The 57,671-nt window shown below is 30.8% G+C and carries 46 protein-coding genes; 39 read left to right on the top strand and 7 right to left on the bottom strand.

Annotated features, from left to right (window positions below):
• Positions 1 to 246: 246 nt before the first annotated feature.
• Positions 247 to 1,719, top strand: coding sequence for a MauE/DoxX family redox-associated membrane protein (locus MODO_RS12580; protein WP_059051121.1), 1,473 nt, complete (start codon positions 247 to 249; stop codon positions 1,717 to 1,719).
• 53 nt (positions 1,720 to 1,772) lie between these two features.
• Positions 1,773 to 2,069 (top strand): DUF6520 family protein, encoded by a 297-nt coding sequence (locus MODO_RS12575; RefSeq protein WP_059051119.1) that lies wholly within the window; start codon positions 1,773 to 1,775, stop codon positions 2,067 to 2,069.
• A gap of 37 nt (positions 2,070 to 2,106) precedes the next feature.
• Here MODO_RS12575 and MODO_RS12570 read toward each other — a convergent pair whose 3' ends face one another.
• Genes MODO_RS12570 through MODO_RS12560 form a run of 3 tightly spaced genes read right to left on the bottom strand, consistent with a single transcriptional unit; the run spans position 2,107 to position 9,088 of the window.
• Complete coding sequence (locus MODO_RS12570; protein ID WP_059051117.1) at positions 2,107 to 4,680, bottom strand: alpha/beta hydrolase family protein; 2,574 nt, start codon at positions 4,678 to 4,680, stop codon at positions 2,107 to 2,109.
• Positions 4,670 to 6,031 carry a RagB/SusD family nutrient uptake outer membrane protein gene (locus tag MODO_RS12565; RefSeq protein WP_059051115.1) on the bottom strand — a complete coding sequence of 454 codons (1,362 nt, stop codon included), beginning with the start codon at positions 6,029 to 6,031 and terminating at the stop codon, positions 4,670 to 4,672. Before MODO_RS12565 ends, MODO_RS12570 begins: the two co-directional genes overlap by 11 nt.
• Before the next feature lie 12 nt (positions 6,032 to 6,043).
• The gene (locus tag MODO_RS12560) at positions 6,044 to 9,088 is read right to left on the bottom strand and encodes a SusC/RagA family TonB-linked outer membrane protein (RefSeq protein WP_059051112.1); all 3,045 of its coding nucleotides are present in this window, start codon (positions 9,086 to 9,088) and stop codon (positions 6,044 to 6,046) included.
• Between the two features lie 1,553 nt (positions 9,089 to 10,641).
• Between MODO_RS12560 and MODO_RS12555 the strand changes: the two genes are divergently transcribed.
• The 8 genes from MODO_RS12555 (at position 10,642) to MODO_RS12520 (ending at position 21,170) form a co-directional block, all read left to right on the top strand.
• Positions 10,642 to 11,112 carry a helix-turn-helix domain-containing protein gene (locus MODO_RS12555; RefSeq protein WP_059051110.1) on the top strand — a complete coding sequence of 157 codons (471 nt, stop codon included), beginning with the start codon at positions 10,642 to 10,644 and terminating at the stop codon, positions 11,110 to 11,112.
• A 97-nt stretch (positions 11,113 to 11,209) separates the two neighbouring features.
• Complete coding sequence (locus MODO_RS12550; RefSeq protein ID WP_059051108.1) at positions 11,210 to 14,257, top strand: DEAD/DEAH box helicase; 3,048 nt, start codon at positions 11,210 to 11,212, stop codon at positions 14,255 to 14,257.
• A gap of 269 nt (positions 14,258 to 14,526) precedes the next feature.
• Positions 14,527 to 14,952, top strand: coding sequence for a plasmid mobilization protein (locus MODO_RS12545; RefSeq protein WP_059051106.1), 426 nt, complete (start codon positions 14,527 to 14,529; stop codon positions 14,950 to 14,952).
• Positions 14,949 to 16,226: a relaxase/mobilization nuclease domain-containing protein gene (locus MODO_RS12540; RefSeq protein WP_059051104.1), complete on the top strand. Its 1,278-nt coding sequence runs from the start codon at positions 14,949 to 14,951 to the stop codon at positions 16,224 to 16,226. Before MODO_RS12545 ends, MODO_RS12540 begins: the two co-directional genes overlap by 4 nt.
• An 81-nt stretch (positions 16,227 to 16,307) precedes the next feature.
• Positions 16,308 to 16,556: a hypothetical protein gene (locus MODO_RS12535; RefSeq protein ID WP_059051102.1), complete on the top strand. Its 249-nt coding sequence runs from the start codon at positions 16,308 to 16,310 to the stop codon at positions 16,554 to 16,556.
• A gap of 911 nt (positions 16,557 to 17,467) precedes the next feature.
• Complete coding sequence (locus tag MODO_RS12530; protein WP_006258064.1) at positions 17,468 to 17,761, top strand: helix-turn-helix domain-containing protein; 294 nt, start codon at positions 17,468 to 17,470, stop codon at positions 17,759 to 17,761.
• 102 nt (positions 17,762 to 17,863) lie between these two features.
• Positions 17,864 to 19,153 carry a DUF3945 domain-containing protein gene (locus MODO_RS12525; protein WP_059051100.1) on the top strand — a complete coding sequence of 430 codons (1,290 nt, stop codon included), beginning with the start codon at positions 17,864 to 17,866 and terminating at the stop codon, positions 19,151 to 19,153.
• Position 19,154: 1 nt separating this feature from the next.
• Positions 19,155 to 21,170: a DNA topoisomerase gene (locus tag MODO_RS12520; protein ID WP_059051098.1), complete on the top strand. Its 2,016-nt coding sequence runs from the start codon at positions 19,155 to 19,157 to the stop codon at positions 21,168 to 21,170.
• Positions 21,171 to 21,231: 61 nt separating this feature from the next.
• Here the strand turns inward: MODO_RS12520 and mobC are convergent, their stop codons facing one another.
• From mobC to MODO_RS19040, 3 genes are all read right to left on the bottom strand, one after another.
• A complete protein-coding gene (mobC, locus tag MODO_RS12515) occupies positions 21,232 to 23,235 on the bottom strand; it encodes a conjugal transfer protein MobC (protein ID WP_059051096.1) in 2,004 nt (667 codons plus the stop codon).
• A 556-nt stretch (positions 23,236 to 23,791) separates the two neighbouring features.
• Entirely contained in the window at positions 23,792 to 24,367 is a 576-nt protein-coding gene (locus tag MODO_RS12510) for a hypothetical protein (RefSeq protein ID WP_059051094.1), read from the bottom strand.
• 565 nt (positions 24,368 to 24,932) lie between these two features.
• Positions 24,933 to 25,238: a YWFCY domain-containing protein gene (locus MODO_RS19040; RefSeq protein WP_016649236.1), complete on the bottom strand. Its 306-nt coding sequence runs from the start codon at positions 25,236 to 25,238 to the stop codon at positions 24,933 to 24,935.
• Between the two features lie 101 nt (positions 25,239 to 25,339).
• On the opposite strand from MODO_RS19040, the gene MODO_RS12505 reads away from it, so the two are divergent.
• The 24 genes from MODO_RS12505 (at position 25,340) to MODO_RS12390 (ending at position 49,427) form a co-directional block, all read left to right on the top strand.
• Positions 25,340 to 26,083, top strand: a complete 744-nt coding sequence (locus tag MODO_RS12505) for a DUF6904 family protein (RefSeq protein WP_230493085.1) — start codon at positions 25,340 to 25,342, stop codon at positions 26,081 to 26,083.
• Between the two features lie 48 nt (positions 26,084 to 26,131).
• Positions 26,132 to 27,577 (top strand): hypothetical protein, encoded by a 1,446-nt coding sequence (locus MODO_RS12500; RefSeq protein ID WP_059051156.1) that lies wholly within the window; start codon positions 26,132 to 26,134, stop codon positions 27,575 to 27,577.
• A 198-nt stretch (positions 27,578 to 27,775) separates the two neighbouring features.
• A complete protein-coding gene (locus MODO_RS12495; RefSeq protein WP_059051092.1) occupies positions 27,776 to 29,119 on the top strand; it encodes a nucleotide sugar dehydrogenase in 1,344 nt (447 codons plus the stop codon).
• Between the two features lie 30 nt (positions 29,120 to 29,149).
• Positions 29,150 to 30,448, top strand: coding sequence for a nucleotide sugar dehydrogenase (locus tag MODO_RS12490; protein ID WP_059051090.1), 1,299 nt, complete (start codon positions 29,150 to 29,152; stop codon positions 30,446 to 30,448).
• A 3-nt stretch (positions 30,449 to 30,451) separates the two neighbouring features.
• Complete coding sequence (locus MODO_RS12485) at positions 30,452 to 31,639, top strand: UDP-N-acetylglucosamine 4,6-dehydratase (protein ID WP_059051088.1); 1,188 nt, start codon at positions 30,452 to 30,454, stop codon at positions 31,637 to 31,639.
• A 4-nt stretch (positions 31,640 to 31,643) separates the two neighbouring features.
• Positions 31,644 to 32,786 (top strand): LegC family aminotransferase, encoded by a 1,143-nt coding sequence (locus tag MODO_RS12480; protein WP_059051085.1) that lies wholly within the window; start codon positions 31,644 to 31,646, stop codon positions 32,784 to 32,786.
• Positions 32,776 to 33,393: an acetyltransferase gene (locus MODO_RS12475; RefSeq protein ID WP_059051084.1), complete on the top strand. Its 618-nt coding sequence runs from the start codon at positions 32,776 to 32,778 to the stop codon at positions 33,391 to 33,393. The genes MODO_RS12480 and MODO_RS12475 overlap by 11 nt, the downstream gene beginning before the upstream one ends.
• 7 nt (positions 33,394 to 33,400) lie before the next feature.
• Positions 33,401 to 34,411 (top strand): N-acetylneuraminate synthase, encoded by a 1,011-nt coding sequence (gene neuB, locus MODO_RS12470; protein ID WP_059051154.1) that lies wholly within the window; start codon positions 33,401 to 33,403, stop codon positions 34,409 to 34,411.
• A 1-nt stretch (position 34,412) separates the two neighbouring features.
• A complete protein-coding gene (gene neuC, locus MODO_RS12465) occupies positions 34,413 to 35,567 on the top strand; it encodes a UDP-N-acetylglucosamine 2-epimerase (protein ID WP_059051082.1) in 1,155 nt (384 codons plus the stop codon).
• On the top strand, positions 35,564 to 36,616 hold the full coding sequence (locus MODO_RS12460; protein ID WP_059051080.1) for a nucleotidyltransferase family protein: 1,053 nt from the start codon (positions 35,564 to 35,566) through the stop codon (positions 36,614 to 36,616). Before neuC ends, MODO_RS12460 begins: the two co-directional genes overlap by 4 nt.
• 5 nt (positions 36,617 to 36,621) lie before the next feature.
• Positions 36,622 to 37,287, top strand: a complete 666-nt coding sequence (locus tag MODO_RS12455; RefSeq protein WP_059051077.1) for an acylneuraminate cytidylyltransferase family protein — start codon at positions 36,622 to 36,624, stop codon at positions 37,285 to 37,287.
• The gene (locus MODO_RS12450) at positions 37,274 to 38,290 is read left to right on the top strand and encodes a hypothetical protein (protein WP_059051075.1); all 1,017 of its coding nucleotides are present in this window, start codon (positions 37,274 to 37,276) and stop codon (positions 38,288 to 38,290) included. The genes MODO_RS12455 and MODO_RS12450 overlap by 14 nt, the downstream gene beginning before the upstream one ends.
• Positions 38,280 to 39,299 carry a hypothetical protein gene (locus MODO_RS12445; protein ID WP_059051074.1) on the top strand — a complete coding sequence of 340 codons (1,020 nt, stop codon included), beginning with the start codon at positions 38,280 to 38,282 and terminating at the stop codon, positions 39,297 to 39,299. Before MODO_RS12450 ends, MODO_RS12445 begins: the two co-directional genes overlap by 11 nt.
• A 6-nt stretch (positions 39,300 to 39,305) precedes the next feature.
• Positions 39,306 to 40,559: a lipopolysaccharide biosynthesis protein gene (locus MODO_RS12440; RefSeq protein WP_059051072.1), complete on the top strand. Its 1,254-nt coding sequence runs from the start codon at positions 39,306 to 39,308 to the stop codon at positions 40,557 to 40,559.
• Positions 40,552 to 41,058 (top strand): acyltransferase, encoded by a 507-nt coding sequence (locus tag MODO_RS12435; RefSeq protein WP_059051070.1) that lies wholly within the window; start codon positions 40,552 to 40,554, stop codon positions 41,056 to 41,058. Before MODO_RS12440 ends, MODO_RS12435 begins: the two co-directional genes overlap by 8 nt.
• Positions 41,059 to 41,068: 10 nt before the next feature.
• Positions 41,069 to 42,247 (top strand): glycosyltransferase, encoded by a 1,179-nt coding sequence (locus MODO_RS12430; protein WP_059051068.1) that lies wholly within the window; start codon positions 41,069 to 41,071, stop codon positions 42,245 to 42,247.
• Positions 42,237 to 43,232, top strand: a complete 996-nt coding sequence (locus MODO_RS12425; protein WP_059051066.1) for a polysaccharide biosynthesis protein — start codon at positions 42,237 to 42,239, stop codon at positions 43,230 to 43,232. The genes MODO_RS12430 and MODO_RS12425 overlap by 11 nt, the downstream gene beginning before the upstream one ends.
• 6 nt (positions 43,233 to 43,238) lie before the next feature.
• Entirely contained in the window at positions 43,239 to 43,649 is a 411-nt protein-coding gene (locus tag MODO_RS12420; protein ID WP_059051064.1) for a cupin domain-containing protein, read from the top strand.
• Complete coding sequence (gene wecB / locus MODO_RS12415) at positions 43,640 to 44,764, top strand: non-hydrolyzing UDP-N-acetylglucosamine 2-epimerase (RefSeq protein WP_369688289.1); 1,125 nt, start codon at positions 43,640 to 43,642, stop codon at positions 44,762 to 44,764. The genes MODO_RS12420 and wecB overlap by 10 nt, the downstream gene beginning before the upstream one ends.
• Before the next feature lies 1 nt (position 44,765).
• On the top strand, positions 44,766 to 45,629 hold the full coding sequence (locus tag MODO_RS12410) for a dTDP-4-dehydrorhamnose reductase family protein (RefSeq protein ID WP_069190342.1): 864 nt from the start codon (positions 44,766 to 44,768) through the stop codon (positions 45,627 to 45,629).
• 10 nt (positions 45,630 to 45,639) lie between these two features.
• Entirely contained in the window at positions 45,640 to 46,854 is a 1,215-nt protein-coding gene (locus MODO_RS12405) for a glycosyltransferase family 4 protein (protein ID WP_059051062.1), read from the top strand.
• Positions 46,847 to 47,764 carry an NAD-dependent epimerase/dehydratase family protein gene (locus MODO_RS12400; RefSeq protein WP_059051060.1) on the top strand — a complete coding sequence of 306 codons (918 nt, stop codon included), beginning with the start codon at positions 46,847 to 46,849 and terminating at the stop codon, positions 47,762 to 47,764. Before MODO_RS12405 ends, MODO_RS12400 begins: the two co-directional genes overlap by 8 nt.
• A 94-nt stretch (positions 47,765 to 47,858) precedes the next feature.
• Positions 47,859 to 48,812 (top strand): MraY family glycosyltransferase, encoded by a 954-nt coding sequence (locus tag MODO_RS12395; RefSeq protein WP_059051058.1) that lies wholly within the window; start codon positions 47,859 to 47,861, stop codon positions 48,810 to 48,812.
• A 120-nt stretch (positions 48,813 to 48,932) separates the two neighbouring features.
• Positions 48,933 to 49,427, top strand: coding sequence for a PglD-related sugar-binding protein (locus tag MODO_RS12390; protein WP_059051055.1), 495 nt, complete (start codon positions 48,933 to 48,935; stop codon positions 49,425 to 49,427).
• Between the two features lie 135 nt (positions 49,428 to 49,562).
• On the opposite strand, the gene MODO_RS12385 is transcribed toward MODO_RS12390, so the two are convergent.
• Positions 49,563 to 49,922 (bottom strand): adenylyltransferase/cytidyltransferase family protein, encoded by a 360-nt coding sequence (locus MODO_RS12385; protein ID WP_059051053.1) that lies wholly within the window; start codon positions 49,920 to 49,922, stop codon positions 49,563 to 49,565.
• A gap of 409 nt (positions 49,923 to 50,331) precedes the next feature.
• Between MODO_RS12385 and nagB the strand changes: the two genes are divergently transcribed.
• From nagB to MODO_RS12360, 5 genes are all read left to right on the top strand, one after another.
• Complete coding sequence (gene nagB / locus MODO_RS12380) at positions 50,332 to 51,132, top strand: glucosamine-6-phosphate deaminase (RefSeq protein WP_059051051.1); 801 nt, start codon at positions 50,332 to 50,334, stop codon at positions 51,130 to 51,132.
• Between the two features lie 380 nt (positions 51,133 to 51,512).
• Positions 51,513 to 52,529: a UDP-glucose 4-epimerase GalE gene (gene galE / locus MODO_RS12375; protein WP_059051050.1), complete on the top strand. Its 1,017-nt coding sequence runs from the start codon at positions 51,513 to 51,515 to the stop codon at positions 52,527 to 52,529.
• A 601-nt stretch (positions 52,530 to 53,130) separates the two neighbouring features.
• The gene (locus MODO_RS12370) at positions 53,131 to 55,170 is read left to right on the top strand and encodes a S8 family serine peptidase (protein WP_059051048.1); all 2,040 of its coding nucleotides are present in this window, start codon (positions 53,131 to 53,133) and stop codon (positions 55,168 to 55,170) included.
• 660 nt (positions 55,171 to 55,830) lie between these two features.
• Entirely contained in the window at positions 55,831 to 56,292 is a 462-nt protein-coding gene (locus tag MODO_RS12365; RefSeq protein ID WP_016649263.1) for a hypothetical protein, read from the top strand.
• A gap of 851 nt (positions 56,293 to 57,143) precedes the next feature.
• Positions 57,144 to 57,671, top strand: a 528-nt coding sequence (locus tag MODO_RS12360; protein WP_501193389.1) for a phage tail-like protein, incomplete at its 3' end; no start/stop codon positions are given.

Here is a 57,671-nt window from a genome sequence, read left to right as displayed (position 1 = left end):
AAAGTAAAAAAATAATCTGTTTTTAATGATTTTTGACTTTATTGCAGAATTTAGTGTTTTTAAAATGTTTTAGTGAAAGATGTTTATTTTAAACAAGCTTAAGCTAAAGGTGCAATGCGAATACTTCAATAAAACAAAACCGCTTATATAGACATTCTGTTCCAAAATAGGACACACTACGTAGAAATACGTATTGAATTGAAAAATAGTGATTTGTAGCTTTGTTTTTCCCAAAATGCAATCATTATGAAAACTAAGTTTATTTTATTTGTTCGTTATTTTCTTGTTTTACTTTTTGTCTACGCAGCAATAAGTAAGCTTGTTGTCTTTGAAGAGTTTAAAGTACAACTCACTCAGTCCCCACTTCTAAGCGTTTATGCAAACACTATAGCCTACATGGTTATAATTGTTGAGATAAGTATCTCTTTGCTACTTGTCTTAGAAAAGACAAAGTTATCGGCTCTTTATCTAAGCTATGGTTTAATGGTTGCATTTTCCATTTACATCTACTTAATTCTAAACTACAGTGATTTTATTCCCTGCTCATGTGGAGGAGTACTTGAGAGGTTAAGCTGGAATGAACATTTATGGTTTAATATAATAATAAGTGTTGTAATTCTACTTGCCCTTTTCTTTGAAGAAGATAAACCAAAACGATTCTATTTTTTATCTATCGCAACCACACTTGTAAGTAGTAGTGTTATTATACTTGTTTTTTTATCCTCAGAACATATCATAAAAAAAGAAAATCCTTTTATAAGAAGATACCTGCCTCATGGGGTAGTACATGATGATACTTTAGATTTAAAAGTAAATACTTTTTATTTCTCAGGATATTACAAAGACAAACTTTACTTAGGTAATACTAAATCTCCACTTGTATTTATTAGTGTGGATTCTCTTTTGCAAAGACAAGACTACTTCATTAAAATAGATTCAACACATTTTCCTTATAGGTACTTAAGATTAAAAACAGTCTATCCTTATTTTTTCTTAGCAGATGGATCAATTCCAATTGTTTATAAAGGAGAGTTAAACTCTAATGAGAAAATAAAACAAACAGAAATATTTAGTTTTAAAGAAGCTTACTTTAACGATTTTATTGCAATTGATTCCACATCTATTGCAATTAAAAGTCAAAGTAGTCAGGACTACAAAAATGTATTAGGAATTATTAATTCTGAAAACACCCCAAGAGCGTTTATTGATGCTAGTATATTGGAGAGTGATTCCGATGGAGTCTTTGACAGTGATGGGAGTTTTAGCCTAAGTAAACAAAACAAAACTTTAATCTATACTTACTTTTATAAAAACCAGTACGTACTGACAAGTCCTGCTTTAGAATTATTAAAAAGGCAAAACACAATAGATACTACAAAATCACTTCATATAACCGCAGCAAAATTAGCCTCAGGAGAAAACAAGATGACAACTCCTGTTAGCCCTATAAATAAAAAAGTAGTAGTTAAAAACAATCTGCTGTTTATTGTATCAAACTCTCTTGGACAAAATGAGTCTAAGGCAATCTGGAGACAAGCTAGTATTGTTGACATCTACGACTTTGTAAAAGACAGTTATATCGCAAGCTTTTATATCTATCACCTAGGGCAAGAGAAGCTATCTGATTTAATTGTTACAGATCATTACATATATGGTCTATTTGATCAAAAACTTGTGCGTTATAGACTGGCCAAATCCCTGACAGACAAGTTTGATTAAAGTTTAGCTTGATCTTTAAAAACAAGCTACTAACCAATTTAAATTTTATTAAGATGAAAAAGTTTTTAAAATCAGCAGGATTGCCAATCGGTGTATTTGCTCTTGCTATCGGAAGTGCGTTTGCAACAAACGCAGTGAAAAACGCTTTAGTTTTAGAGCCAGGATATCAAAAAATTGATGAACTTGGACTTGAGTGTAATGATCCAAAGGTAATGTGTAGTACTGAATTTGATACTCAATTATGTACTTGGACCGTTGGAAGTACTACTCATACACTATATGGAGAAGAGTTTGATTCAGACTTAAATCAAACAGTTTGTACAAAAACACTCTATAGAATTACTCCATAATTTAAAAAGAGGACGCCCAAATAAGGGCGTCTTTGCTTTAGTTATTAATCAGTCTTTCTTTTTCGATTGTTGTATTGTATTCCACCCAATAAGTTTCTTTAGTTTTTTTATCTTTTAAAAAATAATCAAACCAATTCATAACTCTATTTGTAATATCTATCTGATTTTCTTTTAATCTAAATGCATGTTCTTCCTCTTCGTAGAAAAGTGATACATGTGGTTTATTATTGCTTAGCATAGCCATAAACAGTTCTTCTTGTTGTTTAGGATTTACTACTTTATCTTTCTTTCCAGTAAAAGATAAAAGAGGTGTGTTGATGTTTTCAGTATATAAAATAGGAGAGTTTTTTAGATATAATTTTTTATCCTCTTTGAAAGATTTCTTCATGTTAAATTGATCATTTTCTAATTTACCATAGTTAGGAGTACTATAGGCTTCATTGTAGAGGAAGTTGAAACTTATAATATCAGTGATTCCTGCTCCACTTACAGCTGTTTTAAAAATATTGGTTTGTGTAATTATAAAGTTAGTGGTATATCCACCAAAAGAATACCCTATAAGGCCTATTTTATCTTTATCTATAGCTTTTTCTTGCAGTAATATTGTTTTTATACTTTCTTCAATACAATCAAGAGCAGATAATCCTGGACCTTGTTTATTTGTTAAGATATCGGGATAGAATACAAAGTATCCTTTATCTAAATATAGCTCCTTATTAAAACCATCTGCGTTTTGATAACTCTTGTATGTAAATTGTTTAGCTATATAATTTTGAATCTCATAAGTGTAAGTAATCATTGGATATTTTTTGTTTGGATCAAAATCCTTGGGGTAAAATAGTACTCCTTTTAAATCGTTATCAAATTTATCTTTAAAAGTAACTATCTTTTGTTTTTTCCAATTATATATTTTTTTAGGCATTGAGTTTTCTAAAAGAAGCTTGTTTTTCCCATTGTGGTAAATATATACAGTTACAGGTTTATTAAAGTTCTCTAATGTGTAAGTAATTGTTTTAAAGTCATCACTGAATTTTACATTAGAGACTTGATCATTTGTATTGTCTATTATTGGAATCTGTTTTCCAGAGTCAAGCAATACAATAGAAGTAGTTGCTTCTTTGATATTGTACTTTTCAATTAAGAGCTTACTATTGTCTAGAATTATATTTGATGGTATTTGACTAGTTTGGTTATATAGGGATGATGCTAGAGAGTTAAGAATTTTATAGCGATAATTTGTATTGCCTCCATCAATTAGCACTTTAAATTTTTTGCTTCTAGTATTGTATTGCATTAATTTATTTCCTGAAGAAAAATAAAAGTATTTTTCATCTTTAGACCAGTATCTTAATCTACTTGGATCTTCTTTTAAATCAAAGGTATTTTCTAAAGCTTTTTGTTCTATGTTATAAAAATACATTATTTTTTTTTTAATATAAACAAAGTAGTTTGCTTGCGAGGATAAACTCGTTGTGTTAAAAGAGTTAGTTTGAGCTTTTGTAATTAGCGTAAATTTAGCTTTATTAATATCATAGCAGTATATGTCCTTATGTCTAGCAAAATTAGAATAAGAGTAATTATTGTATTGATTAGGGTTAAAAACAAGCAATGTGTTGTTTTTTAAAGAAATTGAATTATAATTGTATAATGTATCAGGTTGATAAATTCTTGTGTTTTTGTAATCAAATATAATATGTCCATTAGTTCTTGTTCTTTTTATTTTAGGGTAATTAATGGTACTAACTAAGTTTAAATCTTTTGTAGACCATATTTGCAATTTTTCAGTATTGTAAGGTTTGTTGCCTAGGTGATAATATTGAATTGTTTTAAAACTAAATTCATTTATAGCTTCAGGAATTCCGTATGTTATTTCAGGATTAAGTTCTTGAACTTTAATAAGATTAGTATTGTAATTAAAAAAGATTAGGTATGGAAAGTTATTATCGTGTTTTTTATTAGGGCTTAAAAATATAATAGGTAGTTTTTTATCCCAAATTGCACTTTTAATAGAATTATTGATTTTGGGGTTTACTGTTCTTTTTAGGGTTTCTAAATTAATTAATTCGACTCCCTTAGTTAGGTCACTATACTGAATAAGTAGATGTTGTTTATTATTACTTATACTTTTAAAGTTTACAAGAGCTTTAGATTCACTCCAAATCTCTTGATTTTTAGAGGGCAATACTTTAATTAGTTTATACCTATCAGTTTTAGTATCAAGGTAGAAAATAAGGTTATGGTTATTTATTATTTGTAATTCTGAAACATTTAAAATTGATTCAGACTTACTAGTATTGGGATCCCAAAAAACTATTTCTGTTTCAGAAGAATTAATCTCTATTAGCATATCATTTTTAAGAAATTCAAACCTATTATTTGTTGGTTTTGCTAATAAGAGTTTTCCACTGTTGTTAAAAATAAAGACGCTATCTTTTTTAGAATCAAATAAAAAGTGTTTATTAGTAACGGAAAAATTTCCATTTGAAGAAAGTAGTGTGTTGTCAAGTTTACTGTAATATGTACTGTCTTTTATAGTCTGACTATAACAAGTGAGACTACCTAATAATATAAGTATAAGACTATAGGTAAGATTTAAAGTTTTAGTAGTCATTTTGTGGGTTTAGGTTAGGATTAATAAGTATCTCTTTCTCAGGGTAGGGAAAAAGAGCGTGTTTGTCTTGCCAGTTTGGTTTAGGTATTTTTAAAAGAGAAAGTTTATTGTTTCTTTTAAGGTCAAAAAAGCGTCTACCGTGTTCTAGGAAAAACTCTTTTTGACTTTCTTTAAGCATAGCAAGTAGAGTTTGTTCTTTATCTAAAGTATTAGGTAAAGCAAGAAGATTTGCTCTTTGTCTTATTGAATTTAAGTAAACAATAGCCTCTTTTTCTCTGTTTTGATAAATAAGGGCTTCAGATAAGATAAAGTAAGCCTCTTCAATTCTAAAAAGGATAGAACATTCATCAGTATTATTGAGTCTGTTTTTGTATTTAAAAGAATAAAAGCTACCTGTATCTTCAAATTCTTTTATCCAAAGCTGTTTTCTAAGATCGTTATTGTCAAAACTGGCTAATAGAGAGTTATTCAATTTATTACCAGAATTATTAGAAAATAGGATAAAGTTTCTTGCCTCATAAGTAGCAGCAACAGGGGTGGTATTAGCCATTTGCCAAAGTGTACTTTTAGCAGGGTTTTTAAATACTTTAGAAATATCTGTTTCCAAACTATACAAGGGATTATCCATAACTAGCTTAGCATATAACTCCGCTTTTTCATATTTTTTTTGAAGAAGGTAATTCTTCGCTAGTATAAGCTCTGCTACAGCTTTATTAGGGTAATATTTATTAGAAGATTCATCACTATAAGAAAGAGAACCTACGGCTTTTAATAGATCTTGCTCAATTAGTTTTAAAACGTCAAACACAGGTGTTTTTACAATTTTAGTATTAGCCTTGTAATCAGTGGAGGTGCTATAGGGTATATTTCCATATATCTGGGTGAGCGATTGATAATACATCGCTCTTAATATAGATGCTTGTGCTATAAGTTTTTCTTTTTCTTCACTTGTTATTCCTTCAGAGTTAATAACCCCGCTTATAAAAGCATTTATTGCATAAATATTAGAGTAAGATGTATCCCACAAAGTAGAGATTACATATCTAGTAGGATCTAATGAGTTATTGTAAAGTAATACATTATCAGATTCTGGAGAAGAGTAAATAGGTTCTAACTCGTCTGTGTACAAACCTAGGCTAGAACCAATACCTAGACTTTTTCCAGAAAATATAGAGGCCTCTCTAAGGTTGATATAAAGATCAGCTAGAGCTGATATGGCACTGCGTTTGTCTTTAAAGACATTTTCAGTAGCTATTTGATCTGTTGGAAGCCCAATGTCGATTGTCTCTTCACAAGATTGAAATAGGATTATAGCCAAAAATAGCAGGCTTGAGTAGAATATAATTTTCATAATAAAGTAGGTTTATAAAGTTAGTTGAACACCAAAGGCGTATGTTTTAAGGGGGGGTAAGTAACCAAAAATACTAAGCTCTGGATCTAAGCCGAAGTAATTTGTTATTGTCCAAAGGTTTTGTCCTTGAAAATAGAAACGAATAGAGTCTATTTTAGCCTGAGGCAGTTTAAGTAAATAAGATAGAGATACATTTTTTAATCTTATATAAGAGGCATCTCCAATGGTCTTGTTGCTATTTTTAAAGAGGTTTAAATTGTTAAGTATAACAGGATCGTATCCACTAGAGAAATAACTATACTGGCTATTTGGATTTGCATGGGACCAACTATTTAATACCTCTAAAGGTTGATTAAAAATTGATCCAGGAGTATTTAAAATATAGTTTTGATTATAGTTAGTTTGTTTCACAAATTGAAACAGAAAATCAAGACTAAAATGTTTATAAGTAAGCGTATTTTGAAGTCCTCCATGATATTGAGTTTTAACCTCCTTTATGTTTTGTCTATCAAATCTAGATGTTATTTTACCATCACCATTGTAATCAGTGAAGATGTATTGACCTGTTAGGGGATCAACGCCTTCAAAGTTGTATAAACGTCTAACATTAATGTTTTTTCCTATAATATACTTATCAGCATAAGTAGATATTTCTAGATCAGGAAAAGAAAGTAGTGTGTTTTTAGGAAATGAGATATTAAAACTTGTTGTCCAAGAGAAATCTTTAGTTTTAATATTTTGAGAGTTTAGACTAAATTCCCAACCTTTATTTTCAACCGTTGCAGGTAAGTTATCTTGAATAGAAGGAAAACCAGCAGTTGCTGGCAAAGGAATGCCTACAAGCTGATTAGAGGATCTATTTCTATAGTAAGCCAGCTCAAACTGTAATTTGTCATGAAGTAAGGCAAGCTCTAGAGCGACTTCTAGTTTTTTAGTTTTCTCCCAACTAAAATTAGGGTTGTATAATCTTGAAGGAGTAAGACCTGTAATTTCGTTATAATTATTAGGATTAAGGGTGTATGTATCTAAATACTGGTAGTCTCCAATATTATCATTACCCGAAGTTCCATAACTAGCTCTAACTTTTCCAAAACTAAGCCATGAGGAGTTTTTTAAAAAATCTTCTTTTGAAAATATCCATGCTGCTCCAATAGCTCCGAAATTTCCAAATTTATTATTGTCTCCAAATCTTGAAGAACCATCCCGCCTAGCAGTAATATTAATCAAGTACTTACTATTGTAATTTAGGTTTAATCTTCCAAAAAGAGCCACATATTTATATTCTAGGTTAGCAGACTGCCTTATTCCTCTAGTTTTTGCAGCAGATATATTGGATAGAAAATCATTGGTTTGAAAATTAGATCCTGTTAAGTATAAAGCAGATGTATTACTTTCTTGGTAGGTCATTCCAACAAGAGAGTTTACAGAGAGTTTATCTAGGTTAAAGACATAGTTTAGCTGTGGCTCTAAAATATATGATTTATTATCTCTAATAGTGTTTTCAGCTTTAGATTGCTCTGAGGTGTAACCTTTGGCAGGATTATGAATAGTATGAGGCGTTAGTTTTTTCTCTTCTGTGTTAGATCTATTATATCCTGTATTTAATTTTAAATACATGTTTTTTAAAAGCTCATAACTAAAATCAAGATTCAGTACAAGATTGTTGTTATCATTTTCATAAGTTTCTTGCATGGAAGAAATGGGGTTTGTATCTCCTACAAAATTCCAGTTTAAGCTTCCATCTGTATTGTAAAGACTTGGAGCATTTGGAGGTAGAGTAAGAGCTTGAGACGTTAAATCAGTTGCTATTAGGTTGTTTTTTTGTAATGAATAGTTGGTTGATGAGTTTAGCTGAAACCTTCCATCTTTACTATTGTGATTAATATTGATTAAAAAGGTATTTCGTTTATAGCCTTTATCTGTTGGAAATACAGTTGTTTGTGTACCTTGACTGACTGAGGCTGAAAAATGTGTTGTTTCACTTCCTGCGCTTACTCCTAATTGTATGTTTTGACTAAGAGCAGTGCCTCCAATAAGTTCTTTTTGCCAATCGGTGTATCTGTCTCTATCCCAAGTTCCATTGATATCCAGTGCATCATCAGGATAGACTGTAATACCATCATTTATAAATGCTTGATCACGCATTTTATTAAATTGCTGTGTATTTAATAATTTCATTTTACTAGCTACTTTACTAAAAGAAGTAGAAGAGGACAAGCTAAAAGAAAGTTTGTCTGATTTGTTTTTCTTTGTTGTTATAAGAACTACCCCATTAGCCCCTCGAGAGCCGTATATAGCTGTTGCATCAGCGTCTTTTAAAATCTCTATACTCTGTATATCTGAAGGATTGATAGAATTTAGAACGTTGGTATCACTCATAGGCAGTATGAAAGTAGCTAGAGGTGAATTAACTAGATTGCTTGTTGGGATAACAACTCCGTCAATAACATAAAGTGGCACACTAGCATTGACACTTTCAGTCCCATAGGTTCTTAGACTATTTCTACCACGAATTTGTATATCAAAACCTCCACCTGGTACTCCTGAGTTTTGAGTTATGTTCACACCAGCCATTCTTCCTTGAATAGCTTGTAAAGGATTGATAACAGGTTGAAGTTCGATATCCTTTGCAGTAACTCGAGTGATACTTCCTGTACGCTCGCGGTCTTTAACAGTGTAATAACCTGCGTTTATAACTACTTCATCAAGCATGTCTTGATCCTGTAAAAGGGTAATGTTATAAACAGACTCATTTGTTATTGTAATTTCTTTTGATTTGTATCCGATATAAGAAACAAGTAGAGTATCTCCAGCTAAGACCTGTAAAGAGTATCTTCCCTGAAGATCTGTGCTTATAGCTACATCTGTTCCTTTTATCTGTACAATGGCTCCTATAAGCACTGTTGAGTTATCTTTTACTATTCCGTGAATAGTCTTTTTTTGATAATCTACATTAAATAGACTATCTTTAGGTACGGCATAGCCACAGGTAAAGGTAAGGCTAGTTAAAAGCAGTACAATCCTGTAACTGGTATTGGTTAAAAATTGAGTTTTCATAATTGTTATAGTTAAAAATGATACAAGAAGACTTTAAATCCTTAAGATTTTTATTGCCGTAGTACTTAAATAAGCCTTTGTATCAAAGGTTAGTTAATTGGTTTTTATATATTGTTTTAATAGAACTATCTCCCTTTGCTCTTTAACATGTCTCCCAAAATGCGTAACAAGAGCTCAGGGAGAATAGTCATGGACTTTTAGTATGACTTAAAATCCCTTTAAGCCATACAATGTGTTGTTTGTGTTTTGTGCCTACAGACTTAGCTACTTTTAAAACCTTCTTACTAGTTAATTTCAAACAAACCCAACTAATTAAGCAGTAGCCTGTAGACGTTTTTTCCATAATGAGATAGTTTTTATTTGGTTAATAATAGCACAGTGGAAAGTCTGTCATAGCGACATTTTCTTACTAACTAAATTATTTACTGCCTATTAGGTTTAAATAGATGTGATAACTAATAGGTAATAGAGGTCCTGTACGCATCCAAGAACTGTTCTTGAATCTAGCGTAAAATGTAATTTTACTTGGTAAACTATATGTGAATCCCTTAGAGTTAGGGCTAAGTTGTTTATGAAATCAAAGTCTTAAAAAAACATAACTCTAAGGGTAGTTACACAAGAGTCTAATCATAGGCTAAATGTGAATTTGGTTACTACTAATTGTTGTTTGTTGTAATAAATAATTGAAAAAATTTCGAATTGAATCATTCGATAAGTCCATTAAGGATAAGGTATTGTAAGTACTAGTAAAAGAATACTTACAAATCTACCTTGCTTGTTTAAACCTTTATAGCCTAATTGGGAGACGGCTAAAAATTAAAGGTTTATGCGGTATGTTGAGGTATAGAACACTTGTTTCTAATACCTTAATTCTCTTGGATAGTCTAACACCTAGATGTTAGACTATCGCATTTTGTCATCTTTTGTTAAAAAAATACTAGTTAGAGTAAGTTTTCTTTTTGGAAAACATTAAGAAAGGGTTTACTTTTAGAGTGCGAATCATTTAAAGAAAAACCAATCTTGCTTAAAACACTAGTGTTTTTAAGTAAAGATGTAGTGTAAATAAATCAAGGAATCACGGCCTTTTTTTATCACACTATTTGTATGAGAACAATTTAGAGTTTGAACCTTGTACCATTGCTTTTCTTTTAGAGAATCACAACAGTGAGTGGTTAAAACAAAAAATCGCTCACATAGATTATATGAACGATGTTTCTAAAGTATAAAAATAGCTCTTGTATAAATGCAAGGAGCGGCTATATACTTTCAAGCCAAAGGGGTCCTAAACCCTCCAAGAGCTAAAAGCTCAGTGCAGTTGAAAATATACGCGAGTGCCGCTCACATGCAATACAAAAGTAAAACTTTTTTTGCATGGAGGGACTACACGGTTACTCTCATCTGCTTTGTTTAGGACTTTATGGCATGAGATAACATCGTTTTATAAGCATTAAAGCTTAATAGTCATAAGATTTAAATACAAATATAAACAAAATAAATTAATGCACAAAAAATGTTTTTAGTAATTCTTTTTGTGCGCGTTTAATTAGGGGAAAATGGCATATAAAAAAATAATAGGAGAAAGATTAAGAGTTAAAAGGGAAAAAGGTAAAATTACTAGAGAAGCTGTTATAAATATTACTGGAGTTTCTAAAAGTAGTATTATTCAAGTAGAGAAAGGGGCTGCTAAGGATATTGATTTTTACGTGAAATATGCAAAGGCACTGAACTATTCATTAAGTGAATTAATGGATGTAGATTTTAGATTAGTTCCTATAAATAATTTAAGTAGTAATGTGAAATTGACGACCTCTCAAGTAACGCAAAATATAAGAAACTTGTTGGAAGGACCTTTCTTTTCTGAAGCTAAAACTGTTGCAGATATTAGGAAGAATCTTCTTGAGAATGGATTAATAGAGGGAACAGTTACTAGTAATGCTATATCTGCTGCATTATCAAATTTAAGAAAAGAAGAAATTATTGATGCTAAAAAGGTTGGAGGAAAGTATTATTACAAAAAGCCATAATAAGCCAAATCATTCCCCTAGCTTCCTATTTGTCTATAGTAGCTTATTTAAAGTGTTTTTTGATGTAGTTTATTATAGTAATTAAAGAAAAAGAAAATTGACACAACAACACAACATACTAAAGTATTGGAGAGACATTGAGGTATTTAATTTACCTGGTTTTAATAAAGATGCTGTTCTATTAGATTTAAATCAGATCCTACCTTGGATGCTTGACCAGACAAGGGCTAAAGATAATTATAAGTGGAGGTACACACTTTATTTTGGTAAAATTGGCAATAGTAATATTATTAGCTATTTAAATACACTACTTAAATCAGAACAGATTCAAGATTGGCAAGAACCAGTAACTGGTTTTAGCTGTTTATCTGCCTTAATACTTAATGAGAATGGATCAATAGAGCAAGATAGTTACATACTGGCTAGTTATATACTTGGAATTAACGCTCTTAAAAGTGGTAAAGACTTATCTACTATATCTGAAGAGCTAGAAAAGGTTAAGCAGGATTTTATAGAAAGACATAATATACTTGATAACTCTAGTGACTCACATCAAAAAGGGGATAAGCCTTTTTGCTTAACACAAATCCAAAATGAGATTGCTTATCTGTCTTGGCTAGCTCCTTGGCTTAATTCTGATATTAAAGTGTTTGTTTTAAAAGAGCAAGTTTATAAGGATAGTGAGGCTGTAATTAGCTTTTTAAATAGTTTTTTCCTTGATGATCTTAACTATTTAACTAGTATAAAAACAAGTGAATTCAGCCCTAGTTTAAAGCAATATCTTACCCTTAAACCCAGTATTGATAAAAGAAGAGACTTAATAAAAGATAAATGGCATTTATTTAAGGCTCTTAATCCTTGCTATCTTACCATGGGAAGGTGGCCTTCTAAAATTGAATATGGACTTTACTCGGCTCAAAGCGCGGCGGTAAACACAATCTTTAAAGACCTTAAGGACTCTGAAGGGATTCAAGGAGTAAACGGACCTCCTGGTACGGGTAAAACTACGCTATTGTTAGATGTTATTGCTGAGGTAGTTGTAAAAAGAGCTCTTGTGATATCAGATCTAGGTTGTGATCATATTTTTGATCAAGGGCATAATGTTATACCTAAAGAAAACGGCTTTGATTTATATACTTATCCTCTTAATCCAAAACTTCAAAGGGATTTTGGAATTGTTGTGGCAAGTAATAACAATGCAGCGGTTGAGAATATAACTAAAGAGCTACCTTGTAAATCAAAAATAGATAATGAAACATTTTCAAAGGCTAGTTATTTTTCAAACTATTCCCAAAGACTTATAAATCAGCCTAGTTGGGGAGTTTTAGCAGCAGCACTTGGAAATAGTGAAAATAGAACACTTTTTAAACAGGCTTTTTGGGAATCTAATGAAAAAGAAAACCATTTTGGCTTTGAAGCTTTGCTTTATAGTGTTTATAAAAAGACTGATAACACTAATCTTTACGCTAGAGAATTTGAAAAGCAAAATCAAAAATTCAAATCCTTGATAAGCGAGTTTACTCAGTTTCAGAGCCTTTCTAGTGAGTTTCATGATTTACTGCCTCAGTGTATTGAAAATCAGAATCAAAAAGATAAACACTTATCTGCGATAGCGTTAATTGATACAAAAATTAAGGATTGTGTAGATAGAGAAAAGATACTTTTAAATCAAAAACAGGAGTTAGAAAATGATTTTAGCAAAATAGAATCTACTCTAGGGGTCTTATCACTTAGAAAACCTTCTTTTTTGTTTTTTCATAAACTTTTTAAAACCAGTAATTTTACAAGTTGGGATGCTCAAGCTAGTGAAATACTACAAGAGTTTAATAAAATAAATAAACAAATTTTTGATTTAAAAAATCAGATAGACAGCTGTTTAAATAGCATAAAGGATTATCAATTAGAAAAAAAAGCACTAGGTCTTAAGATTGAAAAACTCGATGAGTTTTTTATCTATTATAATAATATTAAAAGAGAATTAAACCACAAATACGGCATTGATACTAATGATATTTGTGATTTAAATTTTTTAGATAAATCAATCAAGCAGATACATCTTTTAAACCCATATCACTCAAAGAAGATAGCACGTTTAAGAAGTGAGATATTTTTAACAGCTTTAAAATTACATGAAAATGCGATTTTAGTTAATGCAAAAAAAATTAGAAATAATCTAAATGCATATTTTCAGCTAATACAAAACACGATAAAAACAGATGATAAAATCTATCAGAATCTTTGGGATACATTTTTTTTCTGTGTTCCTGTTGTATCAACCACACTAGCCTCTGTGGGTAGGTTATTCTCGAGTTATAGTAAACAGCAAATAGGCTGGCTGTTACTTGATGAGGCAGGTCAAGCTACAGCTCAATCCGTTGTAGGGTTGATTCAAAGATCTAAAAGATGCGTAGTAGTTGGAGATCCATTACAGGTAGAACCTGTAGTTACAATGCCTGTCGAGCTTGTAAAAAGACTAAGACAGGAATATAGGGTTGATATTGCGTGGTCTTATTCTAAAACATCAGTACAACAATTAGCAGATAGAATCTCAAAATATGGAACTTACATGGATGTAAGTGGAACTGATAAGAAAATATGGACTGGTTTTCCGCTTCGAACACACAGACGTTGTGATGATCCAATGTTTAGAATTGCCAATGATATTGCCTATAACGGACAAATGGTTAAGGCCACTAATCTAACCTTTGAGGAGGAATCATTAGCAGTATCGCAGTGGTATAATGTCAGTGATCAAGTAATACTTCAAGACAGACATGTTGTTATTGATGAGATAATGCTATTAAAAGAAAAGATTTTTCAATTAAGAAGCTCAGGGTTTAATAAGCAGATTTATGTAATCTCTCCTTTTAAATCAATAGCTCGTTATTGTCACAATGAATTTTTATATGACAAAAAAATAGAATGTGGAACCATACACAGATTCCAAGGAAAGGAGGCAGATGTTGTGTTTTTAGTTTTAGGTGGTGATCCTAGATCACAAGGAGCAAGAAACTGGGTTAGCCAGAAACCCAATATGCTAAATGTAGCCTTAACAAGAGCTAAGAAAAGGTTTTATGTAGTTGGTAATAAAAATCTATGGGGTAATTGTGATTATTTTAATGTAATGGCTAAGGAGTTAAAATAGCTTTAGAGTATCTATAATAAAAAACAAAAAACACAGAAGGTTAAATACTACTGTGTTTTTGTACTAACCTAGTGCTTTGTAATTGTAAAGATTTTTAAATACTAGTCTTAGTCCTATTTTTTTATAAGTATGATGCTTAACTTTAAAAAAATTTAGTGATTTAAAATACAAGTAAATCGTCAATCTAAGCCTAATTATGCCCATAAATACCATAATGTTTTAACTGTTAGTTTTTATTACTAGTTTGTTTGTATCTAATATTTATAGCTATGGAAAACAGTGTAAACAAAAAAACTAAACAAACAAAAAAATTACCTCCCAAGAGATATCGATATACTTTTAAACTAACAGAAAAGGAGCAATTAGACTTTAATAAGATTCTAGTAAAGTATCAAATCAAGAACATATCTAGATTTGCTGCCTCGTGTGTTTTAAATCAAAAGATTAAGGTTGTTGTAATAGATCAAGTAGCTCTTGAGTTTCATGCAAGTCTTACAGGTTTGATTAATCATTTTAAAGCTTTAGGGATAAGTTATAATATTCTTGTAAATAGATCTGACTTAGATTCAGATTCACAACAAATTTTAAAAGATATTGAAAAGACAACTTTAGAGCTTTCAAAATTATGTAGAGCGATTATTGATCTTATACTTGATTTTGAAAAAATGATTATTTGTAAAAATTCAGATCTATGATTGCGCAAATTAATAATAGCGATAGTATTATAAAAGCTTTAAGATATAATCAAAATAAGGTAGATAATCAATCAGCTTGTATACTAGGAGTTAATAAAATAGCGCTTCCTATAGGTGAAATTCAGAATGCAAGCAGGTATTTTTATAGTTATTTTGAACCTTATTTACTTAATAATGTAAAAACAGTTACTCCCGCCAGACATATATCACTTAATCCCAATCCTGTGGATAAAATAAGTGATGTAACTCTTTTAGATATAGCTAAAACCTATATGGACAAAATGGGATATCAAAACCAGCCTTATATTATTTATAAACATTTTGACCTTCAACGCATACATCTTCATATTGTATCGGTTGCAATAGATTTACAAGGATATAAAATAGAAAAAGAGTTTGATTTTGCTTTAGCAAAAAAGGTTTGTTTAGACCTTACAAAACAATATAACCTAACAGGTTATCAAAAAAGATATAAAAATAGTTTAGACCTAGCTATTGTTGATTATAGAAAACCAAACATCATTCAGCAAATAGATAGTGTTGTTAGTAGTTTACCCAGGTATTATAGTTTTGAAGATTTAAAACAGTATAATGCTATTTTAAATCTTTTTAAAGTCAAGGCTAGATTAGGGAACAATAAAGAGTTTAATTCTATAATGTATTTTGCTCTTGATCATCAAAATAAAGAAATTAGTAATCTAGTAAGCTCAAGTAAACTTTCTTTAAAAGTAGATATAGACTTTTTAGAAAAACACTTTAAAAAGTCTCTTAAAGCTAAAGACTTAAATATTGAAAACAAGGTTAGTGATCAAATACGATCATATCTTTCTCAAAGTAAAGATTACAAGCACTTTAAAAAACTACTCACTAACCAAGGAATTAATCTAGTTGCTGATAATAAAGATAAAAGCAAGTTCTATTTTGTTAGTCATAAATATAGACGAGTTTTCTCTTTTTCTCATATTGATATTCAGCTGTCTAATAAATTAGATAACGATCCTTTTTTTAATACCCTTTTAAACAACTCTAAAAAGAAACAAGACCCTATTGAGAGACTTGTAAAACATAGATTTATTGAGTTAAATAAAGAGTTTGATAGTTTAAAGGTTCATCCTTGTTTTGAGTTTGTGGATAATTATTATAACTCTTATAATAAAGCAGAGTTTGTTAGTTTTTTTAATTTTCTATTTACTGGCCCAGTAGATGATTTAGATCAGAAGCAGTTTATGAATCTTAAAAAGAAAAAACGTAAAAAGAAAAGACATACTCTTTAAAAGAGTGAAATACTTTATATGGGCATGTATAAATGTGGGATAAGTGTTTAAAAAAGGTGTGGTTATTTAAAATTAAAAGGTATGATAAGTATGTTCTTAGGTCTTTATTTTTTTGTTTACTTTTCAATTAAAAGTTTAGTTTCTTTTCTTTTAGACAGTAAGTCTAAAGAAGATTACACTGTATTAACTACTGATATTATTGGTAAAAGCACAACTAAAATAAACTACAAAAAGCTAAATAAAGCTAAAAGATCCTCAGAGAATCTAACGGATTTACTAGAAAAAAAACAGGATGATTCTTTTAAAGAAATAGCAAAAAGACTCAAATAGTATGGTTTGTGTTTAGGCTTTGGTTTAAACAAAAAAAGAATAAGAGTATTGTTGTAACACCCAATTATAAAAACAAGTATTTCTTATCGTTGTTATTTCTCGTTTTGTGTGTTTCTTGATTTGAAAAAAAAGATTAATCCAATAATTAGATTAAGTAAACTGATAAATATTTCTTTGTTTAACTCATCAAAGGGTTCATTTATAGTATTATAGCGATACACTAGATTAATTAATATAAACAGTGATACAGTTATAAGTAGGTAACTTATAAAGCGTAGTTTTTTCTTCATTTTCTTTTTCGTATTGTATTAATTAACATGTCTTTAAATAGACAAACTTCATTAATGTGTTATAATTATGTGTTTTATCTATCAAGGTTATAATACATTGGTATTATGTAATTTTACTATACAAAAGTATGTTTTTAATTTAAATTAATAACTTTAAGTTATTGTTTTTTATAAATTATGTGCTTTATTGTTGTAATTTATCTTTAAATAGTGTTTGTAAGTTTTTTTTAGTTGAATTGTATTTTTATTTAGCTTAGAATTACTTGAAGATTAGCACTTTTTAATTTTTTTTTGCTCTTTTTATAGCTTTACAGGTTATATGCTAGTTTATTTTTAAAAAGTATAGAGATAAATAGTACGCTTTTTAATTATCTGTAAATCAGATGCCAATTGGCTTTATAGTTCAGAAAAAATTCGTATATAAGAAGTCGTTATCTGTCTTTTTACTTTTATCCTTTAAAGTCTTATTGTATCTGGTCTTGTGGCTAGTTAGTTTTAAAATTCTTATCGGTTTTATAAGAATTTCTGTTTTTTTCATGCCAATTGGCTTTACACCTTTTTTAAGCTTTTCAATTTTGTATGGTTAGCTAACAAGAATATTAACCATTAAAAATTTAAATCATGAATGTTACTCGTTTAGAATTCATCTCCTGGATGGAACGACTCTCTACAAAACTTGATGCTTTAAGTGAGCATATTGCCAAGGTTCAACTCCAAACTTTAAATATCGATGGAGAAGAACTTTTAGATAATCAAGATGTTTTACAGATTTTAAAGATAAGTTCTCGCTCGCTTCAAAGATATAGATCTGATAAAAAACTTCCTTATTACAGATTAAAAGGTAAGATATACTATAAGCTCTCTGATGTGCAGCAGTTCATTCGAGACAGCTTTGCTGTTCCGGTAAGAGAGTAATAAAACGACTCTAAAGGTCAAACACATACTTTTTTGTGCCAAAAATAAGTACAAAATGATCTAGGAGATACTTTTAGGTATTAATCAATTAACCTATTAATTATGGAAGTAAAAAAAAGCAGTGAATCAAAACATGATATCTTACTTGTTAGTGATTCAAAGGATAACAAAATTAAAGCCGTACAGGGCTTAAGTGAAAACGGTAATCTTAAAAGTGCACCAATTAATAAGAATAATTTAAACTCATTTTTAAGATTAGATAAAAACGGAGATTTCTTTTCTAATTTTTTCACCAATTTCTTTTCTCAATTAAAAGACCCCACTAGGTTTAGTTTTTTTAGGGTTCCAGAGAATTTAGCTATTGGTTTGTCCAAGCAGATGCAAGGTGAGTTAGACTTGAAAAACACTTTAAATCATCAGCTGTATCTATCCCATCAAGTAGATCCGAAGCAAATGATTCAAAGTATAGATAATAGTACCAATAAGGATATAACCTCTTGTAAAGAATATAATCCATATAAATACAATATTGACCATATAAACTGGGAATCACTAAGTCAGATAGGACTCTCAAAAGAGAAACTTGAAGAGATGGATCTTTTAGAACCTTTATTAAAGGGATATAAAACAAAAGATTTAGTTCAAGTTAATCTTAATTTGGGATCTGCTGAGTTTTCATTAGATGCACGTCTTGGACTTAAACATGCACCTAACGGAGAGGTTGTAATGACTCTTGAGGGAGTAAAAAAGTACCCAAATTTAAATATACCTTTTCAAGGACATGAGTTTACCAGGCAAGATAAACACAATCTTTTAAAGACAGGTAATATGGGAAGGGTAGTGGAGCTTTTAGATCCTGAGACTAACTCTTATATCCCATCGGTTGTAAGCGTGGATAGATTAACCAATAATATAATGGTTACTAGTGTTGAGAAAATGCAAATTCCAACACATATAAAAGGGGTTGATCTTTCTGATAATCAATTAAGTGAGCTAAGACAAGGAAAAGCAGTTCTAGTTAAGGCTATGAGTTCAAGTAAAGGAAATCCTTTTGATGCTCATATTCAGTATAATGCCTCTAAAGAGCATATTGAGTTTTTGTTTGATAATACAAATAAAAATAAGAAGATCTCTAATCCTGAAGACTTAAAGGTCTTTAGAGGAAAGACCCTAGATGAAAATCAGTATAAAGAGCTCTTAGAAGGTAAGACTGTGGCTATTGATGGACTTATTGATAAAAGAGGCAAGCCTTATAAGGGTTTTATAAACTATGATAAAATAAACAATAGAACTAATTTTTCTTTCACTGATCCAAGTAACCCTAAGATCATTGAGAGTCAAACACAGAATAATAAAGAGACTCAAAACAGAAAAAAAGGTTTAAAAATTTAATATGGAACTTATTATAACACAATCAGCAAGCGTGGCTAGAATTCTAGCCACGTTTTTTAATGCAAACAATAGGCATTTTGATTATTATAGCTCACAGACTCATTTAGTTATTTGGATAGATGATTGCCTGGTAGACTTAAAGCCTTTAAAATTTAAACAAGATAATGACTCTTTTGGAGCTAAAAACTTCTTTGAGTATAAATTAAAGCTTGTAAAAAGGACTAATAAAAACATTCCTTGTGTTGTTCAAAGTAAAAAAGTGCAGTTAATAAAGCGTCTCATCCTTAAATCTGAATCTATTGTTATAGCCACAGAGCCAAGTTTGGCCCAAAGAAGAAAATTTGAGTATTTCAAAGAATTCTTTAATATAACCCAGCCCTGTAAAACCCTATGGCTTTATAGTTTAGAGAAATCCTTTTTAAAAAATCACTTATATTTAGATAATACTACTTTTTGTTTTAAAACTTATTATAACAGGGATCTTGTCTTTAAGATTGTTCAAAATAGGTTAAGTAGGTACTATTACAATCAAACAGGAACAAAAATTAAATTAGGTCTTATTAAAACTGCTCTTATCGCTTTGTTATCTAAAAAACATCTAAAGAGTGAGGCTAGTAAATCTAAAACTCGCTACAGAGTAAGTGTCGAGCTTAGTTTTAAGGAGAAACTATTTTGTTGCTTTTTTGAAAAAAAGTATAAAAAACTAAAACAAGCCCAAAGCTTATCTGGTTTGCTTAATAAAGATTCAAGGGTAGAGATAAGCGAAAAAAACATACAAACTCTAAGGCAAAAGCAGTTACTTTTATATGATTTTATAAGTCTTATAATATGCGTTAATAAATTATATGGGTTTTCTTTTAGTAAAACAAAACAGGCCTTGCTTAGTCTTTACAGACAAAGATTTATTAGTTATCCCCTTACTTTAAATAATTATCTGCCTAGTTGGTATAAATCAAGTATACCAAGATTATTAAACGCCTTAAGAGATTATCCCTTGTTTAAAAAAGAGCTGTTAACTTTAAAATTAGCTAGGCTTAATTATAAGGACGTGATAGTAGATAGTGATTTAAAAACTCACGGCATTATACCTACTTTAAAGATTCCAACTTGTTTAAATACGTGTGAAAAAGTAATCTATCAGTTGATAGTAAAAAGAACAATAGATTGTTTTACCCCTAAAGAAGATGTAAAAAAAGTTAGTTTAAATCTCTTTGTAGATGATGCAGGTCTTGATTTACCCTTAGAGATTTATAAGGGAGAGTTCTTAAAGGATAACTTGGTAAACCAAGTTGATACTCTAGAGCAGCTTAATGGTATGAAAGTCTTTAAAATAGAATCTGTAAATATTACAACACACACAAAAAAGCAGAATGCTTTGTCTTGTATAGAGGGTTTGTTTAAAAAACTAAAAAAAGACTTTATTAAAACCTTACACGAAAACGCAATTGCACATATGCATTTTTGTTATTTTACAGATCTTTTTCTCGGTCTTAGTTTAACCCTTGATCAGTTAATAAAACAAGAGTATTTGTATATAGACAATAAAAAGCTTGTTTGTACAAACAAGGCCCTTGATTATTATTTTAAAACAAAAGATTTACCTGTTTCTAGCTTTGCTTATTTATTTGATTTTGAGGTTTTATTTTTCAAGGCAAATCAAGCAGAGATAAACAAGCAGATGTTTTATAAAATCAGTTGTGAAAAGCTTAAGGAGTTAAGCCAAAGCATCTCTTATTTAAAAGAGTCAAAAGAGCCTTTAAAAGGATCTTGTCCTAAGTGTTTAGGTAGTAAATTTGAGCTTAGCTATCAAAGGCTTGTTTGTTTAAATAAAACTTGTAATTGGACTATACCTAGATTAGTCTTTGAAGTACACCTATCTAAGCAAGAACTTGAGGAATTATTGGAACTAAGAAAAACAAGTAAAGTATTTATCTTTAAAGCGCGAGATAACATTTGTTTTGAAGCGTATTTGTTTTTAGATAAAAACGCAAGGCTTATGTTTGATACAGTTAAATAATATTTTAGCTAAAAGATAGAGATAGTTTGTTTTAAAACACCTATCTCTATCTTTGTTTAATTTACTTGTTGTTATTAAGTAAGTGTACTAAATCTGGATCGTTTTCAATGCGTTTAATTTCATTTTTAACCAACAGCTCAACGTCTTTTTTTATTTGATTGTAATTATCTGTAATAGCCCTATCTAGGTGATCATTGCCTTTGTAGTCTGTAAAAGAGGTAAGAGTTGGTATTTTTTTATAATTCATTTCTTGATTTTTTATCCTATCAGAATCTATGAGTATTTGTGCATGGAAAAACTTCTGCTTTATTTTTTGGAAAAAATCATCAGATACAGCCCCAACAAACATCCCCTGGCTTAAAGACGATATTTTAGAAGCAGGGATAAGCATATCGAGCTGAGTGGAAAAAGATGTGGATCTATCTTGCCTAGTAATAGATATGCTTTGGCGTTTTTGAAGTATTTTTCCAAAACGCTCAGATAAGCTCTTGGCTGTATCTCCAACTACTTGACCAGAGAAAATGTTACCCACCGTGTTTTGAATAACCTTACTCTCTTTATCTCCATAGTCTCTTACTAGTTGAGAGAAATCCTGAAAGCCTAAGCACACCGCTACTTTATTACTTCTAGCCGTTGCAATTAAATTATCAAGGCCTCTGAAGTAAATAGTTGGAAGCTCATCTATTATAACGCTACTTTTTAGCTGGTCTTTTTTGTTTATCAGCTTTACAATACGGGAGTTGTAAAGGCCAAGTGCGGCGGAGTAAATGCTCTGGCGATCTGGATTATTTCCCACACAGAGAATCTTGGGCTCACTGGGATTGTTAATATCAAGGGAGAAATCATCTCCACTCATAACCCAATATAGAGAGGGAGATATCATACGAGATAGCGGAATTTTTGCCGATGCGATCTGTCCTTGAAGCTGATCTTGAGCCCCTCCTTGCCAAGCGTCCATAAAAGGAGAGAGATAGTTCTCTAAGGAGTCGTACGAGGTTAAAATAGTAAAAACATCTTTGTAGGGTTTGTTAAGTAATTCAATAGCATGAGGAAAGGTGCAGTGTTTACCGTTTTTGTAAATCTTTAAAAACCATATAATAGCCGCTAGAAGGATAATTGGTGATTCTACAAAAAAATCACCTTGTTTTTGTATCCAAGATCGGTTAAGATTAAGCATAATGGTATAGGCAGATTCATAGGCATCAGAGATATCTGTTATAAACTTTGGGTTTATTGGGTTACATCTGTGGCTTTTTCTTGGATTATCAAAGTTTATAACATAAAACTTAGGCGTTATTTTGTATTTATGGGCATTTAAAAGAAGATGGTTATAGGCAATAGTTGAAAGATCATCGTATTTAAAATCATAGATATACATGGCAAAGCCTTTTTCTATTTGCTGCTTGATAAAACTGTTTATAACCGCATAGGTCTTACCCGAACCTGGAGTCCCTAGAACAATTGTTGCCCTAAAGGGATTAACTACATTAATCCATCCATTATGCCATTTTTTTCGGTAGTAAAATTTAGTTGGAAGATTAACCGAATACGGGTTTTGCAAAAGGCGAGTCTCTTGATAAAAACTTTCATTCTCTAAATTAAAAACATCTTCTAAAAGCTCCTGATTTATAAGTCTACTTAAATATGCTCCCGATACAAGAAGTAGTATATACCCGATTGATAAAGTTGTGATATATAGGATATTTGCAATAAGTAAGTTTCTTTTTAAAAGGAAAAAGTTTAAAAAGAAAAGCCCAGCTCCCATTAAAAATAAAATAGCTACTTTCTTTAAAGTGATTTTTTGATTTTTTACCCCTTTGTTTCCCAAAAGACTTAAAGCTAGAAGTAAAATAGAAAATAGCTTAGTATAGAGTGGATGTGCAAATAAACTTGATTTAGCGTTAAATCCTAAAAGGATTTTATCAATCACAGGGTGGGTTAACCCAAGACGTATAAATAAAGAGTAACAGAACCAGTATATGTGCAGAAGTAGTATAATAATACTAACGGCTCTTAAAAAAGATAAAATCTTTGAAAGGGCTCTTAAATCATCTTCGCTTTGCATAGTTTTATATCTTTAAAAATTAGAATATTAAAAATATAGGTTGTTGCTTCTTTTTTATCTTATTGACTCTTAAAGGGGGTGTTTGTCCTTAAAAGACAAGACTATGTTTTATATTAAACCAACTAAAAATGCTATAGGTTTTCAGCTTTGGGGAAGTCGTGAAGATTTAAGTTAGCTGTATGATTCTTTTTCTATTTTCTTTAATGATCAAATCTATTATTCGGAATTAGAATTTGATTCTTGTGATAAAATTATAAGTGGGGGTTTTATATTAAGATTAGAAAAGCCTTTAATGATAGTAGATTAAAGCGAAACTCGGGTCATTTAAGTGGTAGTGAATCTGTTTAATGTATCTCCGTTTATTGACATAATGCTATTTTTGTCGTGTACTTAGCCATTTTTAAATATAAAAATAGATAGAATAGGGGGGAGTGATTGAATATACGCCAGGAGAGTTGTAAGAGAAAAATGATATAATCATTAAGAGTTAACCCAAAGCTAACTCTTAATGAATTATAAAATAAATCTCAGTCTTTTATATGCTTTATCCTATGGGTTAAACTCGTTTGTTTTTATTGATTTCATCTTGAAGCTGTCTTCTTATTTTTTGTTCTCGCTCTAAGGATGATCTTTTATATTCTTCAAGTTCACTTTCTGCTTCGATTTGTTTTCTAGTGGCATCCTTTGTGTTGGTAAAACTTTTCTTGAATTGGATAAATAAGATACCTAAAACCAATAGGAGTATTAAAATAATAGACCAAACTATTGTTTTAAAAGTACTTTTATGGGTACTGATACCTATAAAGTCAAGATTGTTTTCTTTATCAATTGCAATTGTTAGGTTTTCTTGAAGAACCTGTAATTGACTGGATAAAGAATCTATGGATTTTTTTTGTTCTATAAGAGAATTCTTATTCTCTCGTATAGTAGTTTGTAGGTTGTTTATCGAATCCTTTACATTTTGTTGTACTTGTTGTAATTTATTTTTCTCTACTACCTTGTAATTTTGCCAATTATTTGATTGGCTAATTAGTGTGTTAAATTGGTGTTCTATTGTATTTGTATCGCTTTGTGAGTAGCTTGATAAGGTAAATGTTAGTAAGGTGGCAGATAAAATAATGGCTTTTTTCATTAATTAAATTTTTGAATAAGATTTGTCTATAGGCATATATAAAGATTGAATGATTTATTTAAATTAAACGTAAAGATATTTAGAAAAGTATATACTTACCCATTAGTGTCCGATAAAACTTATTATTAAGAGATTATATTATCATACTATCTTGATAGTAAGCTTTATATTGTTTTTATCTCATAGTTAGACTATAAATAGGCTGTCAAAATAAAGAAAGTTGTTTTATCTCTTGATCTTCAATAATCCAATCTTGCTCAGGATTTTCTAAGAAATGTAATAGTTTAATGTAGTTAAACAGATGAATCTTACAAAAACTCACCAAGTTTGAGAAAGCCCAACTTCTATTTGCCATCTCAGTTTGTATAAGGTAGCTATCATATCCGACTTTATTTGGAAAAGATTAGTTATAGATAAGAATTCCCTCTTATGCTCTCTATTAAAAAACTTCACCTTGCGCAGTTTAAGCTTCGTTGTACTGTTGTTTTTTTAAATAAGCTTATTTATATAAGCTCCAGAAACAAGAAGCAGTATGTATCCTATAGATAAACTACTAATGTATAGACTAACTGCTAGAGATGAGTTTAGAAAGAAAAGTGATGCTCCAATACAAAATAGAATAATTATTTTCTTTTAGGTGATTTTTTACCCCTCTGTTTTCCAAAAGACTCAGTCCTAGAAATAAAATAGAAAATAGCTTCGCGTAGATAGGATAGAGAAATAAACTTGCTTTAGCGTTAAATCCTAAAAGGATTTTATCAATCACAGGGTAGGTTAACCCAAGGCGTATAAATAAAGAGTAACAGAACCAGTAAATGTGCAGAAGTAGTATAATAATACTAACGGCTCTTAAATCATCTTCGCTTTCCATAGTTTTATATCTTTAAAAATATAGGTTATTGCTTTTTTTTATCTTATTGACTCTTAAAGGTTTTTTTTGTCCTTAAAAAGACTTGGTTTATTTTTAATAAGATGAACTTTGCTGTTATTGTTGAGAAAAAACTATTTTTATCTTGTAAAAAAATAAAAGACAAGACTATGTTTTATATTAAACCAACTAAAAATGCTATAGGTTTTCAGCTTTGGGGAAGTCGTGAAGATTTAAGTGAGCTGTATGACTCTTTTTCTATTTTCTTTAATGATCAAATCTATGATTCGGAATTAGAATTTGATTCTTGTGATAAAATTATAAGCGGGGTTTTATATGAAATTAGAAAAGCCTTTAATGATAGTAGATTAAAGCGAAACTCGGGCCATTTAAGTGGTAGTGAATCTGTTTATTATGGATGTTGTTTATCGTGGGTTCAAGGAATATTTTTTATTCAGGCCATTAGATACAAGCAAAGGCTATTGCCAACTAATAAACTAGCTCTATCACATTTGTTAGAGTTTGAGTATTGGATGGAAAAAGCAATGTATGAATTTGACTTAAAAACAGCTTTAGAATTAAAAGGTTTTATAACCAGTAGAATAGATACCTTAAATGATTGCCTGTATATTTATATGAGAAAAATTAACCTAGAATACTTCTTGTTAAATGGTGGTAAAAAGGCCTTTAAGGCCTTGCCAGGATTACTAGAGAAAGCCTGTTATGGAACTTCGGGTTATAATCTTTACAGAGAAGAACTAGAACGTGAGGCTAAAAGATTAAAAATTAAGGTAACAAGTTTAGAGCTTGATGATGATTATTTTGATTATGAAAGCGTGAAGTGGTAATTGTTTCTTTTAGTAAGTTTAAGTAGAAAGTATAATAAAAAGTCAGCAATGTATAAAATAAAGATAGATAAGATTTTAAAAGAAATTCATAAAGAAGAATTAGAAGAGTTTATTGTGTATTACAGTGAGAGGAATCCTCAGTTTAAACTGGATCTAGAGACTTATTTCTCAGATAAGTTTAAAAATGATGATATTCAAAATAGGTATAGAGCACTTTTTAAAAGTATTATAAGCTCTTATAATTATAAGGGCTTTATAGATTATAATAACACACCAAGACTTGCTAGTGAGTTACAAGAACACTTAGAGACTTTAGAGGTGTTGATTCAACGTCACAGGTATAAAGAGTCTTTAGACATTATAAAGGCGGCTTTAACAGAAGTAATTAAAGTTGTAGAGTATTGTGATGATAGTAGTGGGCATATAGGTGTTTTGTTATCTGAGATATTGCAGTATTTAGATAAGCTAATAGAATCACAAGAAATAGGAGAGCTTAAATTAGATCTAATGGAATTTTTAGAAAGTCAAATAAACAGAGAGATTTACTTTGACTATGGAGACTATGGCTATGATTTATTAGACTCATATAAAATGCTTTGTTTTAAAACGGAAAACAAAGAACGTTTTTTAACCTATATTGATAAAAAGGCTAGTAAAGAGAAAGATAATCGTTTTTTGCTTGAACACCTTATTAAGCTCAAATTAGATTTTTTTGAACATTATAAGGATATAGACTCTTTTTTAGCCACTATAATGAATAACTTAGAGCTATCAGATGTAAGGATTAGACTAGCTAACTACTATAAAGACAATAAAGAATTCGACAAGGCTAAAGAACAAGTCTATATAGGTATTAAACAAGCTAAGGAGTTAGATTATTTAGGGCTTGTTTTTAGGTGGGAATGTCTTCTTTTAGAGATTTATGAGTTAAGTGGTGATATAGAAAAGATGCGCTGTCTATATAAAAAGTTTGCCCTAGAAGGTAAGGGTGATAAATCCGAGTATCTAATTAAGTGGAAAAACACCTATACGGATTCTAATTGGAGTATTGTTTTAAAGGATTATATAAACGAAGTAATTAAAGATGTAGATAAGTTTTGTAAGAAAAATACTTATATGACCACAAGTGCATATAACAGAATGTTACTAGAAAGATTAGGGAAGGTTTATGTTTTGGAAAATATGATACAGGATTTGTTTAATTTGGTGAGTCAGGTTAAAGATCTAGGATTAGTGCTAAGTTATATTGATGTTTTACAAAAACATTATGATGACTTTGTTTTAGTAGATCTTTTAATGCCATTAGTACTTTTACAGGCTAAAGGACTTAATAATAGGTCAGGTTATAGAAGTCTAGCTTACATTATTAAAGAAATACAAGATAGATTTATTAATCAATCTGTAAAAATAGAAACTACTATAAAAGCCCTTCAAGAATTATATCCAAGAAGAACTGCTATGATTGATGAGCTTAACAAATTAAGGTCTATGTAATAAAAAAAGAAGTAGTTGAAAAATATAGGAAAAAGAAAGAGGGAGCCTTTACTAATAAAAAACACTACTACACACAAAAAACAACATTTTTGCTAGTACCAATATTTTAAAAGTGTACATTTGTAACTTATTGTTAAAAAATAATGACACTTACTGACGATACGGTATCTTTAGACAGTAACAATAATGAAAAAAAGTATGGAAAAAGAAGTTAAAATTGCAGTGATCGGACAAGGTTATGTAGGCCTTCCTTTAGCACTTGCCTTTGCACAACATTTCCCAGTAGTGGGATTCGATATAAAAGAAAGCAGAGTAGCAGAGCTACAAAGAGGGATTGACCTTACAAAAGAAGTAGACGAGAGTCAGTTAAACGTCTCAATCTTAACTTATAACAATTCAGGAGGAGTAAAGGGGTACAAACCAAGTACGAGTATCAGTGATATCGCAGAGGCAAGTGTATATATCATTACCGTACCAACCCCGATTAACCAGTTTAATGCTCCTGATCTTACCCCATTAAAATTATCGTCTAAATTAGTGGGAACTGTACTAAAGCAGGGAGATATTGTGATTTATGAATCTACAGTATACCCAGGATGTACAGAAGAAGAGTGTATTCCTGTATTAGAGGAGGCTTCTAAGTTAGTATTTAACCGTGATTTTTATGTAGGGTATTCACCAGAGCGTATTAATCCAGGAGACAAAGTCAATACCTTAGAAACAATTATCAAAGTTACTTCAGGAAGTACACCAGAAGTGGCAGATTATATAGATGATTTGTACCGTACCATTATCAAAGCGGGTACCCATAAAGCACCGTCATTAAAGGTAGCAGAGGCTGCAAAAGTAATAGAGAACGCACAGCGCGATGTCAATATCTCTTTTGTAAATGAACTAGCCTTAATCTTTGACAGGTTAGGGATCGATACCCAAGATGTATTAGAAGCAGCAGGTACCAAGTTTAACTTCCTTAAATATAAACCAGGACTGGTAGGAGGACACTGTATATCAGTAGACCCATATTACTTAGCACATAAAGCGATTCAAGTAGGGTATTACCCAGATGTAATTTTATCAGGTCGTCGTGTAAATGATGAGATTCCTGTATTTATCGCAAGTAAAGTAGTGAAGTTAATGATACAAAAAGGGATTGACGTAAGTCGCTCTAGAGTATTGTTATTGGGGTTTGCATTTAAGGAGAACTGTCCTGATACCCGTAATACGAAAGTAGCGAAGATTTATGAGGAATTAGTTTCTTATGGTATCGAAGTAGATGTATATGATCCTTGGGTGAATGTAGAGGAAGTGAGAGAGGAGTATGGGATAGAGGTGGTTGATGATATAGAAATGTTGTTGGAAAGAAAATTTCAGGTTACTGATCATCGTTTACCAACAAGAAGAAATAATTACGAAGCAATAATATTAACAACAGCACATGAGGATTTCCGTATTTTAAATATTGAAGAAATGGTATCTTCACCAGCGGTTATTTATGATGTGAAAGCAGTATTAGATAGAAGTATAATAGATAGTAGATTGTAATAAATTAAGTTTTTAAAATTAAAAATCTCAATGAGAACAGATTATAAAATAGCAGTAATAGGACAAGGCTATGTAGGATTACCTCTAGCGATAGAATTTTCTAAACATTTTCAAGTTATAGGATTTGATATTAATAAAGAGAGAGTAGATGAGTTAAATCGTGGAGAAGATCATACGCTAGAAGCTGATTTAGAACAACTAAATATTTCTTTAAATAAAGCTAAATTAAATGATTTTACGAAGGGGTATCAAGCTTCTAATGATTTGGTGTTGTTAGAAACTGCAAACGTCTATATTGTAACTGTTCCGACACCTATTGACGAATTTAATGCCCCGGATTTAAGACCATTAAGAGGCGCTTCTACTATGCTTGGTAAAGTCTTGAAAAAAGGAGATATTGTGATTTATGAATCTACAGTATATCCAGGATGTACAGAGGAGGTTTGTGTGCCTTTATTAGAAGAGTTCTCTGGTTTAATGTTTAACCAAGATTTTTATGTTGGATATTCTCCAGAACGTATTAATCCAGGAGATAAAGTGAACACTTTGACTACTATTATGAAAGTAACTTCAGGAAGTACTCCTGAAATTGCGATGGAGATAGATAATCTGTATAAAAAGATCATTAAAGCAGGAACACATTTAGCACCTTCTTTAAAAGTAGCAGAAGCGTCAAAAGCAATAGAGAATGCACAACGTGATGTCAATATTTCTTTCGTAAATGAGTTAGCTTTAATTTTTGATAAAGTAGGGATAGATACAAATGATGTATTAGATGCAGCAGGCACTAAGTTTAATTTTCTTAAGTATAAGCCTGGCTTAGTAGGAGGACACTGTATCTCAGTAGACCCATATTACTTAGCACATAAAGCGACTCAATTAGGATATCATCCAGAAGTAATTTTGTCAGGACGTAGAGTGAATGATAGAATGGCTTCTTTCGTAGCGTCTAAGACAATACAATTAATGATTGAGAAAGATTTACATATTAAAGGGGCTAATGTATTGATTTTAGGAGTTACCTTTAAAGAAAACTGTCCAGATGTTCGTAATACGAAAGTTGCTGATATCTATAAAGAGTTGAAGAAGTTTGGTGTGAATGTAGATGTATATGATCCATGGGCAAAGGCAGAGGAGGTAAAACATGAATATGGTTTTAGTATTATAGAAGAAACTTTACCAGAGAATAAGAAATATGAAGCAGTAGTAATTGCTGTAGCACATAAACAGTTTTTGACTTTAGAATTAAAGGATTTAACTGTAAATAATGCTGTAATATTTGATACTAAGGCATGTTTAGATAGAGATATTGTTGATTCAAGATTATAAGATATGAATATATTAAGTTTAATAGGAAGAGAGAAAGAGCTTTTTACAGATGATATTAATAAATATGACTCTGAATTAAGAAGAATAGTTTCATCATCACGTTTTTTAGTTATAGGTGGTGCTGGGTCAATAGGCCAAGCAGTTACGAAAGAGATTTTTAAACGCAATCCAAAGAAACTGCATGTTGTTGATATTAGTGAAAATAATATGGTTGAGTTAGTAAGAGATATACGTAGTTCTTTTGGTTATATAGATGGTGACTTCCAAACTTTTGCTCTTGATATTGGATCTATTGAATATGATGCTTTTATTGAAGCAGATGGTCAGTATGACTATGTCTTAAATTTATCTGCGTTAAAGCATGTGAGAAGTGAGAAAGATCCTTTTACACTGATGAGAATGATTGATGTAAACGTATTCAATACAGATAAGACTATTCAACAATCTATCAATAAAGGAGTGAAGAAGTATTTTTGTGTTTCTACAGATAAGGCTGCTAATCCAGTAAATATGATGGGAGCATCAAAGCGTATCATGGAAATGTACTTGATGCGTAAGAGTACACAAATAGATATATCGACAGCACGTTTTGCAAATGTTGCTTTTTCTGATGGGTCTTTATTACATGGGTTTAATAAACGAATAGAAAAGAAACAGCCTATTGTAGCTCCAAATGATATTAAAAGATACTTTGTAATACCTAAAGAATCAGGTGAACTGTGTTTAATGTCTTGTATCTTTGGTGAGAATAGGGATATATTCTTCCCTAAATTAAGTGAGCATTTACATCTAATTACATTTGCAGAGATAGCTGTCAAGTATCTTAAAGACTTAGGGTACGAACCTTACTTGTGCAAAACAGAGGATGAAGCAAGAGAATTGGTTCGTACTTTGCCACAAGAAGGAAAGTGGCCATGTTTATTTACTGAAAGTGATACGACAGGAGAGAAGGATTTCGAAGAATTCTTTACAGATAACGAAGTATTGGATATGGAAAGATTTGTCAATTTAGGAGTTATCAAGAATGAATTGCTTTTTGAGGAAGAAAAATTAAATCATTTTACCTCAGTGATTGAGGGGTTAAAGATAAATAAGAAATGGTCAAAAGATGAGATAGTAGAGTTATTTCATTTAATGATTCCTAATTTTGGACATAAAGAAACAGGTAAATACTTAGATTCAAAAATGTAAGATTATGAAAAGCATTAATAAAACCATTGATTTTGTACGTGATATATACAAAACAGATAAATTCATTCCATTGCATGAACCTCGTTTTAGAGGAAATGAAAAGCAGTATGTATTAGATACTATTGATTCTACTTTTGTGTCTTCAGTGGGGGCTTATGTGGATAAATTTGAAGTGATGATGCAGGATATTACTACAGCTAAGAAGGCAATTGCGGTAGTTAATGGTACAGCATCTTTACATATTGCTATGCAATTAGCAGGAGTAGCTTATGGTGATGAAGTAATAACTCAAGCGTTAACTTTTGTAGCAACAGCTAATGCAATAGCTTATATAGGTGCTAAGCCTATTTTTGTTGATGTTGATTTAGATACAATGGGGTTATCTCCTAAAGCTGTAGAAGCTTTTTTAGAAGAGTTTGGAGAAGTTAGAGGTGACCAATGTTTTAATAAAAAAACAGGTAAGCGTTTAGCTGCTTGTGTACCAATGCATACTTTTGGTTTTCCAATGCATTTGGATGAATTGATTGCAGTATGTTCAAAATGGAATATTCCAATTATAGAAGATGCAGCTGAGTCACTAGGTAGTTACTATAAAGGTAAACATACTGGTAGTTTTGGGTTATTAGGAACGTTTTCTTTTAATGGAAATAAGACTGTGACTTGCGGAGGTGGAGGTACCATCGTTACGAATGATTTAGAGATAGGTACTCGTGCTAAATTTATTACGACTACAGCAAAGAGACCACATGCTTATGAATTTTACCATGAAGAATTGGGATATAATTACCGTATGCCAAACCTTAATGCAGCATTAGCTTGCGGGCAATTAGAGCAATTAGATGTGTTATTAGCAGATAAGAGATTAATTGCTCAAGAATACATCAATTTCTTTAAAGGAGAGGGGATTAAGTTCAGAGAAGAAACGAAAGATACTCAAGCTAATTATTGGTTAATGTGTGTAGAGTTAGAAAATAGATTAGAACGTGATGCTTTCTTAAAAGAAACGAATGAGGCTGGTGTAATGACTAGACCTATTTGGCAATTAATGTACAGATTACCTATGTATAAAGATTGTCAACGTGATGCTCAAGTGAATGCAGAGTTTTTAGAAGAGAGAATAGTTAATATACCAAGTAGTGCAAGATAAGAAAGACATTGTACTTGTAGGGTATTCAGGTCATGGTTATGTAGTATATGATGCTGTATTATTAGGAGAGCAGAGTATTACGTCTTATTGTGATTATGCAGAAGTATCATTTAATCCTTTCAACCTTGAGTATATAGGTAATGAGGGAAGTGATAGTTTTGATTGGAGTATAGATTGTGACTTTGCTTTGGGCTTAGGAGATAATAAACTACGAGTAAAAGTAGGTGATTATATTCTTTCTAAAAATAAAAATTTAATAACCGTGATACATCCTAAAAGTATTGTTAGCCAATATAGTACGATTGGAGTGGGAAGCTTTATTAATGTAGGTGCCATAATTAATGCATTCGCAAAGATAGGGGAGATGTGTATTATTAATTCTGCTGCAGTTGTTGAACATGAATGTGTTTTGGCAAAGGGAGTACATATAGCTCCTGGGACTGTATTAGCAGGAAATGTAAGCATTGGAGAAAATTCACTTATAGGAGCTAATTCAGTTGTTAGACAAGGTATTAAAATAGGAAGTAATTGTACGATAGGAGCGGGATCGGTTATCGTTAAAGATATTGCAGATAATAGTGTAGTATATGGCAATCCTGCAAAATAAGAATAGAATGAAAAAGACAATAATAATAGCTGAGGCAGGAGTAAATCACAATGGTGATTTAAAGAATGCTTTTTTATTAATAGATAAGGCAGTAGAAGCTGGTGTAGATTATATAAAATTTCAAACATTTAAAGCAGAAGCTTTAGTTTCTAAAAAAGCTAAGAAAGCAGAGTATCAGATAGTAAACACAAAAGATGGTGATGATTCACAATTGGACATGCTTAAAAAGCTGGAGTTGTCTAAATTGGATCATGAACATATTATTGACTATTGTAATAAAAAGAGTATAAAGTTCTTTTCAACTGCTTTTGATTTGGACTCTTTAGAATATTTGAAAGAGATAGGTTTAACATTAGTAAAAATACCTTCTGGAGAAATTACTAATCTACCTTATTTACGTAAAGCTGCTATTTTATTTGATGAAGTTATTTTGTCAACAGGGATGTGTTCGTTGGAGGAAGTAGAAGATGCAATGAATGTGTTTGTATCAGAAGGAATTTTAAAAGATAAAATAACCATATTACATTGTAATACAGAATATCCAACTCCTATGAGAGATGTGAATTTAAAAGCAATGGCTACTATAAAGAATAAACTAGGAGTAGCTATAGGATATTCAGACCATACAATGGGAATAGAAGTACCTATTGCAGCAGTAGCTTTAGGGGCTACAGTAATAGAGAAACATTTTACATTAGACAGGACAATGCCAGGACCAGATCATATTGCGTCGTTAGAACCAAGTGAACTGAAAGCAATGGTGTCTGCTATTCGTAATATAGAGCTAGCAGTATCTGGTGATGGGATAAAGGTACCGAGTGCTTCAGAAGCAAAAAATATAGCTATAGCAAGAAAGAGTATTGTAGCCAAAAGAGATATAGTGATGGGTGAAGTTCTTACAGAAGATAGTATTACTGTAAAAAGGCCTGGTAAAGGTATATCACCAATGAAATGGGACAGTGTTATAGGCTCAAAAGCAAGTAGAGATTTTAAGGAAGATGATTTAATAGAGCTGTAAGATGAAGAAGATTTGTGTGACAACTGCTACACGTGCAGAATATGGATTATTAAGGCCATTAATAGAAGCAATAGATCAACATCCTCAATTTCAATTACAGCTATTGGTGACAGGAGCTCATTTATCACCTGAATTTGGATTAACAAAAGAATTCATCATTAAGGATGGCTACACTATAGATGAAGAAGTAGAAATGTTATTGTCTTCTGACACTGCTGTTGGTATTACTAAGTCTATGGGGTTGGGATTAATAGGTTATGCTGAAGCTTTTAATCGCTTAAAATCAGATGCTGTGGTAATTCTTGGAGATCGTTATGAGATGTTGGCAATGGCTTCAGCAGCTGTTATTGCTAAAGTTCCTATTATTCATCTGCATGGAGGAGAAATTACCGAAGGGGCTTATGATGATGCTATTCGCCATGCTATATCTAAGTTGAGTTATTTGCATTTTACTTCAACAGAAGAATATAGGAGTAGAGTTATTCAAATGGGAGAACATCCGGATTGCGTATTTAATGTAGGAGCTATTGGAATAGATAATATTGATAACTTACTCTTATTGACTAAAGAAGAACTTGAAAAGAGTTTAGATATAAAGTTCAAGAAGTTTAATTATCAAGTTACTTTTCATCCAGAGACGTTAAGTAATATAACTTCAGAAGAACAGTTTAAAAACCTGTTAGTAGCACTAGATAAAGAAGAAGATAGTTTTTATGTATTTACAAAGGCTAATGCAGATACAGATGGACGTGTCATCAATAGTTTGATTGATGAATATGTTTCAAAAAATAAGGAGAAAGCCATTGCTTATCACAGTTTAGGAGCACTACGTTTTTTATCTTTGGTGAAAGTATGTGATGCTATTATAGGTAATAGTTCTTCAGGAATATTAGAAGCTCCATCTCTTCATACAGCAACTATTAATATAGGAGACCGTCAAAAAGGGAGGATACAAGCCAATAGTATAATTAATTCAGATAATTCTGTTGAATCTATCTCAACGGCAATTGCTAAAACAAAAGAAAGTAATTTTAGGAGAGCTTTAGATACAGTATCTAATCCATATTACAATGGTGGTACCGTTAGAAAGATTATAGAAGTTTTAGAAAGTATAGATAAGTTTAAGGTAGTAAAACAATTTTATGATATCACATGAAAAATATAGTAGAAAAACATACCATTTGTAAAAATAAAGGAGTTAGGGAAGCTTTGGTGAAATTAGATGCTAACGCACCAAGTTCAATTTTATTTGTAACAGATGAAGAAAATAAGTTAATAGGATCTTTGACAGATGGAGACTTAAGAAGAGGTTTTATCAAAGGATTTGATTTTAATACTTCTATTATTGAATTTATACAACCTAATCCAGTTTATATTGAAACTGGGAAGTATGATTTAAATGCTTTTGATTGTTATCGTAAAAGAAATTTAAAAGTAATTCCTATTCTGAATATAAAGAAACAAATAATAGATATTTTAGACTTTAATATTACAAGTACTTTAATTCCTGCAGATGCAGTGTTAATGGCTGGTGGTGAAGGGAAGCGATTACGCCCATTAACTGAAAATACGCCTAAACCTTTATTAAAAGTTGGTGAAAAACCTATTATAGAATATAATATCGATAGATTAATTAATTGTGGTATTAAAACAATTAATTTAAGTATAAATTATTTAGGTGATCAACTGATTGATTATTTTGGAGATGGCTTAAGTAAAGGAGTTTCTATTCAATATGTGAAAGAAGATAAACCATTAGGAACTATTGGTTCTATTTTATTAGTGGATGATTTTCATCATGATGATATTATTGTGATGAATAGTGATTTATTGACGAATATTGATTTTGCTGATTTTTATAAAATGTATAAAGAGTCTGGTGCCGATATGGCTGTAGCGGCTACTTCTTACCATGTAGACGTACCTTATGCGGTTTTAGAGGTTAATAACGATAATCAGGTTAATTCTTTAAAGGAAAAACCTCGTTATACATATTATTCTAATGCAGGTATTTATATTTTGAATAAGTCATTGTTAAAGATGATTCCAAGTGGAGAATTCTTTGATATTACTGACTTAATGGAACGGATCTTAGAGATGAATTTAAAACTAGTAACTTATCCAATTAATGGTTATTGGTTAGATATAGGGAAACATGATGATTTTAAGAAAGCTCAAGAAGATATTAAACATATAAAATTGTAATAGAAATGATAGCAATTATTCCAGCTAGAGGAGGATCGAAGAGATTGCCAGGAAAGAATATAAAATTATTAAACGGAAAGCCTCTGATAGTTTATACAATTGAAGCAGCTCTTAAATGCAAGGATATTACAAAAGTAATAGTTACAACTGATGATAAAGAAATAGCAGAGGTGTCAGAAAGATATGGTGCTATAGTACCTGGTTTAAGACCTAGTGAATTATCTAATGATACAGCTTCAAGTAATGATGTAATAAAGTATATAGTAAAATTGATTGAAATAGAAAATGATATTACAATTGATTCTTGTGTCTTGTTACAACCTACTTCTCCTTTTCGAAATGAAAATCATATTGAAGAAGCTATCTCTCTTTATAAAAATAAAGGTGCTGACTCAGTAATTTCTTTTACGAAAGAACATCATCCTTTATCATGGAATAAATTTATAAATAGTGAAGGAATAGTTGAAGATATAGGTTTAGCTTCGAAAGAAACTTTTTATCCTAATGGAGCTATTTATGTATTATCAAAAAAGGTGATTGAGAATGGTTTATATTATACAGAACAGACATATGGGTATATTATGGATAGAATGAGTTCAATAGATATTGATACTAAGGATGATTGGATGTACTGCTGTTTTATAGTAAATAATAAGAATGAGGCATTTTAATTTTTTATTTGTTTTATATTTTGCATTTTGTCTTTTATTTCTATCATTTGTTGGAGTAGAAGCAATAAAGGAGACAGTAGATTTTCAATTTTATGCAGATACGAATACATATGTACGCTTGTATAATGCAGGATATACAATTAATGAAGTAGCACAAGTAAATTTAAATTTAGTAGGACCATTATTAATTTTAAAAAGTGTATTTGGTAATTTTTATTTAGTTTTATTTATTAATCTATTAGTGTTATATCAAACGATAAGAAATTTAAGTAAAGCTTATAATTTAAATCAAGCTAAACTTTTTATGATGCTTATAATCGCTCCTTTGATGTTAGGTAGTATAATAGGTATTAATAAAGAAATATTTTCATTATGGTCTATTTCATTTATTTTATTGTATATGGAAAAGTCTAAAATAAAGTATTTTATTTATGCTATGATTATTTCTGTGTTTGTGAGGTGGCAGTTGAGCCTAGTTATTCTAATAGCTTTTGTTTCTGTATCTAGATTAAATCCATATAAGAATTATAGATTGAAGACAATTTTATTATTACTTATTGGTATATCTATTTTTTATCCTTTAAATTTAAAGTCTTTTGAGCATGTTGATAACGTTGCTATGTTAGGTGCAGAAACGACTAGTGAAGGTTCAGGGCTTTTTACTACATTAATTTTAATTCAGAATCAGTTTTTAGGTTATTTAATAGTTTTTGTTCCAAAAGCTTTTTATCTATTAGGAGGATTGATTTTTAGAATTGGAAAAATTTTTGATTTTAAGAATTTATATAATAATTTTTTTGTTACACTACAATGTGTTTTTAATTTACTTTTATTATATAAAGTATTCAAAAAAAGACCAAGAGTAAATGACTCCTTAGTTTTTATTGGAATTGTATATTTAATAATTTTTTCAATTACACCAATTTTTGCTCCGAGATATTTATTTCCTGTTTATTTTTTGATGTGTATTTATTTATCTAAAAGAAAATCTTATGATTCATAATTTATTTTTAGTTGCAAGTCCTTTTCAATTAGTATGTGCAGTGGAAGCAATGCAAAAATTATGTACTAAAGAGAATAATATATTGGTTTTGTTTGAAAGTTTAAATAACAAACAGAATCTATTATTAAGAAATGTGTTAGAAGAATTTGATAGTGAATATGAGCTAATAGTTATAAAACAAGATAAATCTTATAAGATGTTTTTCAATAAAATAAGATTGTTGAAATCATTAAGTACAAAGATGATAGATAAATTGTTTATCGGGCATTTGGATGAATTTTTTAATAAATTGTTTATATGTAATATAAGATATAATTATTTAGTTAATTTGGATGATGGAGCTGCTACACTTTATTTGTTTGAAAAGTACAATAATTTAGATAGGATTTGTGCAGTATCAACATTTAAGGACAGTATAAAATGTCTTGTAAGTGATTTTATTTACAGATTAAGAAAGGAAAAGGAATTAACTATTAAGTGGTTTACAATTTTTGATTTAAAAGGAGACAATGTTATTAGTAACAATCTTGACTATGTTAGAAATCATATAAATAAAAAAAGCACATACTTATCTAATAATGACGATTTTTCTCTTTATTTTATTGGTTCAAATATTGTAAAAGCAAATGTGATATTGAATGGTAAGTGCTATGTAGAATTATTAGATAAGTATTTTACACATTTGAGTTCAAGAGAGCAAAAACTAAAAATATACTATTTACCTCATAGATTTGAGAATGTAGATCAGTTAGAAGAAATAATTAATAAGTTTAATATTACTATTATCGAACATGAGACAATAATTGAGATTTATATGCTTAAGAATGGAATTACTCCAAGTAAAATAGCTTCTTTTTATTCTACAGCTCTATATTCTTTAAAGGCTATATTTACTTCAGCAGATGTTGAGTTTTTAAGAATACCAAAAGAGAAATTAAATGATAGTTTTAAAGAGAAAGTGTCACTAGTTCAAGATTTATACGAAAAAGTTTTTAGTACTTTTAAATAATTATTTATGGGATTTATACATGTTTTTAAAAGTAATTTATTTAAGGGTTCCATTATTTATACAGGAATAAACTTCCTTAATAAAGCGTTTCCTTTTATATTATTGCCTCTTTTCGTACGGGCTTTATCTTTAAGTGAGTTTGGTGAGTTTTCACTTTTTAGAGCTATTACAAATATATTTATACCTATAATTGGTTTTAATTTATCAGATTTAATTGTTCGTTATTTTTTTGATGTTGACGTAAAGAAATCTTTTAACAAATATGTTTATACATCAATTTTGATAAATTTAATGTTATTAATAGTTTCTTTATTATTTATTTCATTCTTTAATAATCAATTTTTAATTGAATATTTAGGTTTGCATAAGAAGTATTTTTATGCATCTTTTTTAATTTCTTTCTTTACTTCAGTTTTGAATATAGTGAAAGGATTATTTAGATGTAATAATGATTTTAAGTCTTTTTGTTTTATTGTTTTAGGTCAAAGTTTTGTATATTTTTTAGCAGTAATTTTATTGTTTAAAACAGAAAAATTTTCTTTAGGGAATCTTATTTTTGTTGAAGTATTAGCGTTTTCTTTATTTTTTACAGTTTCTTTATATTTTATACTTAAATCTTATTCATATTCAATTTTCTTAGAAAAAAGCAGTATAAAGGCAATACTAGATTTTTCTACACCTTTAGTACTGAATAGTGTTATCGCTTATTTATTTGCATTGTCAGATAGGTTTATTATTAATTTAATGTTAGGTGCAAAAGAAGTTGCTTTGTATAGTGCTAGTTATCAATTAGTTTCGGTTCTTCAGATTTTAGCGGTATCTTTTAATGCAGCATGGTTGCCTTGGGTATTTAAAAGTTTAAGTGAGAAAATGGATATGAAACAATTTAATAAAATTAGATTGTTAGTTGGTGGAGGTTTTCTTTTTATAGGTATATTTTTCTATTTTATAGTTATTTATTTCTTACCAATTATTTTAGGTGATAAATATAGTAATTCAGCTTCTTTTATTAGTTGGTTTATAGGGGGTACTATATTTCAATTATTTTATTGGTTAGTTGTTCCAATTATTCAATTCTATAAAAAAAATTGGATGCTGATGTATGCATCTATACCTTGTTTAATAATTAGTATAGTTCTTAATTATTGTTTTCTGGACTCATTAGGGGTTGTTTTTGCTGCTCAAGTGAATTTTTTAACTTGGGGATGTTTATTCTTGATTACAATGTATAATTCTCAAAAAATTTTAAAATATGATTAGTTTTTTTGTAAAAAAAATTGTTTTATTAAGGTCGTTTTGTTATAGGTTTTTAGTAAAACGTAAGGTAGGTTCTTGTGGAAATAATTTGAGAGTATGGGGGTTATCAAGAATAAATAATAACACATATTTAGGTGATGAAGTTAACTTTAATGGAATGACTATCGTGGGGACAGGGAAAGTTACTATTGGTGATTTTTTTCATTCAGGTACTGAATGTTTGCTGATTAGCTCTAATCATAATTATGAAGGAAGTAAGATACCTTATGATCATGTGAATATTGAAAAAGAAATTGTTATTGAAGATTTTGTTTGGATGGGGTCACGTGTAATTGTGTTAGGAGGAGTAACTATAGGAGAGGGCGCTATAATTCAAGCTGGTGCTATGGTGCATAAAGATGTTCCTAAATATGCAATAGTTGGAGGTAATCCAGCTAAAGTTATTAAGTATAGAAATGTAGAACATTTTTTAAAATTGAAAGAAGAAAAAGCATATCATTAAAGTTTTAAAGATGAGTAATAAATCAGAAACTCTTATTTTTATACCTCATTTTGAGCCAGGTTTTAAATACGGTGGACCTATTCGTTCTATAAAAGCAATGACGGCTATTTTAGGCGAGAAAGTTCATTTTACTATTTTTACATCTGATCGAGATTATGGTGATTTGTACAGTTTTTCTAATATTGAATTAAATAAAGTTCTAATAAAAGAAGATTATGATGTTATTTATTCAAATAGAGGGATTATAGAAATGATTAAGTTTATAAATCAATATCATAAATATTCTATTATATATTTAAATAGTTATTTTAGTTTTAGATATAGTATATTAATTATATTTCTTAAACGACTAGGAATTATAAAAAATAAAATTACATTATGTCCCAGAGGTGAGTTTAATGAAGGTGCTTTAAATATAAAAGGTGCTAAGAAGAAGATCTTTATTCAAGTAGCAAAAAAGTTAGGTATATATAATTCAATTACTTGGCATGCTACAACAGAGGAAGAAGAATTATCGATACAAAAGATTTTTGGAGTTAATTGTATTGTTAAATATGCTCCAGTTTTACCTTCTTCTTTTGCTTTTAAAAAGAAAGAAAAAAACAATTTAGTAAAAGAGCCTCTTATATTAAAGTTAGCTTTTTTATCTAGAGTATCTAGAATAAAAAATCTAGATTTTTTATTAAATGAATTATTAATAATTGATGGTTTTAAAGAGAATGGGGAATTTAGTATTAAATTAGATATTTATGGTCCAATATCAGATGCAGAATATTGGAGTTTTTGTAAAAGTCTAATTGATAAGTTTTCTAGTAATAGAGTTAATATTGAGTATAAAGGAGAAGTTTTATATGAAAATGTATTTAATATTTTAGAAAAGTATCATTTTTGGGTATTACCAAGTTTAGGAGAAAATTATGGACAAGCTATAGCTGATTCGCTAGTAGCAAATTGTCCTATTATTCTTTCAGATAAAACTCCATGGACTAAGGATATTGAGAAATATAATTTAGGATTTGTTAGAAAATTAGAAAAGAATTGTTTTGTAGAGATCATTGTTAAATGTTTATATATGGATAATGTTGAATATAGTCGTTTAAGAGGGAATATAATGTTATATGTAAGTGAATGTTTAATTGATAAAAACAATGTGAAAAAAAATTTAAATATATTTTTGGATGAAAATTAAAGATAAAGTATTGCTTATAACAGGAGGAACAGGGTCGTTTGGAACTGCTGTTTTAAAAAAGTTCTTGGCAACAGATCATTTTAAAGAGATACGTATATTCTCTCGTGATGAAAAAAAGCAAGATGACATGCGTAATGAGTATAAGAATGATAAAATTAAATATTTTATTGGAGATGTACGTGATTATAATAGTATTGAATATGCAATGCATAATGTTGATTACGTTTTTCATGCAGCTGCTCTAAAGCAGGTTCCTTCATGTGAGTTTTTCCCAATGCAAGCAGTGAAGACAAATGTGGAAGGAACTCAGAATGTGATTCGTGCAGCGGCCTCTAATAGTGTTAAGAAAGTAATTTGTTTATCTACAGATAAGGCTGCTTATCCAATAAATGCAATGGGGATTTCTAAAGCAATGATGGAGAAGGTTGCTGTAGCAGAAGCACGTAATTTAACAGATACAGTAGTGTGTTTAACACGTTATGGAAATGTGATGGCTTCTCGAGGATCTGTTATTCCTTTGTTTTTAAGTCAGATAGAAAAAAAAGAAGAACTTACGATTACAGATCCAAGTATGACAAGGTTTCTTATGTCTTTAGATGAGGCTGTTGATTTGGTTTTGTTTGCATTTGAACATGGAAATCCTGGTGATTTATTTGTAAATAAAGCACCAGCAGCTACTATAGGTGTTTTAGCAGAAGCTGTTAAAGAGTTAAAAAAAGCTAAAAATCCTATAAAAATAATAGGTACGCGTCATGGTGAAAAATTGTATGAAACTTTATGTACTCGTGAAGAAATGATTAAGGCTGAGGATATGGGAGACTTTTATAGAATCCCAGCTGATAATAGAGATTTAAATTATGCCAAGTATTTTTCAGAAGGAAAAGAAATTGATGTTAAGGTTGAAGATTATAACTCTCATAATACTCAGCGCGAAGACATTGAGGGTGTTAAGAAGTTATTGCTGAAATTAGAACTATTTAAATAAAAACTAATGATTGTATTTAAGTCAGGTGAAAGATTTCTTGATAATCGTGGTAAGCTTTTGTTTAATAATGATTTAGTTCTAACTGAGTTTAAAAGATTATATATTATTGAGAATGCAAATAGTTCTATTATTAGAGGTTGGCAAGGGCATCGAATAGAAGAGAGATTATTTTGTGTATCTCGAGGAAGATTTTCTATACGAGTTGTTAAAATAGATGATTTTGATAATCCTTCTCTGGCTTTAGATAGTAAGGAATATATTTTAGATGCTAATACATTTGATAGTTTATTAATTGGTGGTGGATATGCTACAGCAATTAAAGCATTAGATAATGAATCACAATTGTTGTGTTTCTCTAATTATCTAATGGGAGAAATTAATGATGATTATAAATTTGATTTAGAGACATGGAAATAAAAAAGATTAAAGTTGCTACAATTTTAGGAACTAGACCAGAAATTATAAGATTGGCAGAATGTATAAAAAAATGCGATACTTATTTTGAGCATATATTAATACATACTGGTCAAAATTATGACTATGAATTGAATGAGATTTTTTTTGAAGATTTAGGATTAAGAAAACCAGATTATTTTCTGAATGTAGCAGGAAAGCATTTAGGAGAAACAATAGGAAATGTTATTTCTAAATCATACGAAATTTTGTTAACGGAAAAACCGGATGCTTTATTAGTATTAGGTGATACGAATAGTGTTTTAAGCACTATAGCAGCGAAGAGATTAAAAATTCCTATTTTTCATATGGAAGCTGGTAATCGTTGTTTTGATCAAAATGTACCAGAAGAGATAAATCGTAAAATTTCAGATCATATTAGTGATATTAATTTGACCTATACAGAGAATAGTAGACGATATTTGTTAAGTGAAGGCTTTAGGAAAGATCATGTTTTTGTTACTGGCTCACCTCTGAATGAAGTATTAGTAAAGTATAAGGAAAAGATTGATAATAGTGATGTTTTAGAGCGTTTAGCATTATTAGAAGATCAATATATAGTTGTTAGTGCTCACAGAGAAGAGAATATTGATCTTAATGATAATTTTGAGGTGCTAGCTAATGCAATAAATACAGTTGCAGAAAAGTATAATTTACCTATTATTTTTTCAACTCACCCTAGAACTAAGAATCGTATTGAGAAGAATAAGATAGTTTTTCATCCATTAGTGAAGAATGTTAGCCCATTAGGTTTCTTTGATTATGTTAAGTTACAACAAAAATCATTTGTGGTTTTATCTGATAGCGGTACTATTAGTGAAGAGTCTGCTATGATGAAGTTTCCAGCTGTTAGTATCCGTACAAGTACAGAAAGACCAGAAGCAATAGATGCAGGAACTATTGTTTTGGGAGGAATTGATAAGGATCAAATGATAAATTCTATTGAAATTGCGAAATGTTTGTTTGTGTCTGATATTGAGTTGCCTCGTGAATATAATGTGGTTAATTCATCTGATAGAGTTATTAAAGCTATCCAAAGTTATATTTCGATTGTTAATAAAGTGATTTGGGATAAATAGTATGAAAAGTATTTTAATTATTGGTATAAAGGGGATGGCAGGGCATCTCCTTTATAATTTCTTTAAAGAAAAATATGGCTTTAATGTTTTTGGCGTTGCTCGAGGAATTCAAGAAGATGAGCATTTGTTTAATATTGATGTTTCAAATACAGAAAGATTAAAAGATTTAATTGTAAGTAAGAAATTTGATTGTGTTATTAATTGTATTGGTATTTTAAATAAAGATGCTGAAGATAATCCTGCTAAAGCCATTTGGTTTAATAGCTATTTCCCTCATTTTCTAGAAGAGATAACTAATAATACTTTAACGAAAGTTATACATATTAGTACTGATTGTGTTTTTTCTGGTAAAGGAAATGGTGGTTATACAGAAGAATCCTTTAAAGACGGGATTGGTTTTTATGCTCAGTCAAAAGCTTTAGGCGAAATTGTTAATAATAAAGATGTAACAATTAGAACGTCAATTATAGGCCCTGAATTAAATGAGAATGGTATTGGATTATTTCATTGGTTTATGGGGCAATCAAATGACTCTTCGTTAAAAGGGTTTAGTAAAGCATTTTGGTCAGGTATTACAACATTAGAGTTAGCTATGGTTGTGTATGAAATTATAGACCAAAATATTACAGGATTAATTCAAGTTGCAGGGAGAAGTAAAATTGATAAATATTCTCTATTACATCTTTTTAATGAAATTTATAGAGAAAACATAATTAGTATAGAAGATAGTTCAACCTATCAAGTCGATAAGAGCTTAATTAGTAGTAGGAAAGATTTTGATTATATTGTTCCTAGTTATAGAGAAATGCTTGTTAAGCAAAAAAAATGGATTGATAATCATAAGGAATTATATCCTCATTATTAGTATTTAATTTATGAAAATACTTATACTTAGTCAATATTTTTGGCCAGAGAGTTTTAAGATTAATGATATAGCATTAGGATTAAGAGAAAAAGGACATGAAGTAATAGTTTTAACAGGGTTGCCAAATTATCCAGACGGGAATCTTTATCCAGGATATAAAAAATGTGGTTCTATAGAATATTGGAATGATATAAAGATATATAGATCTAGATTATTCCCACGTGGTAAAGGAGGTGCTATCCGCCTTTTTTTAAATTATTTTTCTTTTGCTTTTTTTGCGACTTTTAAGATATTTTCTGTAAAAGAGAAAATAGATACTGTCTTAGTCTTTGAGCCTTCTCCTATTACAGTTGGAATACCTGCTGTTTTTTATAAAGTATTTAAAAAAGTACCTTATGCTTTTTGGGTTCAAGATTTGTGGCCTGCTTCACTTACTGCTGCTGGAGGTGTCAAAAATAAGGCTGTACTTGGTTTTTTTAATTGGTTGACAAAAAAAATATATAAGCACTCTTCAACTTTATTGGTCCAATCAAGAACTTTTACAGATTATATTATTAAGCAAAAGGTAAAGGAAAGTAAAATAGTTTATGTGCCCAATACTACTGAGGAATTTTATAAAAGTATAGTTTCAAATAAGTATTTGAGTTTATTACCACATGGAAAAAAGATAATGTTTGCTGGAAATATTGGTGAGGCACAGAGTTTAGATACGTTTTTAAAAGCAATGAAAATTGTTATTGATAAAGGTATTTTGTTTAATTGGATAATTTTAGGAGATGGTCGATATAAAGAAATTTTGCAAAACAATATTAAAGGTTTTGGTTTAGAATCATATATTCATTTTTTAGGTAAATATCCAGCAGAGGAAATGCCTGAGTTTTTTTCTAATGCAGATGCATTGTATGTTTCGTTAAAAAAAGATTACATTTTTTCATTAACTATACCGTCTAAGGTGCAATCATATTTGGCATGTGGAAAACCAATTTTAGCAAGTTTAGACGGTGAAGGAGCGAAAGTTGTAGAAGAATCTAAATCAGGTTTTGTTAGTGAATCAGAAAATATAAGTGACTTATCTATTAATATAGAAAAAGTGCTAAAGTTGAGTGATATAGAAAAAGAAGAATGCTCAAGAAACGCTTTAAATTATTATAATCAAGAATTTAAAAGAGAGGCGGTTCTTTCTAAAATCGAGAATATTTTATTACAAATGACTAAATATGAGTAAAATAATAATCACTGGGGCATCTGGTTTTGTGGGTCAGAATTTAGTTCCTTATTTAGGAAGTAAAGAGTATTGTGTTTATCAACTTTCTCTGCGTAAAGAAGGTTGGCAGGTAGAGATACCTCATACAGCTGAAGTGATAATTCATCTAGCAGGTAAGGCACATGATACAGCGAACACTTCTAGTGCTGAAGAATACTTTAAAGTAAATAGGGATTTAACGATAGAACTGTTTCATCATTTCTTAAGGAGTGAGGCTAAGGATTTCTTTTATTTTAGTTCTGTAAAGGCTGTAGCAGATACAGTAGAAGGTGTTTTAACAGAAGAAGTAGTCGCTAAGCCATTTACTCCTTATGGACAATCAAAGTATGAAGCTGAGCAATATTTATTGAAAGCACAGTTACCTGAAGGAAAACGAGTGTTTATTATCCGTCCTTGTATGATACATGGACCAGGAAATAAAGGCAATCTTAATTTACTGTATAAAGTAGTGGATAAGGGCATTCCTTGGCCTTTGGCTTCTTTTGAGAATCATCGTTCGTTCTTGTCTATTGATAATCTATGTTATTTAGTAGATCAAATGATGAATAATGTTCATGTCTCTTCTGGAGTATATAATTTTGCTGATGATAAGGCTTTGTCTACAAATGAGTTAGTAGCATTATTGGCTAGAGTGTCTAATAAGAAACCTAAATTATGGCATATTTCTAAAGGATTTATGAATAGAGTAGCTTCAATAGGAGATAAGATTAAATTGCCTCTTAATAGTGAACGTTTAAAGAAGCTAACGGAGAATTATGTGGTTTCGAATGAAAAGATAAAGAAAGTTTTAGGGATAGATAACTTGCCTGTGAGTGCAGAGGAGGGGTTGGAGAAGACGATTAGGTCTTTTAACGTGAAGGATGATGTGTGATGCCTGATGAACGTGAAGCGTAAAGCGACTCACGATTATTACGCATAACGAGCGAAGCGACTCATGTCTTACGATTTTTAAAAAAAGAAAAAGAATGGAATACATTATAGTACTAGCGGTATTATTTATTGCAGAGTTATTGTACTTTAAGATAGCAGATAAGTACAATATTATAGATAAGCCTAATGAGCGTAGTTCACATACTCAAATCACCTTACGTGGAGGAGGAGTGGTGTTTTACTTCGGAGCATTAGCTTATTTTATTTATTCGGGATTTGAATATCCTTACTTCATCGTAGGATTAACGGCTATAACACTGATTAGCTTTTTAGATGATATTTTTACCTTGTCTAATAAGATTCGATTATTAGTGCATTTGATCTCTGTCTTGTTGATGTTTTATCAATGGAATTTGTTTGGGTTATCGTGGTTATGGATATTACCTGCTTTAGTAGGTGTTATCGGTACAATTAATGCGTATAACTTTATGGATGGAATCAATGGGATTACTGCTTGGTATAGTATTGTCGTATTGGGATTATTAGCCTTAGTAAATCAAAGTGTTGGTTTTATAGCGATGGATTTAATCTTATTTGCCATATTAGGAGCTGTTGTATTTGCCTTCTTTAATTTTAGAACAAAGGCAAAAGCCTTTGCAGGTGATGTAGGAAGTGTAAGTATGGCTTTTACAGTGGTGTTCTTATTGGGACAGTTAATTATAACAACAGGCAACTTTATTTACATCCTTTTCTTAGCAGTATATGGTATAGACGCCGTATGGACGATTATTCGCCGTGCTCTAAATAAAGAAAATATTTTTCAAGCACACCGTACACATTTGTATCAATATTTAGCTAACGAGGCAAAAGTAAATAAGCTGTATGTGTCATTTGGTTATGGTGTAATGCAGTTTATTATTGGATATGGTGCTATTGATATGGCAGATCAAGACGGGATGACGCAAATAATGTTTGCAGTATCGTTATTGGTGGTGATGAGTGTGGTGTATTTGGTTTGGAAGAATAGAGTGATAAAGAGGTTTGCGTAAAGTGTTAAGTCGTAAATCGTGAAGGATGATTGGGGTGAAGTGATTCACAATTGTTACGTATAACGAGCGAAGCGACTCACGAATCAAACGATTTGTAATAAAAAACAAATTAACGGATATATGGAAAAGTTACTTAAGAATAACAAATACTTTATTTATGGTAAGGGAGGGCATGGTAGGGTAGTAGAGGATACTATTTATCAAGTGGATGAAAAGAATAGAGTAGAATATTTTGATGATGCTTCTAATCCATATAGTGTTGCTTATGAGGCAGAGGTTAAATTGATTATAGGTATTGGAAATAATGAGGTGCGTAAGCGTATCGTAGGAGAGGTAAAACATACATTTGCCACTATAATTCATCCTACTGCATATGTGGCGCCTTCTGCTGAAATAGGTGAGGGGACTGTGGTATTAGCGAATGCTGTGATACAAGCGAATGCAAAGGTAGGTAAGCACTGTATTATTAACGCGAATGTGACTATCGATCACGATGCGATAGTAGAGGATTATGTGTGTACATATCCAGCGGCTTATATAGCAGGATTCGCTCGAATCACGGAAGGACAGATATTGAAGCCTGGACAGGTGGTATGGAAGAGTGAGGTGTTTTGACTCTAGAAGAAAACTTTCGGAGAATTAAGAATTAGCTATCTATGTTATAGATTGTAAATTTGTGATAAGGGGTTACGCAAAGTCTCCCGAATTTGCGTAGTAGGATTAATAATTGCGAATTACCCTTGAACTAAATTACCTTTTATTATAATAGAATTCTATTCCCTTCTCTAAGCAATAGCCTTTGGCGGTAAAGTTTTTACCTTTATATTCTTCCCCGATAATACGGACATCAATTTTATAAGAACGCATAATATCTTCTAGGTCTTGTTCTGTGATATAAGGTACAATCTCATCTACGTATTTGCATCCATTAAGTTGTATATAGCGTTCCACTAAACTTTTTGGAGATAAGTACTTATAGTTTTTATCTTTATTAGGATCTGTTTGCAATCCTACAATTAAATAATCACATTGTTTTTTGGCTTCTTCTAGCATTTTGACATAACCTGCATGTAGATGATCAAAGGCTATAAAAGTTATTCCTACTCTCATGATTTTAACACTCTATTTTGTTGTAGTGCAAACTTACTGTTTTTTTTGTATTTCTATATATTATACCTACACATTTGGTGATGTGTATATTGTGCGCCAAATAAACGTGATATAGATGCCCGATGCGGTATGTAAACAATTCTTAATTCCTAATTCCTCTAGTGTGGCTTCCTGTTCCAATTTATTAGGGCATACTTTCTGTATCGTTGTTTTACTCAAAAAAGCAAGATATTCACCCAATGTGAAGGAAATTACAAGAGATAAATGATTATATTTACAGAATCAAAATTACTCCAATAAGAAGGGAACACCTATACTGAGGTGTTTTTGTTGTTGATATATTTTAGGAAAAAAATATAGATAGTAGGGGTAATAACAAATTGTTTATTGTTGTTAAGGAAAAAGATAGATGAGCGAATTATTTAAAACGCAAGAAATTACATATAGCAAAGGGGAGGCTATCAAGGTATACAAGGACAAAGATATTGCTTCGGCTTATGTAGCACAGCGTATAGCTAAAATTATAAAAGAAAAACAAAATAAAGGAGACCGCGCAATTATAGGATTAGCAACGGGATCTACTCCAAAAGGGGTGTATAAAGAGTTAATACGCTTACACAAGGATGAGGGACTAAGCTTTAAAAATGTGACTACCTTTAACCTGGATGAGTATTATCCCATTTTACCAATAGATGATCAGAGTTATGTGTCGTTTATGAAGCATAACCTGTTTAATCATATCGATATTGACCCAAAACATGTACATATCCCCGATGGGACTTTATCTCTAGAGGGAATACAGGCGTACTGTGATCTATATGAAAAGAAGATTGTAGACTTTGGAGGGCTTGACTTGCAATTATTAGGTATTGGTCGTACAGGTCATATCGGATTTAATGAACCTGGTGCTATACTAGAGTCTAGAACACGTCTGGTAACCCTGAATGATATTACGCGTGAGGATGCAAAGGACGACTTTGGAGGCAAGGATAAAGTACCTACACAGGCAATCACAATGGGGGTACAAACCATCACTCAGGCTAAGGAGGTAATCTTAATGGCGCTAAGCCAGCGCAAGGCAGAGATTATAAAAAAAGCACTAGAAGGAGAAATCTCCGCTGATATACCTGCTACTTTCTTACAAAGATTGTCTCATGTAGAGTATATCTTGGATAATGAGGCGGCATCGCTTTTATCTAGAACCGAGTAGTTGATATTAGAGAATGGGAGGGAGTCTGTTTTTAAGGAATTAAAAATTTGAAATTGTTGCCCTACAAGTATAGGGTATATTTATCACGGATTATAAATCTGCGATAACAAAGATTATAGAGAAGCTGTTGTCTTAAGACAATGGCTTTTTCATTTTATTAAGCGATAGTGCGTATTTAGAATAACTTAATGAAGAAAAGACTATGTGTAATTTAATGCCAAGGCACACATTTTTAATTCCTAACTCTTAATTGGAAGCTACCCAGTTTTCTTAAAATAGGTGTTGACTCAAAAAAAAGATAGTTTCGACATTTTGATATTGTTAAAAAAGGTAAAAAGACTATCTTTGATGGTTAAAGAAAAAGATAAACTGTAAAAAAGATGAAAATATTAGTTACTGGAGGATTGGGATTTATAGGGTCTCATACCGTAGTAGAGCTGCAGCAAAAAGGATATGAGGTAGTTATCGTAGATGATTTGTCTAATTCTTCTATAGAGGTACTAGATGGTATCGAGGGGATTACTAAAGTACGTCCTTTGTTTGTGGAGTTGGATCTGCGAGATGGAGCTGGAGTGAGTAAACTTTTTGCAGATTATAAGGATATTAAAGGAGTGATTCACTTTGCAGCTTCAAAGGCTGTGGGGGAGAGTGTAGAAAAGCCTTTAATGTATTATGAGAACAATATTGTTCCTCTACTGAATTTATTAAAAGAATTAGACAAGAAAGAGAAGAGTCATTTTATCTTTAGTTCTTCATGTACAGTCTATGGACAAGCGGCTGTAATGCCAATTACAGAACAGGCTCCAGTACAAAAAGCGTTATCTCCTTATGGAAATACTAAGCAAATAGGTGAGGATATTATCACAGATGTGACTCGTGTAAGTAATATAAGTGCAGTATTTTTGCGTTATTTTAATCCGATTGGGGCGCATGCTTCAACTTTGATCGGGGAGTTACCGAATGGAGTTCCTCAGAATTTGATTCCGTTTATTACACAAACAGCTATTGGGTTGCGTCAGGAGTTGTCTGTATTTGGAGATGATTATGATACGCCTGATGGTACTTGTATACGAGACTATATCCATGTGGTGGACTTGGCCAAAGCGCACGTGGCAGCACTAGATAGATTGATAAAAGAAGAGAATGTAGACAAGGTAGAGGTCTTTAATGTAGGGACTGGGAAAGGATCTTCTGTAATGGAGATTATTCAGGCTTTTGAAAAAGTATCAGGAGTTAAGCTTCCCTACAAGATTGTAGCTAGAAGAGATGGTGATATTACCCAGGCTTATGCTTCTACTACCAAAGCAAATGAAGTGCTAGGATGGAAGACAGAGTTATCATTAGAAGAGGCGCTAGAGAGCGCTTGGAAATGGGAACAGAAGGTGCGCAATCGTTAACTAGTTTGCCTGGATGTAATTCGCGTGAAGTATAGAATTTAACATTAATAAAATAGAATAATATTAATACAGCAATAGAGAAGTAAAAACAATTTATAACAATTCGTCCTTTTACTATCGCTTATAAAACTCTATTGCTTTTTTTATAAGAGCCCACCTTTTGGTGGGTTTTCTTTTTTAATCCTGCTTTGTATGTCTATTTATCAGTTATATTGGAGTTTAGGTGTAAATCTTTACTAATGATTTTTTGTCGCGTACTTAGGTCCGTGATAATAAAAAATAAGCTTTTACGGTTTTCCGTAAAGAATGAATGTTTTCTATTGTTACTTTTGTCAGCAGTAAGGTACAAGAGGAGCTATCCTTATTACTCACACTTATTTATATTTTCCCAAAAAATAAATAACCTTTTACCTTACCCTAATAAAAAACCTTTCTTTTAATAAGAGAGGTTTTTATTTTTTTATAATATCATTAAGGAGATATCCCCTTATAAATAGTTGAATCCCTTTATTAGTTTAGAATAGATATAAATAAAAAGTTTGAATCAGCCTCTTAGATAAGAATAAATTGTTAATTTTAGCCCGTATTAGGTATAGAAAGTATGAAAAAAATAATAGTAACAGGTTTTGCATTGTTGTGTTTAGGGGTTTATGATCATTATGGGCAGACAATCTCTACGCGTAGTGCAGTAAGGTCAACCTATGATCTAGATAAGGCAACTAGAGAAATTAATGCATATACAACAAAAGCTGCTCTAAATAAACAAGAGGCTTTTCTGGAGGCTGAGAAAAGAAATCTGCCAACAAGTGGGATAAATGCCAGAGGGAATTATTTTGAGATTAGTGGTATAGATAAAAATGGGATTTTGCTTTATAAGTCTACCCTGAACTATGGTTCTAGATTAACAGCGAGAGTGAATGCTATCCAAAAGGAGGTTGGCGTTAATCAATACTTAGAGGGAGAAGGGATGACAGTTGGGATTATCGACGGACTACCTTTATTAGATACCCATCAAGAGTTTTATACAACAACTTCTAATACGACATCGCGTGTAACACTAGGAGAGTCTTTACCTTCTTTGACAGAATACAATGCTAAGGGATATCAAAAAAGCCGTTTTCACGCTACTCATGTTGGAGCAACGATGGTCGGGCTAGGATATAATAACAAAGCTCAAGGAATCGCTCCTAAAGCAAAACTAGTGAGTTATTCATGGAATAACGATTATCGCAAGATGGGGCAAATGGCCTCTGGTGGGATGTTAGTTAGTAATCATTCTTATGGGTATAACTACTTCGATGATTATGGATATTTAAATGAACCTAGTTTGATAAGGAATTTTGGGGCTTATTCTGAGCACAGTAGAGAATTTGACCGGGTAGCTTATTTATTTGCTTATTATCAGCCTGTCATAGCAGCAGGCAATGATGGGGAGTTTCACTATAACGTTTATGGTGGGAGTCAAAAGGAAAACTGTAATTGTGATTTGTTAAATGATTCTTCTGTATCTAAAAATGCTGTGGTAGTAGCTGCTGTAGAACAGGTCGCTCAGTATACTGGGCCTTCTGATGTAGTGCTGGCTAGCTTTAGTAGTCAAGGGCCTACTAATGACTTTAGGATAAAGCCTGATATCTCGGCTAAAGGGGTAGATGTATTATCAGCTGCTTATCGCAATCCAAGTCCTTTATATGGAGCGGCTGAGACGAGTCTATATGCTTATAGTGATGGTACATCAATGGCTACTCCTGCTGTTAGTGGAGTGTTTACCCTATGGCAAGAATGGGCTATTTATGCCTCTAGTACTAATATGCCTTTTAAGTCGGCGACATTACGCGCGCTGATGGCACATACGGCTGATGAGGCAGGTCGTGCTGCGGGGCCTGATCATTTGTTTGGTTGGGGAGTGATTAATGCTAAGGCTGGTGTGGATGTCATGTTAGCGGCAAAAGATAAGCGTAGTACCTATATCCTGGAGAATGAACTCAGAGAGCAACAAAAATATACTCACGAAATCCAAGTAGGTGAAAAGACAAGTAAGATGGTGGTAACCTTGGCTTGGACAGATGCTCCTGGTGTTGTAACGTATCAAAACTCAGATGAGAACTATAAAAGAAATAATGGTGACCTTGTCAATGATCTAGATGTAGTGGTTAGAAAAGGGAAGGATACTTATTATCCGTGGAAGTTAAATAAGGATTTTAATGACCTTAGAGCGATCCAAGGAGTCAATGATGTAGATAATATTGAAAAGATAGAATTATACGATGTGCAGCCTGGAACCTATGTAATCGAGGTCACTCATAAAGGAAAATTAGATACAGGTAAACAAGAATATTCACTAATCAGTACTGTAGGGGAGTTTGACGACTTACAAGAAAGTAAAGTAGAGACAAAGCAAGTGGTGAGGTTATGGCCTAATCCTGTGGTGGATCATCTATATGTGTCTTTAGATAAGACATACAATGGCAAGGTGGTCGATATGAAGGTGTACGATATGAATGGACGTCTAGTACTAAGTAGTTCTGAGACTGTACAACAAGAAAAAGTGAGTATCAATATGGCAAGTCTTAATTCTAATATCTATGTAGTAGAGGTAAAAGCAGACAACCTCTCTAAGACTGTTCGAATCGCTAAAAGATAAGAAGATAGTAATATATAGTAAAAGCACGAAGGCGAACCTTCGTGCTTTTTTGTTTTTACTTCACTTATCGTAAAAACAAGTATTAGTAGGTCAAAGAAGTATTTCTTTTTGTCAAGTAATGGATGTCTGCCTTTTGGTAATTATGATTAGAAAAATCGTATGGAAACTCAACTGGGTTGAGTGTTATCAAAATTACTAAAGGCATGCATTCCATCTTTATTTCAATATTCTAACGCTTTATTGTAGGTATAGTAAAAAGTATAATAGCAGTTTATGAAAACTAGTTGTAATAATTAGAATATGATTTATTGTAAATATAGTTTTTTAGCATGTATTTGAGTTAATAAATATGGTTATTTGTTTTATTTTTAGTTAATAAAGTATGTTTTTGTAATATTGTTTTGTTTGTATCTGTTTTGGTAGGAGTATTCTTTTCTTAAGTCGGTATTCTTTAGAGATATTTCAGTTGTTTTTAGTATAAATCGTATAAGAATAGAATAGTTAATGTTTAGTGAATATTTTTTGAAATATTGTGGTATTTGATTTCATTTGTTGTGTACTTTTTAAGAATAGAGGATATAGTTTGAATATTGCCTTGCTATCAAGTGGTATTTTGCCTTACTAACAAAATAATAGTTTGAAAGTAAAACAGTTAGCAATATGAAAAAGAAAGTAATTTTAGGGGCTTTTATACTGATGGCCTCTTTGGGTAGTGCTCAGACTAAAGTGAGTAGTACTAGTATCGGTATTAATCTGGGGGGATTAGTATCTCTAGTGTATGATGATGTGTCTACCTTAGGCTTAAAAGATAATCAGTGGAGAAAGATCAGAGAGTATCAGAGTGATTATGAAAGAAGATATAGTGATTGGGCTAGTGCTAAGCATTATAGAGAATATGAACTAGATCGCAAAAGAGAAGAGTTATACAAAGAAATCAGAATACAGATAGGCGATATCTTAACTGTAGAACAACGTGATAAATGGAATACAGGTGACTACCATTATAAACATTATCACCCTTATGATCACAAGAGAGAGCATCACTACAGAAAAAGTAATAAGTATAAAAATAAACACAATAAAAAGTATAATCACAAGCATAGACACGATGATTGTGATTAGAGATTAAGGAGTCTGCTCTATATGGGGCAGACTCTTTTTTTATGCGCTAAGTAAGGGAAATTAGATATGCAGATAACCGTTAAATCTTACGCAGGAGTAAACAAATAGCGATAGCTATATAAAAGAGTAACTCTAATTTATAGAAGAAGTATTAGGCCTACAATTCAATAAACAATACTGTAGTTTATAGCACTAAAGTATTAGACTCTTGCTTTTTAAAAGCAAGGGGAATTAGAGTTATACTAAAAGCTTGTTTAAATTAAATACAGAAGTATTAATAAGAGATATTAAATTATTCTTAACAATTAATAAGTAACATAGACTAAAATAAAAATAGGTTATTTTACTATTTTTCTCTTTTAGCACTAAGTTATTATGTTATTATTCTTAATATGAGAATGTATGATTATCAAAAAATCATAATCCAAAATGGCTGTTTTTTTTGTGTTAAAAAAAGTATATAATCATGCTAATACGACGAAAAAATAGATCCAGAGTAGTTTTTGACTGTAAAAACAACAAAAAATCTATTGTAGAAAATGTAAAATCCCTACAAAGTGCAATAAATCACCTTGTGTGATTATAGGCAGTATAGCAAAAAGAATATTAGTTTGTGTGTGACAATATGTGATTTTTGTTTTTTAGAAGACTTACCAAACTGAGTTATTTATAATTTTTATAAATAGAATTAATTTGTTAATTAATGGTTGTTTTTGAATATTATTTTTTGTTTTAGGGGTTTGTTTTGTTTTTTATGCTAAAAAAAATACTTATTATTAATAATAATGTATTATGTGTAATTTTACAAAAGTTAGTTATGAAGAAGTAATTCATAAGAAAAAAGTAAAATTATGATTAAGAAAATTATTCCATTAACAGCACTTTTCTTCAGTGGTTATGTTACTGCTCAAGTTGGGGTTGGAACAAAAAAACCTGCAGATGCAACAATGTTAGATGTAACTGCTACTGATAAAGGGGTTTTATTACCTAGGGTAAATTTATTAAGTCAGACAGATAATACTACTGTAAAAGGAAAACTAATAGAAAGTTTGCTTGTATATAATATAGGGTCAAGTAATTTAAAAGCTGGTTTTTATTATTGGTTTGAAAATAAGTGGACTCCATTAATGTCAGGGGCTACTTTTACAGATACCACTAATAAATCTTTTACAATTAGTGAGGATCAAGAAAGATTAGTTATTACAGATACTGAAAATAATAAAGTTGAATTAGAGATTAAGGATATCGCTAAGAACAGCGTATTTGTTACTAACCTTACAGAGAACAGTGAGTTTGTAACAAAACTTGGAGATAACATTGAGTTTGTAGAGAACATCACAAACAACCAGGAGTTTATAGAGAACATCATCAATAAACTA

Origin of the sequence: Myroides odoratimimus, from assembly GCF_001485415.1 — a bacterium.
In the GTDB taxonomy this organism is placed as follows: domain Bacteria; phylum Bacteroidota; class Bacteroidia; order Flavobacteriales; family Flavobacteriaceae; genus Flavobacterium; species Flavobacterium odoratimimum.
Note: the sequence above shows the minus strand (reverse complement) of the source record. Positions and strands in the feature narration are given on the sequence as shown.

Excerpts from the sequence above, each read along its gene's own strand:
- MODO_RS12580 (WP_059051121.1), top strand. The coding sequence starts at position 247 with ATGAAAACTAAGTTTATTTTATTTGTTCGTTATTTTCTTGTTTTACTT.
- MODO_RS12575 (WP_059051119.1), top strand. The coding sequence starts at position 1,773 with ATGAAAAAGTTTTTAAAATCAGCAGGATTGCCAATCGGTGTATTTGCT.
- MODO_RS12570 (WP_059051117.1), bottom strand. The coding sequence starts at position 4,680 with ATGACTACTAAAACTTTAAATCTTACCTATAGTCTTATACTTATATTA.
- MODO_RS12565 (WP_059051115.1), bottom strand. The coding sequence starts at position 6,031 with ATGAAAATTATATTCTACTCAAGCCTGCTATTTTTGGCTATAATCCTA.
- MODO_RS12560 (WP_059051112.1), bottom strand. The coding sequence starts at position 9,088 with ATGAAAACTCAATTTTTAACCAATACCAGTTACAGGATTGTACTGCTT.
- MODO_RS12555 (WP_059051110.1), top strand. The coding sequence starts at position 10,642 with ATGGCATATAAAAAAATAATAGGAGAAAGATTAAGAGTTAAAAGGGAA.
- MODO_RS12545 (WP_059051106.1), top strand. The coding sequence starts at position 14,527 with ATGGAAAACAGTGTAAACAAAAAAACTAAACAAACAAAAAAATTACCT.
- MODO_RS12540 (WP_059051104.1), top strand. The coding sequence starts at position 14,949 with ATGATTGCGCAAATTAATAATAGCGATAGTATTATAAAAGCTTTAAGA.
- MODO_RS12535 (WP_059051102.1), top strand. The coding sequence starts at position 16,308 with ATGATAAGTATGTTCTTAGGTCTTTATTTTTTTGTTTACTTTTCAATT.
- MODO_RS12530 (WP_006258064.1), top strand. The coding sequence starts at position 17,468 with ATGAATGTTACTCGTTTAGAATTCATCTCCTGGATGGAACGACTCTCT.
- MODO_RS12525 (WP_059051100.1), top strand. The coding sequence starts at position 17,864 with ATGGAAGTAAAAAAAAGCAGTGAATCAAAACATGATATCTTACTTGTT.
- MODO_RS12520 (WP_059051098.1), top strand. The coding sequence starts at position 19,155 with ATGGAACTTATTATAACACAATCAGCAAGCGTGGCTAGAATTCTAGCC.
- mobC (WP_059051096.1), bottom strand. The coding sequence starts at position 23,235 with ATGCAAAGCGAAGATGATTTAAGAGCCCTTTCAAAGATTTTATCTTTT.
- MODO_RS12510 (WP_059051094.1), bottom strand. The coding sequence starts at position 24,367 with ATGAAAAAAGCCATTATTTTATCTGCCACCTTACTAACATTTACCTTA.
- MODO_RS19040 (WP_016649236.1), bottom strand. The coding sequence starts at position 25,238 with ATGGAAAGCGAAGATGATTTAAGAGCCGTTAGTATTATTATACTACTT.
- MODO_RS12505 (WP_230493085.1), top strand. The coding sequence starts at position 25,340 with ATGAACTTTGCTGTTATTGTTGAGAAAAAACTATTTTTATCTTGTAAA.
- MODO_RS12500 (WP_059051156.1), top strand. The coding sequence starts at position 26,132 with ATGTATAAAATAAAGATAGATAAGATTTTAAAAGAAATTCATAAAGAA.
- MODO_RS12495 (WP_059051092.1), top strand. The coding sequence starts at position 27,776 with ATGGAAAAAGAAGTTAAAATTGCAGTGATCGGACAAGGTTATGTAGGC.
- MODO_RS12490 (WP_059051090.1), top strand. The coding sequence starts at position 29,150 with ATGAGAACAGATTATAAAATAGCAGTAATAGGACAAGGCTATGTAGGA.
- MODO_RS12485 (WP_059051088.1), top strand. The coding sequence starts at position 30,452 with ATGAATATATTAAGTTTAATAGGAAGAGAGAAAGAGCTTTTTACAGAT.
- MODO_RS12480 (WP_059051085.1), top strand. The coding sequence starts at position 31,644 with ATGAAAAGCATTAATAAAACCATTGATTTTGTACGTGATATATACAAA.
- neuB (WP_059051154.1), top strand. The coding sequence starts at position 33,401 with ATGAAAAAGACAATAATAATAGCTGAGGCAGGAGTAAATCACAATGGT.
- neuC (WP_059051082.1), top strand. The coding sequence starts at position 34,413 with ATGAAGAAGATTTGTGTGACAACTGCTACACGTGCAGAATATGGATTA.
- MODO_RS12460 (WP_059051080.1), top strand. The coding sequence starts at position 35,564 with ATGAAAAATATAGTAGAAAAACATACCATTTGTAAAAATAAAGGAGTT.
- MODO_RS12455 (WP_059051077.1), top strand. The coding sequence starts at position 36,622 with ATGATAGCAATTATTCCAGCTAGAGGAGGATCGAAGAGATTGCCAGGA.
- MODO_RS12450 (WP_059051075.1), top strand. The coding sequence starts at position 37,274 with ATGAGGCATTTTAATTTTTTATTTGTTTTATATTTTGCATTTTGTCTT.
- MODO_RS12445 (WP_059051074.1), top strand. The coding sequence starts at position 38,280 with ATGATTCATAATTTATTTTTAGTTGCAAGTCCTTTTCAATTAGTATGT.
- MODO_RS12440 (WP_059051072.1), top strand. The coding sequence starts at position 39,306 with ATGGGATTTATACATGTTTTTAAAAGTAATTTATTTAAGGGTTCCATT.
- MODO_RS12435 (WP_059051070.1), top strand. The coding sequence starts at position 40,552 with ATGATTAGTTTTTTTGTAAAAAAAATTGTTTTATTAAGGTCGTTTTGT.
- MODO_RS12430 (WP_059051068.1), top strand. The coding sequence starts at position 41,069 with ATGAGTAATAAATCAGAAACTCTTATTTTTATACCTCATTTTGAGCCA.
- MODO_RS12425 (WP_059051066.1), top strand. The coding sequence starts at position 42,237 with ATGAAAATTAAAGATAAAGTATTGCTTATAACAGGAGGAACAGGGTCG.
- MODO_RS12420 (WP_059051064.1), top strand. The coding sequence starts at position 43,239 with ATGATTGTATTTAAGTCAGGTGAAAGATTTCTTGATAATCGTGGTAAG.
- wecB (WP_369688289.1), top strand. The coding sequence starts at position 43,640 with ATGGAAATAAAAAAGATTAAAGTTGCTACAATTTTAGGAACTAGACCA.
- MODO_RS12410 (WP_069190342.1), top strand. The coding sequence starts at position 44,766 with ATGAAAAGTATTTTAATTATTGGTATAAAGGGGATGGCAGGGCATCTC.
- MODO_RS12405 (WP_059051062.1), top strand. The coding sequence starts at position 45,640 with ATGAAAATACTTATACTTAGTCAATATTTTTGGCCAGAGAGTTTTAAG.
- MODO_RS12400 (WP_059051060.1), top strand. The coding sequence starts at position 46,847 with ATGAGTAAAATAATAATCACTGGGGCATCTGGTTTTGTGGGTCAGAAT.
- MODO_RS12395 (WP_059051058.1), top strand. The coding sequence starts at position 47,859 with ATGGAATACATTATAGTACTAGCGGTATTATTTATTGCAGAGTTATTG.
- MODO_RS12390 (WP_059051055.1), top strand. The coding sequence starts at position 48,933 with ATGGAAAAGTTACTTAAGAATAACAAATACTTTATTTATGGTAAGGGA.
- MODO_RS12385 (WP_059051053.1), bottom strand. The coding sequence starts at position 49,922 with ATGAGAGTAGGAATAACTTTTATAGCCTTTGATCATCTACATGCAGGT.
- nagB (WP_059051051.1), top strand. The coding sequence starts at position 50,332 with ATGAGCGAATTATTTAAAACGCAAGAAATTACATATAGCAAAGGGGAG.
- galE (WP_059051050.1), top strand. The coding sequence starts at position 51,513 with ATGAAAATATTAGTTACTGGAGGATTGGGATTTATAGGGTCTCATACC.
- MODO_RS12370 (WP_059051048.1), top strand. The coding sequence starts at position 53,131 with ATGAAAAAAATAATAGTAACAGGTTTTGCATTGTTGTGTTTAGGGGTT.
- MODO_RS12365 (WP_016649263.1), top strand. The coding sequence starts at position 55,831 with ATGAAAAAGAAAGTAATTTTAGGGGCTTTTATACTGATGGCCTCTTTG.